The organism is Halorientalis marina, from assembly GCF_023028345.1.
Taxonomy (GTDB): domain Archaea; phylum Halobacteriota; class Halobacteria; order Halobacteriales; family Haloarculaceae; genus Halorientalis; species Halorientalis marina.
Genome location: NZ_CP095487.1, coordinates 3,634,171 through 3,675,221, shown reverse-complemented (window position 1 = coordinate 3,675,221; position 41,051 = coordinate 3,634,171). Strand labels below are relative to the sequence as shown.

Here is a 41,051-nt window from a genome sequence, read left to right as displayed (position 1 = left end):
AGCGGCCGACGGCCGCGGTCGGTCGTCCGGGCGTCCCCGTCGGATCGGGCGTGCCGGATCACGCCGGGACGGTCGCCCCGGCGCGCTCCGCGGCCCGTTCGAGCGCCCGCTCGGTGTAGACTTCGAGCAGGTGGGCGCGGTACTCCGCCGACGCCTGGATGTCGTCCATCATCATCGACTCGTCGAGGTCCGCCGCCGCGTGTTCGGCCGCCGCCGCGATGGCGTCCTCGTTCAGCCTCTCGCCTTCGAGGGCATCTTCGACGGGGTCGAGGCGGACGCCGTGGTCCATCACGCCGTTGGCGCCGACGCGGGCGTCCGTGACCGTGCCGTCGTCGAGGTGGAGCCGGGCCGCGACGCCCACCAGCGCGTAGCCCGAGGACGGGCTCGGCTTCTTGACGTAGGCGCCGCCGGCGTCGCCGTCGACGCGTGGCACCTCGACCCGCGTGAGGAGTTCGTCCTCCGCGAGGTCGGTCATGTACATCGCGACGAAGAAGTCGTCGGCATCGATCCGACGCTCCCCGTCGCGACCCTCGGCGACGAGCGTCAGGTCGCTCGCGATGGCCGCGCCCGGCAGGTCCGAGGCCGGGTCGGAGTGAGCGAGGTTCCCGCCGATGGTCCCGCGGTTGCGGACCTGCGTGTCGCCGATCTCGCTCGCGGCTTCGGCCAGTGCCGTCGCGCCGTCCCACAGCTCGTCGGTGTCGTCGATCTCGGCGTAGGTCGTCAGCGCGCCGATGCTGGTCGTGTCGCCGTCGTGTTCGATGCCCTGCATCGACTCGATGTGGCCGATGTCGACCACGGTGTCCGGGTCCGCCAGCCCGCTTTTCATCGTCGGGAGCAGGCTGTGCCCGCCCGCCAGCAGTTCGGCGTCGGGGTGTTCGTCGAGCAGGTCGAGCGCGTGCTCGACGCTCTCGGCACGCAGGTAGTCGAACTCGCCGGGGTACATCAGTCACCACCCCCGTTCTCGTGGATGGCCCGCCAGACTTTCTCGTCTTTCAGCGGCATGTCGATGTGGTCCACGTCGAACGGCTCCAGGGCGTCACAGACCGCGTTGACCACGGCCTGTGGCGCGGCGATGGTCCCGGCCTCGCCGACGCCCTTGACCCCGAGTGGGTTGTGCGGCGACGGCGTCACCGTCGAGTCGGTGTCCATCTCCGGGATGTGTTCGGCTTTCGGCACCGCGTAGTCCTGCATCGACCCCGTGAGTAGCTGGCCGTTGTCGTCGAACTCGGCGGCCTCGTAGAGGGCCTGGCCGATCCCCTGGGCGACGCCGCCGTGAATCTGGCCCTCGACGATCTTCGGGTTGATCTGGTTGCCCACGTCGTCGACCGCGACGTACTGCTCGAACTCGATCTCCCCAGTATCAGGGTCGACCTCGACGACGGCCGCGTGCATCCCGAACGGGAACACGAAGTTGTCGGGGTCGTAGAAGCTCGTGGCTTCCAGTCCCGGCTCCACCTCGTCGGGCATGTCGTGGGCGAGGTAGGCCGCCTCCGCGACCTCCTTGATGTGCATCGAGCGGTCGGGCGCGCCGGCCACCCGGAACTCGCCGTTCTCGAACTCGATGTCGTCCTCGCTCGCTTCGAGCTGGTGGGCCGCGATGGATTTCGCCTTCTCGACGACCTTCTGGGAGCTCTTGACGAGCGAACTCCCGCCGACCGCCGCCGACCGGGAGCCGTAGGTACCCATCCCCTGTGGAATCTCGTCGGTGTCGCCCTCGACCACGTCGACGTCCTCGTAGTCGATGCCGAGTTCGTTGGCGACGATCTGGGCGTAGGTGGTGTCGTGTCCCTGCCCGTGGCCCGACGTGCCACAGTAGGCCGTGACGGTCCCCGAGGGCTGGAAGCGCACCAGCGAGGACTCCCACAGCCCGGCTTGGGCGCCGAGCTGACCCGCCAGCTCGGAGGGCGCGAGGCCACAGGCCTCGATGTACGCCGAGAAGCCGACGCCGAGGTACTTCCCGTCTTCGCGGGCCTGCTCCTGGCGCTCGCGGAAGTCCTCGTAGTCGAGCATCTCCAGGGCGCGGTCCAGCGTCTTCTCGTACTCGCCGGAGTCGTAGACGACCGCGACCTGCGTCTCGTAGGGGAAGGCGTCGTCGGGGACGAAGTTCTGCCGTCGGAACTCGGCGGGGTCCATGTCCATCTCCCTGGCGCCGAGGTGGATCAGCCGCTCGACGAGGTAGGACGCCTCGGGTCGGCCGGCGCCGCGGTAGGCGTCGACCGGCGGGACGTTCGTGAACGCGCCCGTCACCTCCGCGTGGATGGCCGGGATGTCGTACTGGCCCGAGAGGAGCGTCCCGTAGAGGTACGTCGGGATCGACGGCGCGAACGTCGAGAGGTACGCCCCGAGGTTCGCCTCGGTATCGACTTTCAGCCCGAGGATGTTGCCGTCGTCGTCCATCGCGATCTCGCCGTGGGTCTCGTGACCGCGGCCGGGGGCGTCCGTGAGGTAGGTCTCGGTCCGGGTGGCCACCCATTTGACCGGGCGTTCGACCTGTTTGGCGGCCCAGGCGGCCAGCGCCTCGTCGGCGTAGTGGTGGATCTTGCTCCCGAAGCCGCCGCCCACGTCGGGCGCGCGGACCTGGAGCTTGTGTTCGGGGTGGTCGATGACCCCCGACATGAGCAGCCGGTGCAGGTGCGGGTTCTGGGAGGTCATCGCCACCTCCAGTTCCTCCGTGGATGGGTTGTAGTCGGCGACAGCCGCCCGCGGTTCCATCGCGTTCGGAATCAACAACTGGTTCTCCAGGTCGATGCTCGCGGTGTGCGTCGCCTCCTCGAAGGCCTCCCGGGTCTTTTCCTCGTCACCGATCTCCCAGTCCAGCGCGACGTTGTCCGGCGCGTCCTCGTGGAGGTCGGTCCCGCCGTTCAGCGCCTCCTGTGGACTGGTCACGGCTTCGAGACGCTCGTAGTCGACGTCGATGGCGTCGACGGCGTCGTGGGCCGCGTACCGCTCTTCGGCGAGCACGACGGCGATCGCGTCGCCCTGGTACCGGACCCGGTCCTCGGCGAGGATCGGGTGATCGACCTGCTTGAGCGAGTCGAGCAGCCAGCCAACCGGGAGGTTCCCGGGCACGTCGATGTCGTCGGCGGTGAAGACCGCGATCACCTCGTCCATCTCCTCGACGGTGCTCGTGTCGACGCCCTCGATCTTCGCGTGGGCGTGCTGACTCCGCTTGACCGCCATGTGGGTCATCTGGGGCAACTGGATGTCGTCGGTGTACTCGGCGTCGCCGGTCAGCAGCGCGGGGTCCTCGCGGCGTTCGATAGCCGAGCCGAGGATGTCCGCCGCGTCCACGTCGTCGGGGTCGACGGATTCGATGCTCATCTCAGTCGTCCCCCCGTGCGGCGGTCCCGCCCATCTTCTCGGCGGCGTTCTCGACCGCGTTGACGATGTTCTGGTAGCCCGTACAGCGACAGAGGTTCCCCTCCAGGGCCTCGCGTATCTCCTCGTCGTCGGGGTCGGGGTTCTCCTCGAGCAGTTGCGTGGCGGTCATCATCATGCCCGGCGTGCAGTAGCCACACTGCAGGCCGTGTTCCTCCTGGAACCCCTCCTGGATGGGGTGGAACTCGCCGTCCTCGGCGAGCCCCTCGACCGTGGTGACCTCGGCGCCGTCGGCCTGTGCGGCCAGGACCGTGCAGGACTTGACGGCGTCCCCGTCGAGGTGGACCGTGCAGGCCCCGCACATGGTGCTTTCACAGCCGACGTTGAGCCCGGTGTACCCGAGCTGGTCCCGCAAGGCGTGGACCAGCAAGGCCCGTGATTCGACCGTCAGTTCGTGTTCCGTCCCGTTTACCGTGAGTGTGATGTCGTGTTCTGCCATGTCTTGTCCCGTAGTCCGTGTCTGTCTAGCGGTTCGCCGTCCGTCGGTTCACAGCAGGTTCCGAACGCGGTCGCGGAGGCCGCTCGAGTCCTCGTCCTCGGCGACCTCCGTCAGCCGGTCCTCGACGCTGCCGAAGAACCGACTGACCACCCGGTTCGCGACCGGACTGATGACGCGCTGTCCCATCTGCGCGACCTTGCCGAACACGTCGGCCTCGGCCTGCCACTCGATATCGACGCCCTCGTCGGTCTCGACGAGGGTCATCCCCGACGCCATCTCGAACGAGGAGTCGCTCGCGCTCCCCTCGCCCGTGGCGTTCATCTCCGGGAACTCCCGCTCATCGATGGTGACGACCGTCCGGAAACTCGGCTTCACGCTCCCGACACTGATCTGCATCAGCGCCGCGTAGTGCCCGCTCTCGACGAACGCCCGCTCCGAGATGTCTTCGGGGTCGGCCTCCGGCAGCGTCACCGGATCTTCCTCCGGTTCGGCTTCCTGGAGCGCGTCGAAGTCTACGTCGTCGGGGTCGTCGATTCGGGTCAGGAACTGACAGCCCGGCAACGACTGCTTGATGAGGATCGGGTCCGACAACGCAAGCCAGACCTCCTCCGTCGACACGTCCTCGATAGTGAACGTCCCGTCGAACTCCACGGTCAGTTCACCTCGCTCTTTCCCCTGTCGCTTATTAACGTGACACGCGTTACCATTCTACTGTGACAGCAAACACGGATGCTTACATAATAAAGCCTATCGGTTACATTGTAATCCAGAACGGTTATTGCTCCGGTATGGTCGGGGGCGGATCGGCTCGGAACGGCGTCGCGGGCGTCGCCGGGAGCGACCCGTGAGCGACGGTCGCACCCTGGTCAGGAGACCCGCGGCGGAGCGCCTCGCCAGCGCACACGAGCGACTCCGTGCGGACCGGTCAGCGACCACAGTCCCGCTCGACGCGATAGCGGGTCGCTTCCTGGCCGAACCCGTCGTCGCCGACGGCGCGATCCCGGCCCACGACACCGCGACGATGGACGGGTTCGCGCTCGATGCGACCGAGTCGTTCCCCCTCACGGTCGTCGACGACCCCGTCTACCCCGAGGACGAGCCGCCGGCGCTGGAACCCGGAACCACGGTCCGGGTCGCCACCGGCGCGCCGCTCCCCGCCGGCGCGACGGCCGTGCTGAAACGCGAGGACGCGACCGTCACCGACGGGCGTCTCACCGGCCCGTCGCTCGAACGGGGCACGAACGTCTATCCGCGCGGGAGCAACGTCGCCGCCGACGAGCGCGTGTTCGACGCGGGCGAACGGCTGACGCCGCAGGACGCCGCGCTCCTCCGGGACGTGGGCCGCGACCGGGTCGCCGTCGCCGACCGGTTCGCCGTCGGCGTCCTCGCAACCGGGACCGAAATCCACGAGGGCGTCCAGCCGGATCGTGACTCGGAGATGCTCGCGAACGTCGTCCGTGCGTGGGGCCACGAACCGACGCTCACGGGGAGCGTCCCCGACGAGCGCGAGCGGGTGCGCGAGGCCGTCGCCGACCTGGCCGCCGACCACGAGATAGTGGTGACCTCCGGCGGCACGAGCGTCGGCGAGAAGGACTGTGCGGTCGCGGCGCTCGACGACCTCGGGACGCTCCTGTTTCGCGGGGTCGAACTCCGGCCCGGCCGACCCGTCACGGCCGCGCGGCTCGACGGCGGCGCGGTGGCCGTCGCGCTCCCCGGCAAGCCGGTCGCGGCGTGGCTCGCCGCGGCGCTCGTCGCCCGCGCGCTGTTCGTGGGTCGCCCCGCAACGCGGCCGCTCCCGACGGTCCCCGCGACGCTCGCCCGTGACCTCCCCGTTCCGGACGCCCCGTTCGAGTACGCCGTCCCGGTGACGCTGACCGACGACGGCGCGATGCCGCTCGGCCACGTCGACTCCGCGCTCCCGCTGTTCGCCGACCGGTTCCGGCCCGGCCGCCTCGCGTCGAGCACGCGCGCGACCCGGGCCGACGCCGTCTGGCTCACCGACGCCGACGGAGCGGCCGGCCAGGACGTCGCCGTCGTCCCGGTGGAGGTGCTGGAATGACCGCCGACCTCCCGGTCGTCGAGCCGCCGTTCGACGAGGGCGACGGGGACGGGACGGTCGTCGGCGTCCTGCTCGCCGCCGGCGAGAGCACGCGCTTCGGCGAGGCGAACAAACTCCTCGCGGAGTGGGACGGCGCCCCGCTCGTCGCCCACACCGCGCGGACGCTGTGCCGGTCGACCGTCGACGCCGTCGTCGTCGTCGTGGGCCACGAGGCCGACCGCGTCCGGGCTGCCGTCGCCGACCACGACGTGACCGTCGTCGACAACCCGGACTACGAGGCGGGACAGGCCACGTCCGTCCGTCGGGGCGTCACCGCTGCCCGCGACCGCGGGGCCGACGCCGTCCTGTTCGCGCTGGGGGACATGCCGACCGTCCGAGCCGCGACCGTCGACCGACTCGTCGCGGCCTTCCGTGCCGGGGCCGGGAGCGCGCTCGCCGCTGCCTACGAAGGAACCCGCGGGAACCCGGTGCTGTTCGGGGCCCGGCACTTCGACGCGCTCGCCGACGTGACCGGGGACGTGGGCGGCCGCGACATCCTGCTCGGCGACGGCGACGCGGCGCTGGTCGAGACCGGCGACCCGGGCGTCCTGCTCGACATCGACCGACCCGCCGACCTCGACGACCTGTGACCCCGGTCTGCCGACTGCGGCCACAGTACCGACATGCGACACGAAGCGGAACTCATCAGAAAAAATACAAACGTGACGGCGCTCGCTCCGGGTCCGTCGACGGACGGGGGGTGCCGTGCCCCGCTTGCGGCTCAGGAGTCGTGGCGGTCGGCTGCGGCGTCCGCAGGGGCCGACTCCTCGACGTACAGGCTCCGGGTGGCGACGAGGTCGACGACGGTACTGCTGTCCATGATCTCGGGGTCGGCGTCCTCCGGATTCGCGTCGGGGTCGTAGCGCCTGATCTCGAAGGAGTCGAGGGCGTTCCGGTTCTCGGTGACTGGCTCGACGACCTCGATCAGTTCGTCGGTCGTCGCGTTCCGGTAGACGGTCCCGGGCTCGAAGGCGACCGCGGGCACGTCAGCGGGCCATTCCCACCCGAAATCGCGGGCGTACTGGCCGAACTGCCAGACGAGCCCTTCGACGTCGACAGTGCCGGTCGCCCCCTCCGTGGACGCCGCGAGCCGGCGGTCCCAGTAGTCGATCACACACGCTTCGAGGTCGGCCGAGAGATCGTCGTCGGTGAGTTTCCGCTCGATGGGGTAGCCGATCTCGATGGCGACGATGGCGTGCTGATTGAGGTTGCTGAGGCAGTGCTGACACTCCATTTCGACGATCGAGACGCTCAGGGTTCCCTCGACGGTGAGGTGTGCGATCTCCGTCGCACAGTTGGGACACCAGAGGAACACCACGCCGTCGTCCGGAGCTTCCAGTTCGTCGACCACTGTCAGATCCTCGAACGGTTTGTCGATGTCGTGGCCTGGCTCGGCCGGCGTCGCCGTCGCGGTCGGGTCGCCGGTTTCGCCCGCGAACTTCGCGAGTTCCCGGTCTTTCAGCAGCGACTTGATGACGGAGTCGTGTGAGGAGTGGGATTCGGCGTCCCTGATCCGCTCGATTTGTTCTTTCGTCCAGTCGCGGACCCGGATCGTTGCCATCCTTTCGATACTAGCCCGTGTCGGTGATACGCTTTTCCCACGGACCGGCGGCGAAGTGGACCCGTCCGACCGAGGTGACCAGCGCCGGTGTGTCGGGATCGCGGGACGGCACGCTACCGACCGACGGCCCGGTGGGGTGGGCGCCGACCGCGGTGCTACCGACCGGCAGGACCGAGACGTCTGCGTATTTCGTCGACCGAGACCGTCACCTGCTCCGTCGCTAGCGGGTGGGTCACGAAGTTGATGAGGTCGAACGACCGGAGGAACTCCCTCGCGGTGGCCTGGCTCACGCCGATCTCGTGGGCCACTTCGTGGACCGTCCGCGACTGATTGATCGCCGCCGTCAGGCTGCCGACGGTCACCGACTCGGAGAGTCCGAAGTCGGCACGCGACTCGGTCGGGCGCTCCGCCAGCAGGTCGACGACTGCGGTGGGGTCCGACGCGGACTGTGTCCGGGCGGTGTCGGCGATCGCCGCCTTCCCGCCATCCGTGACGGCGCTCTGTGTCAGCCGGTCCGACCCCGCCGTCGAGTCCCGCTCGGACTCGCTCTCGTCGTCACTCACCGTGTCGCCGGCCGTCGTCCCGGTCGCCGTGTCGTTACTCGCTGCATCGTCGGCTGCCGCGTCGACTGCTGACTCGGCAGATGCGGCCTCCTCGTGAGCGTCGGGTGCCCGGCGGGTCGGCTCCCCCGTCGTGGGCCCTCCCGGCGTGGCCGCCTCCGGGTCGTGGATGTCGTATTTGACCATGTGCCGTCGGACGGTCTCGGACGTGACGTCGACGTCGAGTGCCTCCGTCATCGCCGGGAACGTGTCGTGTTTCTCGTACGCCGCCCGGAGCGCCTCCGGGTCCTTGTACGCGGGGACGCTCCCCGCGTCACTGCCCGACTGCGCGCTCGCGTCGCGCGGTGTCTCGCCCGCTGTCGCGACGGCGTCGCCCGACACCGTAACTGCCAGGTCGACCGCGACCCGTCCGTCCTCGACCGTCGCGTCGTCGGCCGTGATCGATACCCCGTCGCTCTCGTCTTCGTCGGGGAGGATCGGCACGTCGACGGACAGTTCCGCCGTGACCGTCCCGTCGCTGTCGGTCAGTTCCTCGTCGACCGCAGCGTGCCGGATTTCGCTCCCGGACGATTCTAACCGCGCGAGCACCGCTGATAGCTCTTTGAATGCGCTACTGGCCACCATGTGTACTTGTCTCCGACCGATATCCAGTCTCTCGCACTCTCACATAAGGTTTCCCCTGTTTGCACGGATTCAGCCGAGCTATGGGTGACGAACAATTTCTTCTGTACCTCATTCCTGGACGAATATTCAATCAGGAGATTGCCAATCGGACGAACGACTCGTCTCGGGGCGGCCTAGTGACGGATTCTCGTGGGAATCGGTAACAGGTTTCGTTGTTGGTCAGTCGGCGCGGGCGGACCCGTCGTTGGCTACCGTCCAGGCCGTCGGATCGATCTCCCGGCCGTCGAAGGCGGCGTACTCGGGGTAGGCGGTGAAGACGAGGTACTCCGTGCGCTCCCGGAGGTAGTCGACGAGCGTGTGGAGGTTGGCGTCGTCGAGGCCGCCGACGCCGTCGACGAGCATGAGCGGGCACACGTCGCCGGCGTCGAACGCGTCGCGGCCGGCCAGCGCCGCGACGAACCCGACGAGTTCGCGCTCCCCTTCGCTGAGGGCGTCGAGGCTCGTCTCGCGGCCGTCCCGCGCCACCACGACCTCGAAATCGGGGGTGAGGCGCGCGGTCTCGAAGCCCGTCTCGAACCGCGTCACGATCTCGTCCATCGCCTCGTCGAAGGCCTCGCGGGCGTCGCGTTCGATCCGGTCCTTTCGGGTCCGTAGCTCCTCGATCTCCGCGCGGATGTCGGCCCGGTCCGCTTCGAGCGCGTCGGTACGCGCGGCGCGCTCCGCCAGCGTCTCCAGTTCGGCCGTCGCGTCGTCGAGTTCGGCCTCGCGGTACTTGATCTCGCTCTCGACGTCCGACAGCGTCGACAGCGTCTCGTCGACCTGCGCCGAGAGGGTCTCGACGCGGTCGGTCGCGTCGTCGAGGCGGTCGCGGGCGTCGGCGAGGCTCTGGCGACGGTCGGCGAGTTTCGCTTCGAGGTCCCGAATCTCGGCCTGGAGGTCGTCGCGGCGACTGGTCACCTGGCGGTGGCGCTCGCGTTTGGTTTCGAGCTCCTCGACCCGCTCCCGTCGCGTGTCGGCCGCCGCCCGGAGTTCGGCGAGCCTGGTCCCCAGCGCGTCGAGCCGCGTTTCGATCTCCTCGCGCGTCGTCTCGCCCCCACAGGTCCAGCAGGCGACCGCGTCCGCGTCGATCTCCCGCTCCACGTCGGTCACGAGGTCCAGCCGGTTCTCGTCGAGGAGGCGTTCGGTCGCGGTGTACACCGACTGGAGGAGGTCCGCGTCGCGCTTGACGGCGTCGAGGTCGGCCCGCGCGGATTCGAGTCGCTCGTCGATGTCGTCGTGGTCCGGCACGTCGAGTTCGGCCAGTTCCTCGCGACGTTCCGAGAGGCGCGCGTCCGTGCGCTCGATGCTCCCCTCCAGCCGCTCGACCCGGTCCTCGGCCCGCGTCCGCTCGGACCGGGCCTGACTCAGCCGCTGTCGCACCGAGTCGTCGCCCGCGTCGTCGTCCGACTCGTCCAGTTCCGCGCGTTTCTCGCGCAACGCCGCGATCTCCTCTTCGAGACTCGTGACTCTCTCCTGAACGGTCGGCAGACGCTTTTTCGCCTCCCGTGCCTGGGAGAGGTCGGCCTCGACGCGCTCGCGCTCGCGTTGCAGGTCGGCGATGCGCTCGTCGATGTTCTCGAAGTCGAGCGGTCGCAGGAGGACGGCTTCGAGGTCGTCGCCCCGCCGGATCGCCTCCCGGATGGGGTTGTCCGCGTCCAGGCAGGCGAACAGTGCCGCTCGGGTCACGTCGTACTCGTCGTCGAGGTAGGGGGTCCCCTCCCGGCGGACACCGTCGCCCTCGCGGACGAGTCGGACCGTCACCGACCGCTCCGGGGTGTCGAGGTGGACGCGGCCGCTGTCCGCGCCCTCGGTCAGCTCCATCGCGGTGCCGAGCGCGGCCTCGACCGCCGTGACGAAACTCGATTTCCCCTGCCAGTTCGCGGCGCGGACGGCGTTCAGGCCCGGCTCTATCGTGGCCGCCCCGTCGAGTATCCCCGCGATGTGGTCGATGTCGACGGTCCAGGTCATGCCCGGTCGGCCGTGGCGCGTTCGGCGGCGTGGTCCTCACAGACGTACCCCCGGTCGAGTGCGACCGCGAAGGGAACGCGCGTCGGACAGGATCCGCAGGCGAGACTGACCCCCACGTCGATCTCGGCAGCCTCGCCGCCGGCGAGTCGCCCCTTCTCCGCGAGGGCGGCGACCGCCGTCTCGGTTTTCTCCTCGGCGACGGCCACTGCCTTCTCGACGCTCGCGGCTTCCCAGTCGGTACTCGCCGTCCGGGGCGCTTTCTCCCCGTCGAGACACTCCTGTAAGTGGGTCCGTATCGTCCCCCACGACACCAGGTCGGCCGCGAGCCGGTCGCCGTCGATGCCGGCGGCGTGCAGTCCCTCGATCAACTCCGCGCGGGCGAGATCGTCGTCACCCTGGAGGACCTCGTAGTCGCTGTCGAGGCGCGCCCCGAGCGTCTCGCGCCCGTGGTCGTCGTACACCCGCTTGAGGAGGCGTTTGTTGAACCACTCGGTGAGCGAGCGATACCCCATCTCCGTTCGCCCGTCGGCGCCCGTCCAGCGGGCGAGCAACCCCTCGTCGAGCGAGTCGTAGACCGGGTCGGCCGACGCCAGGTCGTACCGGTCGACCATCCTGTCCACTTTGCAACCGGAAGCCATGTCTCCCTCATCCGGGGCTCCCCTCAAATATCTTCGTACGATCCGTACACGGAGCGTACAACACGGCGTCCGTCACCACCCTGGCACCGGTTCGCTGGCAGTGGATTTACACACTAAGGGTGTTAATCATTGTTCCCTCGACCGTGTGGGTAGGTGCCACAGAGCGTCCACGCTCCGATGACGCTCGGTGGGCGCCACGGGAGTGGCACACGTGTGGTCCGGTTGTGTCGCGTGTGCCGCCGGCTGCCCACGGGTCGCTGGGTCGACTCGGAGTGATCGTTCCGGGGAGAAACTTCCGAGTCTCGCATGGATACCCGCTAACGGTACCGAATCGTCAAGCTTCGTGGGGGACACGCCGCCGGACATAATCCGAGCGAGGGAAACCTTGAAAGCCCTACTGGACCCACTTTGCTCCCATGCGAGGTATCGGTAGCCCCGACGCCGAGGGGCCAGTGTCGACCGTCCGCCCGGACGGGGACCGACTCGGTTCGCCCCGGTCGCACCCCGGCCGGGTCGCGTCGGCACGGCACCGCTCCGGTCGAACGGGACCGGTCGACGGGCCGACGCGCGGGCCGGACGCGGTCCGCCCGCACGCTCGGACGACTTCGCGAGCCGAACAACGGAGATAGGTATGGAAATCGATCTCACGCTCAACGACGACGACGTAACGTTCGAGGCCGCACGCTCCGACACGCTGCTCGACGTCCTCCGGGACAACGGGTACACCGGCGCGAAACGCGGCTGTGACACCGGCGACTGTGGCTTCTGCACCGTGATCGTCGACGGCGAGCCGGTCAAGTCCTGCATTCACCCCGTCGCGAAGATCGACGGCGACGACGTCGAGACCATCGAGAACCTCGGCACGCAGGACGCCCTCGACCCGGTGCAGTCGGCGTTCGTCGACAACGCCGCGCTCCAGTGTGGTTTCTGCATTCCGGGGATGATCATGCGCTCGAAGGTCCTGCTGGAGGAGAACCCCGACCCCGACGAGGCCGAAATCCGCGATGCGCTCTCGGAGAACCTCTGTCGATGCACCGGCTACGAGAAGATCATCGACGCCGTCCAGGACGCCTCGAACCGGATGGCGGCCGACCCGGACGTGGCGGCCGACGGGGGCCCCGCGAGCGAAGCGAGGGGGGCCTCGTCGGACGTTCGGTCCGACGGGGGACGCCGCCCCGACGACCCCGACGAGACGGCCGCCTGTTCCGGCTGTGGCTGCGATCGCGGAGGTGACGTGGAATGAGCCGGACCGACGAGCCCGACCCGGACGAGGAGCCCGCCGAGCCGTCGGAGGCCGAACGAAAGAACCCGGTCGAGTGGGACGAGGCGCCCAACAACCGGAAGGCGCCGGACGACCGCCGGACGGTCTCCCACCGCGAGGAGAAAGACGACGCCCGGAAGATCGTCACCGGGGAGGCCAAGTACGCGGCCGACTACGCCCGCGAGTTCCCGGACCTCGCGGAGGCGGAGATCGTCCGCTCGGACATCGCCCACGGCCGCGTCGAGGAGATCGACACCAGCGCGGCCGAGGCGATGGACGGCGTCTACGCCGTTCTCACGCCCGACTCGCCCGAGGTGCCCGACGAGCCCTACACGTCCGCCGGCCAGCCCCACCCCGAACCGTCGCCCTGGGACCTGAAAGTCCTCCGGCGGAAGGTGCGGTTCGTCGGTGACCCGATCGCCGCCGTCGCCGCCAAGGACAAGGACACCGCGAGCAGGGCCGCGCGCAAACTCGACATCACCTACGAGGAGTACGAGCCGGTCCTCGACACCGCCGAGGCGATGGAACCGGACGCACCGCAAATCCACGACCCCGACGAGGTCGAGAACGTCCAGCCGGGCGCGGACTACGAGCGCAACATCGAGGCCCACGGCGAGGGCGAGATCGGCGACGTGGACGCCGCCTTCGCCGAGGCCGAAACGCGCGACGACCTGACCGTCATCGAGACGGAGTGGGAGACGCCCTACCAGTCCCACTGCGTCCCCGAACCGCACACGACCATCGCCCACCGCGACGAGGACAACCGGTATCACCTCATCTCCAGCACGCAGGTGCCCTATCACACGCGCCGCCAGCTGGCCCTCCTCTTCGACGTGCCGATCCGCGACATCCGGGTGTCGAAGCCACGCATCGGCGCCGGCTTCGGGTCGAAACAGGGGATGGCGATCGAACCGATCACGGTCGCGCTGTCGGAGGCCGCCGACCGGCCCGTGATGGTCGAGACGACGCGCCGCGAGCAGTTCCACGCCGTCCGGAACCGCCGGCCAGCCCGCGTCCAGCTCCGGAGCGTCGTCACCGACGACGGCGACCTCGAAGCCCTCGACATGGAGGCGGTGACGAACTCCGGCGCCTACGGGCCACACGGCATGACCGTCGCCAGCGCCGTCGGCAAGAAGCCCCTGCCGCTGTACACCCACACCCCGAACATCCGCTTCGAGTTCACCGCGGTCCACACGAACCTGCCCATCGCGGGCGCGATCCGGGGCTACGGCGCGCCGCAGGGCCACCTCGCCGTCGAGGGCCACATGGACGAGATCGCACGCGAACTCGACATGGACCCCATCGAACTCCGGTCGCGGAACCTCGTCTCCGAGGGCGATCTCGACGTGGCCTCGGGCATCCTCAAGGACTACGACTACGGCCGGCGCATCCGCTCCTGTGGCCTCGACGAGTGCATCGCCGAGGGCCGCGCCGAGATCGGCTGGGACGACGTCGAACAGCCCGCGGAGGACCACCTGCACCGGGCCTGCGGGATGGCGCTCACCGTCCAGGGCAGCGGCGTCCCCGGCGACGAACTCGGGGCGGCCCACATCAAGATGAACGAGGACGGCTCGTTCATCCTCCAGACCGGCGCGGTCGACATCGGCCCCGGCGCCGACACCGTGATGGCACAGGTCGCCGCCGAGGTACTCGGCGTGCCCCCGGAGGACGTGCTCGTCCAGCCCTCCGACACCGACATCTCGCCGTTCGACCACGGGGCCTACGCCTCCTCGACGACCTACATTACCGGACAGGCGGTGAAGAAAGCCGCCGAGGACGCCCGCGAGATGCTGTTCGAGTTCGCGTCCCGGATGCTCGACGAGCCCGAATCGAACTTCACCATCGAGGACGAGGGCGTCGTCTCCGAGGCGACGGGCGAATCAGTCACGCTGGAGGAGATCGGCTACGAGTCCATGTACGGCGACGAGGTGCGCGCCCACGTGATGGGCGAGGCGAGCCACTGCACCGAGGAGTCGCCGCCGCCCTTCGGCGCGCAGTTCGTCGACGTGACGGTGAACGAGGAGACCGGCGAGTTCGAGGTTCACGACATGGTGTACGTCGTCGACTGCGGCGTCGCGCTCAACCCCGACCTCGTGGAGGGCCAGATCGAGGGAGCGGTCCACATGAGCTGGGAGCTGGCGACCGGCGACGGCATCACCTTCGACGAGGAGGGCCAGCCGGAGGTGCTGAGCTTCCGGGACTACGACATGCCCACCACGGCGGACCAGCCGCCCATCACCTCGAAGATCGTCGAGACCCACGAGCCGACCGGCCCGTTCGGGGCGAAGTCGGTCGCCGAGATTCCCGTCAACGGGATTCCGCCGGCGCTGAGCAACGCCGTCCGTCGCGCCGTCGGCGTCCGCATCACCGACATGCCTATTACCCCCGAGAAGGTCAGAGACGCGCTCGACGAGAATGCCTGAGCCGGTCGACCTCCTCGTTCGAGGGACGCTGGTCGACGTCAACACCGCCCGTCTCGAAGACCGGGCCATCGCCGTCGACGACGGCGAGATCGTCGCCCTGGAGGAGCGCCCGGCGGAGCGCGAACTCGACGCCGAGTACGTCACGCCGGGGCTGATCGACGCCCACACGCACGTCGAGGCGGCGATGGTCACTATCCCGCAGTACGGCGACGCGGTCGTCCCCCACGGCGTGACGAGCGTCGTCCACGACCCCCACGAGATCGCGAACGTCACCGGCGCCGAGGGCGTGCGGAACTTCGACGCCGACGCCGCCGAGACGCCGCTGAAAGCCCGGATGACCGTCCCCTCCTCGGTGCCTGCCTCGCCGCTCCAGGACGCCGGCGCCACCGTCGACGCCGACGCGGTCGCGGCCCTGCTCGATGCCGAGCGCGCCATCGCTCTCGGCGAGGTGATGGACCTCCCGGCCGTCCTCGACGGCGACGCGGGGATGCACGCGAAGATCCGGGCGGCACGCGAGCGCGACCTCACCGTCGACGGGCACGTCCCCGGCATCACCGGCTCGGACCTGCAGGAACTCGCCCGCTATCTCGATACGGACCACGAGAGCGTCACGCGCGCGGAGGCACGGGCCAAGGCCGACGCCGGCTTCCACGTCCATCTCCGCGAGGGATCGACGAGCAAGAACCTCGATGCCCTCGTGGGTATCGTCGACGAGGTCGACACGCGGCGGCTCTCGCTGTGTACGGACGACCGGAGCGTGGTCGACATCCTCGACCGCGGCGGCATCAACGAGGCCGTGGTGAAAGCCATCGACCTCGGCGTCGACCCCGTCGAGGCGGTCCAGATGGCGACCATCAACACCGCCGAGGCCTACGACCTTCCCTTCGGCCGCGTCGAACCCGGCGCACCCGCCGACATGGTCCTGCTCGACGACCTCGAATCGTGGGACGTGGCCCACGTCGTCGTCGACGGCGTCGTCGACCCGACCGACGGAACCGAGCCGCCCGTCGGCTCGGCGGTCGCGACCGACACCGTGACCTTCGACCCGGTCGACCCCGCCGACCTCGCAATTTCCCACGACGGCCCCGGGCCCGTCGACGTCCGGGTCGAGTCCGCAGTGGGGAGTTTCCGCACCGAGTCGATGACCGCCGAGGTCCCCGTCGAGACCGACGATCCGGCGGCGGAGACCGACGCTGCCGGTGTCCTGACCGCGAACCGCGAGGCCGACGTCCTCCCGATGGCCGTCATCGAGCGCCACGGCGGCCCCGGCACCATCGGCTGTGGCTTCGTCCACAACCTCGGGCTGGACCGGGGTGCCATCGGGACGACCATCGCCCACGACGCGCACAACTGCGTCGTCGCCGGCGTCACCCACGACGCGATGGCCGCCGTCGCGAACGAACTCCGCGAGGTCGGCGGCGGCCTCGCCGTCTCCGACCCCGCCGCTGACACTCTCACGACCCTTCCGCTCCCGGTCGCCGGGATGCTCTCGGAGGCGCCCGCCGCGGAGACCGCGCGGCGGTTCGAGGCCGTCCGCGACGCGGCCGACGACATCGGACTCACGGTCCCCGGTGGCGTGCTCGAACTCTCCTACCTCGCGCTCGAAGTGATCCCCGAGGTCCGGCTGACGAACAACGGCCTCGTCGACGTCACGGCCGGCGAGTACGTCGACGTGGTCGTCGAGTGAGGCAAGGCCTATCCTCCCGGCCCGCCCAGCAGTGGCATGGACACCGTTCGATTCGCCGACCTCGACCTCGACGCCGTCGGACAGCCCGACGACCCCGACGCGGAGTGGCTCGCCGGCTTCCCGTTCTCCCCCGACCGCCCCGGCGAGACGGCGGGGACGAGCGAGGACGCCACCGTCGTCTACAACGAACTCGCCCCCGGCAACCGCATCGGGAGACACACCGACGAAGTCGACGAACTCCTCGTCGTCCTCACGGGCACCGTCGAAGCCAGCGTCGGCGACGAGACCGCGACCGTCGGCGCGGGGACGCTCACCGTCGTTCCGGCGGAGACGCCACACAGCGTCGAAAACGTCGGCGAGGGGACCGCGCGGCTTCTCGGCGTCTTCCCGACGGCCCCGGTCGACTCCGCGTGGGAGACCGAGCCGGAACCCGTGGACGACGCGCAGTGAGGACCGACTTCACTCGCCCCACTCGCGGCCCTCGAAGGCCTCGCGGGCGCGGCGGTACACGTCGGCCTCGTCGACGCTGACGACGGACCCCTCCTCGACGAGCACCTCGCCGTCGACCATGGTGAACTGCACGTCCTCGCCGTTGGCGGCGTAGACGAGATACGAGTACGGGTCGTGGAATGGCACGCCGCGGCTGGTGTCGGTCGTGATGCCGACCACGTCGGCTTTCCAGCCCTCGCGGAGTGCGCCCACCTGCTCGAAGCCCGCCGCTTTCGCGCCGTTGCGCGTCGCCATCCCGAAGACCGTCTCGGCGGGGAGCGTGCGGGGGTCCCGGTGGTCGACCTTCTGGAGGAGCGTCGCCTGGCGCATCTCCGCGACCGGGTCGAGCGTGTTGTTCGCCGGCGCGCCGTCGTTTCCCAGGGTGACGTTGATGCCCCGATCGAGGTAGTCGACGATGGGCGCGATGCCCGCGCCCACCTTCATGTTCGAGGACGGACAGTAGGTGACGTGCGTGCCAGTCTCCGCGAGGAGTTCGCGCTCGTTATCGCTGGTCAGGATGACGTGGGCCAGCACCACGTCCTCGCCGGTGCAGCCGACCTCGTGGAGCCACTCGATGTCGCCCATCCCGCGCTCCTCGGTCACGTCCTCGACGACCGACTCGTGCTCCGCGGCGTGGGTGTGGATGCGCACCCCGTCGTAGTCGTCGGCGATCTCGCGAGCACCCCGGAGACAGGCCTCCGAGCAGGTCGGCGTGAACCGCGGCGTCACGGCGTAGCGGAGCCGGTCGTCGGCCGAGCGGTGGTGTTCCTCGATCAACTCTCTCGTCTCCGCCAGCCCAGCCTCCGTCGACTCCTGGAGTCCGTCGGGCGAGTTCCGGTCCATCAGCACCTTCCCGAGGACGCCCCGGATCCCGGTCCGCTCGGCGGCCGCGAAGGCGCGGTCGGCGTGGTCGACCGTCAGGTGGTCGACACAGCAGGTCGTGCCGTGGGCGAGCAGTTCGACGTAACTGAGCGTCGCGGCGAGTTCGAGTTCGTCGGCGGTCAACTCGGCCTCGATGGGGAGGATGTGGTCTTCCAGCCACTCGAAGAGGTCCGTGTCGTCGGCGAGGCCGCGGCCCGGACTCTGGACGGAGTGGACGTGCGTCTGGACGAACCCCGGGCTGACGACGTCGAACTCGCGGCGTCCGTGGTCGGGGTACCGGTCACGCAGTTCGGCCGCGGGACCGACCGCGGCGATCTCGTCGCCCTCGACCGCGACCGCGCCGTCCTCGATGACGGTCTCGTGATCGACGACGACGGTACCCAGGAGCAACATCGTTTAGAGCGGCCCTTCGAGTGCCGTGTCCTCCGGCCCGAACGGCGTCTCGAACCAGACCGAGAAGACGTAGGTGTCCTCGACGGCCGCGAGCGCGGACAGCGCCTGCACGCCGAGCGTGAGCGCCGTCCCCCGGTTGGGCGTCGTCATCTCCAGCCCCGGCCCGTTCGGCGTCTGTACGTCCCGGACGAGGACGTGGGAGTACTCGCTGGAGATGGAGATCTCCTCGCCGGCCGATTCGATCTCTGCGTCCTCGCCGGCGGCCGCCGCGACCGGGTCGGTCGCGAACGCCCACCCGCCGAGCAGGTCGTCGATGGCTTCGAGGTCGCGCTGCCAGGAGAGGGCTTCGAGCAGGAGCGCGTCGAGTTTGATGCCGTGTTCGCCGGTGTCGATCCCCAGCCGCTCGCCCTTCGAGACGAGCTTCCGGACAGTCACGGTCCCGTCGTCGGCCGTGAGCCGGCGTTCCGCGGTCGTCCGCGTCGCGCCGGCGGTGTACTGGTCGCTCATAGCAGCGGGAGGGTGAGGTTCTTGGTGTTCAGGATGGAGTGGTCGAGGTAGACCGTCCGGTCGCCGATAGTGAAGTCGGCGTCCCCGCCGTCGGCCGGCCGCAGAACGGTCCGGCGCTGTGCGGAGATGAGGTCGTGGTCGGCCGTGTCGCCGTAACTCCGGAACACGTGCTGATTGTTGGCGACGGTGAGTTCCTCCTCGCCGGCCTCGCGGACCTGGACGTTGCCGATGACGTGTCGAACCCGTGACCGCGGGTTCTCGGACCAGGCGTACTCCTTCTCCAGCCGCCCGACCCGCTCGCGGATCATCTCGTAGTCCTCCCGGAGGTAGTTGCTCTCGTCGCTGAACTCCGGGCGCTCGGAGCCGGGGTCGCGTGCCGTCCGGACCGGGACTGTCAGCGTGATGTCCTCGTCGAGGAGGTCGAGCCACTCCTCCAGGGCGAAGGTGTCGAGCAGGTCGGCCTCGCGGTAGAGGAACTGCTCGACCCGGTGCTGGGTCTCGACGTCGACGGCCGCCGCCGACTCGGGCGTGGCTCTCACGTCTCCCCCTCCGGTCCGCCGCCCGTCCCGCAGTCAGCCCCGCAGTCCACCTCTCCCGCCGCCCTGCCGGCCGTCCCGCCGTCCGTCGCCGGTGTCTCCTCGCGCATCATCTCGTACCACGACCGCAGGATGGTCCGGGAGTTGCGCTCGTCGAAGTACAGCCCCTTGCTCGTCACCTCGGCGGGGCCGTGGATCGGGTCGTCCATCGTCTCCACCTCGTCGCTCATCGCGCCCATCCCCTGCTGCATGTTCCCGCGGGTGTCCCGGAGCTCGTGAGTGACCGCGCCGCTCGAGTCGGAGATGCCCTCCCAGATGGTGAGGTCGTCGGACTCGAAGGCACCGCCGGGGCTCAGGCTCTCCCAGCCGCGGTGGGAGTCCTCCAGGAACGACTCGTCGCCGGCGAGTTCCTTCGGGACGAGCCACCAACTCGTCGTCTCGGTCGTGCCCGGGCCGCGCGGGTTCCACTTCCGGATGCAGGCCCACGGGCCGCCCCAGCCGCCCGACTGGATGCCGTGGATGATCGACATATTCGGGAAGACGGTCCCGAAATGAAAGACCGAGCGGCTGAACAGGTCCCGCTGCTCGTCGCTGAGGTCGGGGTTCAGGTACTCCTCGATCTCCTCGGGGTAGCCCATGAACGTCCCCTCGTCCTCCGAGAGGTAGTAGCCTATCGAGTGGCGGTCCGTGCAGGCGAGATACGACGCCCCGGGGAAGTCGTCGAGTTCCTCCCACGGCCCCCGCGAGAGGTTCTCCGTCTCGAGACCGGCCTGGTGGGTCGTGAGGACGTGGTAGGAGTCCCCGGAGAAGTTGTCGGCGGAGGTCTTCCAGTCGTGGTCGGACTCCCAGCGGTGGGGTTCGCCCACGACGGTCATGCCCTCGGCAGTCGTCCCGAACAGCAGGTCGAGGTACCACGCGAAGTCGCCGAGATACTCCCGCAGGGACGGCCCCTCGTCGGCGATGCGCCCGAAGACGAGGCCCTGGTGGGTGTCGAGGTGTGCCTCCTCCAGGCTGATCTCTTCCTCGTCGAGGTCCTGGTACGCTTCGGCCATGTGGGGCATTCCCTGGAGCGAGCCGTCGTTCTTGTACGTCCAGCCGTGGTACGGACAGCGGAAGTGGGAGGTGTTGCCGCTCTCGGCGGTACAGAACTGCGCGCCGCGGTGCATACAACTGTCGAGGAAGGCGTGTAGCTCGCCGTTCTCGTCGCGGGTGACGATGAACGGGTCTTCGCCGATGTAGCGCCGGGCGTAGTCGCCGGGCTCCGCGAACTCGGAGACGTGGCCCAGGTACACCCACGCACGACCGAAAACCCGCCGTAGTTCCAGTTCGTACAGGTCGCGGTTGTTCGTGATCGCGAGCGGATACTGCCCTTCGTCGAGCGCCGCCCCCGTTTGCTCGATGAGTTCACTCGGGCCGCCGTCGTCGGTGCCCGTTTCCGGTCGGCTCATTGATGCCGATAGCTATCCGTGCACACGCCTAATAGTTTGTGCGGCCACCGTTTCCCGTCGAACCGCCGTGGCTGGCCGGGGCCCCGATCCGCGTGTGTCGGTGGCTCGCTGCCAGCCGCACGCACGTGTGCCACACCGACACACGATGTGGCCGTGTCACCGGCTGGGGCGTCCCGTCCCGGGAGTTCAGTCCTCGGCTGCTGCGACGGCCTCGATCTCGATGGCGGCGTCGTCGGCGATGCGCCGGACTTCCAGTGCCGTCCGCGCCGGCGGGTCGCCGTCGAAAAACGTGCGGTACACCTCGTTCATGCCGTCGAACTGGTCGATGTCGGTCATGTAGACCGTCGTCTTGCACACGTCGTCCATCGTCAGCCCTTCCTCGGCGAGGATGCGCTCGATGTTCGACAGCGACTGCTCGGTCTGGACGCCGATGGGTTCGTCGGCGAGGACCTCGCCCTCGGGCGTGACCGGGATCTGCCCGGCGGTAAAGAGCAGGCCGCCGCCGACCGCGCCGTGGCTGTAGGGGCCGAGCGTCTCCGCGTTCTCCGTCGAATCGATGGTTCGTTTCACACCCGTTGCTCGGGCGCGATGCTGTTAAAAATAGGCGGCCGTCCGTCCGCGAGCCTACGAACTCGGGACTTCGCCGTTGATCCCCTCGACGTAGCTCCCCATCTCGCCGAAGAGGAACTCGTCGGATTCGCCCGCGAACTGCGTGTCCTGCCAGACCGTGCGGTCGCCGTTGACCAGTTCTTCCTCGTAGCTCTCGACCTCGCTGATGACGTCGTCGGGGACCTGTGGCCCCCAGTCGCCGAGGCCGACGACGCCGGCGTCGAGGCCCTCCCAGTAGGCGTCGGACTCCCACTCGTCGTTGTTGATGGCCTGGAGCGTGGGGGCGTAGAACTCCTCCCAGTTGAAGACCGCCGAGTTGCCGTACCAGTCGCCGCCGGCTTCGGCCATCGACGTGGTGTAGGTGAAGGCCCACGCCTCGTTCTCGGCGGCGGTCTGGGTGGCTGCCGTCGTCGTCTGGTGGTTGTTGATCACGTCGGCCCCGTTGTTGGTGAGGGCGTTGACGGCCTGTGTGACCGCCGGCGGGTCGACCCAGGCGTTGGTCCAGCGCACGTCGGCGGTCACGTCGGGGTTGACCGTCCGGGCGCCCTGTACGAACGCGTTGATCTGTCGCACGAGTTCGGGGATCGGGAACGCCGCGACGTACCCGATCTGGTTCGACTCCGTCAACAGTCCGGCGGCGACGCCACACAGGTACCGTGCCTGGTAGAGCCGGCCGTAGTACCGGCCCATGTTCTCGCGTGTCTTGAACCCGGAGCAGTGCTCGAACACCGTATCGGAGTAATCAGGCGCGAGGCTGTGTATCGGGTCCATGTACCCGAACGTCGTCCCGAAGATGGCGTCCATCCCGCTGGAGATGTACTGTTCGATCACCTGCTGGACGTCCCCGGGCGCGACCGCCTCGGAGAACTCCGTCTCCAGCCAGTCGAACTCCTCGGTGACCGCCTGCCGTGCGTCCTCGTGGGCGCGGTCCCAGCCGACGTCGCCGACCTCCGCCTGGTAGATGAAGGCAGCGTTGACGGTGTCCCCGCCCGATCCGCCGCCGCCGCCCGAACAGCCTGCCAGTCCGAGGAGCCCTGCTGCCCCCGCTCCCGTTTTCAATGCGTCCCGTCGCGTTATCGTTCTCCTGCTCATTGTGTAGTTTCCGTTTTCTTTTTTGACGACTTAGTCTACGTCCGTCTACAACGATCTCGGTTTCTCTATTACATGCCCACGTTACCACACACGATTATAAATATACCCGATGGGTCCGTACTTGCGACGCCGGTGCCGGGCTCCACGTGTCGTGTGCGGGCCGTGTGTGTGTGGCCGGCAACCGGGCTGGTCGGTCAGTCCGTCTCGCGGCTGTAGGACTGGACCAGCGCGGACGGCTGTGCCAGGTCGCGGTTCTCGGCCCGGATGACGGTGATGACGAGCACCAGAAGCGTCGCCAGGTAGGGGTAGGTCGACATGATCGTCGGGTTCATCACGAAGTTGATGACGGGGTTGAGCGTGCCCGCGAGCGGCGTCCCGGCGGCGAGGCTGAAATCGAGCGCCTGCGAGTAGAGTTGCAGGGCGTTGAACAGGCCAAAGAGGTACGCGCCGAGCAGGATGCGCTCGGGGCGCCACCGCGCGAAGATGACGAGCGCGACCGCGATCCACCCGCGCCCGGCGGTCATGTTCGCCGACCAGATCTGGTTGAACGCCAGCGAGAGGTGCGCGCCGGCCGCGCCGGCCATCGCCCCGCCGATGATGACCGCGAGATAGCGCATCTTGAACACGTCGACGCCCATCGTGTCGGCCGTCTCGGGGTCCTCCCCGACGGAGACGAGTTCGAGGCCGATGTTCGTCCGGAAGAGAAAGAGCCAGACGACCGGCACGAGCACGAGCGCGATGTAATCGGTCACCGTGCTCTGGAAGACCGCGGGCCCGACGATCGGGATTTCGACGAGGAACTCCCCGATCAGGGGGAGCGTCCGCTCGGGGAACCCCGAGATGGAGTTGCCCGAGTATGAGTTCCCGAAGTAGGTCGTCAGCCCGGTCCCCAAGAGCGTGAGCATGATGCCGCTGACCGCCTGGTCGGAGTTGAGGGAGATACAGAGGAAGGCGTGGATGAGCGACATCAGCCCGCCCGCGATGACGGCGACGCCGAGGCCGAGCCAGGGGCTCCCGGTGACGACGGTCGTGACGAACCCGCTCAGTGCCCCGACGAGCATGATTCCTTCGACCCCGAGGTTGAGGACGCCCGCCCGCTCGCTGATGAGTTCGCCGAGGCCGGCGAGGATGAGGACGGTACTCGCGTTGACCGTCGCGTTCGCGAGGCCCGCGAGGAGTCCCGCCATCAGACCTCACCCTCCGGGCGCGTGCTCGGCGGTTCCGGGTCCGGCCGCTCGATGGACACGCTGACCGAGTACCGTTTGAAGAACTCCGCGGTGATCAGAAACAGGATGATGAGCGCCTGGATGATGTCGACGATGGCCGAGGGGACGCTCAACAGCGTCTGTATCGAGGAGCCGCCGACGAAGAGTACGGCGAAAAACAGCGCCGCGAGCATCACCTGGGGAGCGCCATTGCGCCCGAGCAGGGCGATGGGAATCGCGGTGAAGCCGTACCCCGGCGCGAAGAAGGCCCGCAGGCGGGTCTGGACGCCGGAAATCTCGCTGATGCCCGCAAGTCCCGCGAAGAACCCCCCGGTCATCAGCACGAACAGGTAGATCTTGTACTTGCTCATGCCCGCCTGCTCGGCGGCGTCGTCGTTCGCGCCGATGAAGTTGATCTCGAACCCGAGTCGCGTGTGGTTCACGAGCACGTACGTCAGCGCGACGAAGAGGATCGCGAGGAGGATGCCCGACGGGAAGCCCAGACCGGGGATCGTCGGGAGTTGGGCCGCGAGCGGGAGCTGTGCCGTCTGTGGGAAGTTCGCGCCGGGCGCCTGCATCGGTCCCCGGACGACGTAGTTTTTCAGGTCGGCGGCGACGAACGTGAACAGCAGGGTGGTGATGATCTCGTTGATGCCCCACTTCGCGCGGAGCCACGCGGGGATGGCAACCCAGAGCGCGCCGGCGATCCCGGCCCCGACGAGCATCAGTGGCAGTCGCGCGAAGATGGGCAGCGAGACGTTCAGGCCGATCCAGGTGCCGGCGATGGCACCCATGAACAGCTGCCCCTCCGCGCCGATGTTCCAGAGGTTGGCCTTCAGCGGGAGGTAGACGGCGAGGCCAGCGAAGATCAGCGGGACGGCCTTCGCGATGGTCCGGTTGAGGCCGATCTCCGTCGAGACCGTCTGGACGAACATAATTTGGTAGGCTTCGAGCGGGCTCACGCCGAGCGCGAGCAGGGCCAGCCCGCTCACGACCAGCGCCGCGAGGATCGTAAACACCGGCGTCCCGTACGCCAGCCACCACGGCACTTCGGTGCGTGCCTCCAGGTCGACGTCTACCTGCATCAGGAGTCACTCCGGCCACCGTCGACGGCGACCGTCGATGGCTGTTGGCTGCCTTCGCCGCCGTTCATCTCCAGTCCGATCCGGCGCCGGTCGGCCCCCTCCGGCGTCGTCTCGTAGACGAACTCCCCCTCGTAGATGACGAGGATGCGGTCGCTGAGGTCGACGATCTCGTCCAGGTTCTCCGAGAACAGCAGGATGCCGGTCCCCTCGTCGCGCTGTTCGACCAGCCGCTCCCGGATGAACTCGATTGCTCCCACGTCGACGCCCCGTGTCGGCTGGTTGGCGATGAGCAGGTCGGGATCGCGGTCGATCTCCCGCGCGAGGATGAGCTTCTGGAGGTTCCCGCCGGAGAGTTCGCCGGCCTGGGCCTCGGCCACGTCGGTGACGCCCCGCACGTCGAACTCCTCGACCAGCGACTCGGCGTAGTCCGCCGACGCCTCGTAATCCAGCCGGAAGCCCTCGCCGAACTCCTCGCCCGTGTAGCCTTTCATGACGGCGTTGTGCATGACCGACAGCGACTCGGCACAGCCGTGCTGGTGGCGGTCCTCGGGGACGAACGAGACGCCGTTGTCGATGAACGCCCGCGGCGGGCGCCCGGTCATGTCCTCGCCGCGAATACGAATCGTCCCGTCGGTGAGTTCCCGGAGGCCTACCAGCGACTCGGCGAGTTCGAGCTGGCCGTTCCCGCTCACGCCGGCGATGCCGACGATTTCGCCCTCGTGGATGGTGAGGTCGATCCCCGACAGGGCCTCGATGTTCCGGTCGTTGTTCGCACGCAGGCCCGTCGCTTCGAGGACGGGATTGCCGGCCGCTACCTCGTCTTTCTCGATCCGGAAGAGCACGTCCCGGCCGACCATCATCCGGGCCAGGTCGTCGCGGGTCACGTCGGCGGTCTCGACGGTCCCGACGTTTTCCCCGTCCCGGAGGACGGTCACGCGGTCGGTGATGGTCTGGATCTCCTCCAGCTTGTGCGTGATGATGATGATCGAGAGCCCGCGCTCGCTGAGCCGCCGGAGGGTGTCGAAGAGCCGCTCGGCCTCGGTCGGGCTGAGCACCGCCGTCGGCTCGTCGAGGATCAGGAGGTCGACGTCGCGGTAGAGCGCCTTGAGAATCTCGACGCGCTGGCGCTCCCCGACGTCGAGTTGCCAGACGGGCGCCGTCACGTCGATGTCGAAGCCGTAGTCGTCGGCGAGGGTCTGAATCTCCGCTTCCGGACGTTCGAGGCCGAGCGTGAACCGCGCCGCCAGTCCCTTCGCGATGCGGTTCGAGACGAGCGGAGAGAGGAGGCCGCTGTCGGGTTCGTCGTCGCGGAACGCCCGGGCGGGCTCGCGCATACCGAGGATGATGTTCTTCGCGACCGAGAGGCGCGGAATGAGCTTGAAATGCTGGTGGACCATCCCGATCCCGGCGTCGATGGCGTCCTGTGGCGACCCCATCTCGACGCGCTCGCCGTCGATCCAGATGTCGCCGCTGTCAGCGGAGTAGAGGCCGTACAGGATCTTCATCAGGGTGCTCTTTCCGGCCCCGTTCTCGCCGAGGAGGCCGTGTATCTCCCCCTCGCGTATCGACATCGAGACATCGTCGTTGGCGACGACTCCGGGGAACTCCTTCCGGATACCGTCGAGCCGGACGAACGCATCCTCGCTCATGGTCTGTGATTGTGCGATACAGTCGCGCCTCCAATATATAAAATCCCCTTCCTTCGCCGTTCTGTCGCACATATCTGTACGTTTGACGCGGGACGCTACCGGATGTTCAAGTCTCAACCCACTCCCTGTGGATACGTACGGGCTAACGCGCCGGTTCCTGCCAGACAGGGACAATCGACGCCCACACGCCGGCGCGACACACCGTGTGTGGCCGTGTGCCGGGGCGTGTGGCACGGGCGGCGTCGCCGGCCTCGCGGGCGGGACTGTCGACGAGGCGTCGCGGCGCGTCCCGGGCATGGGTGGGGCGTGGTTTTATGGCCGCGAGGATGCCAGCTACGGGAAATGGGCTCGAAACCACGCTCGCTCGGCGGTACCGATGGGGCCGGACCGCGTGCGGGTACGGCGACCGATGGGCAGCACGGAGTGGGCAGGCGGCGACCGGCGACCGCCACGTCGTGGCGCGCCCGGTCAGCGACACCGCGTCACGCGGGGGGACGATGACGGACCTGCTCGTCAGGAACGGACGTGTCGTCACACAGGACCCGGACCGCCGCGTAATCGCGGACGGTGCCGTCGCGGTCGCGGACGGCGAGATCCTCGCGGTCGGGCCGACCGACGACGTCACCGCCGACCACGACGCAGACCGCGTCCTCGACGCCGACGGCGGGGCCGTGATCCCCGGCCTCGTCAATCCGCACACGCACGTCTCGGACATCCTCCTCCGGGGGTCGTTCGCCGAGGACCGCGACCTGCTGGACTGGCTCTACAACGTCAAGCGGCCCGGCGCGCTCGCGATGGAGCCGGCGGAACACGAACTCGCGGCGACGCTGTACTGCATCGAGGCGATCCAGTCGGGCGTGACCACGTTCGTCGAGAACGACACCGAGGTCCTCTGGGACGACTGGGCGGAGATCGAGGCGAAACTCGACGTCTACGAGCGTTCGGGGGTCCGGAACGTCTACGGCGCGGGGATCGTCGACCGCGGCGCCGACGACGAGTTCCAGCGACTCATCCGGGACATCCAGGCCCGCGAGGACGGCGTCGACCACCCGCCGCTCGGCACGTTCGTCGAGGAGACCGACGACGTGCTGGCGGAGGTCGACTCGCTGATCGAGACCTACCACGGCACCGCGGAGGGCCGGCAGTCGATCTGGCCCGCGCCGGTCGTCGTCGAGACCACGACCAACGAGGGGTTCCGCCGGGCGTACGAACTCGCCGAGAAACACGACGTGATGACGACCGCCCACGTCGCCGAGGCCGAGGCACAGGAAAGCCGGGACATCTCCAGTATCGAGTACCTCCGCAACGTCGACTACCTCGGCGAGCGGGCGCTGCTGGGCCACTGCGTCCAGATCGACCAGGGGGACGTGCGCCTGCTCGCGGAGACCGGCACCGCGGTCGCGCACAACTACCGGGCGAACATGCGCCTCGCCGCGGGCTACGCGCCGGTCGTGGGGATGCTCGACACGGGCGTCACCGTCGGCCTCGGCACGGACAACTCCATCCTGAGCGACACGGTCAACCCCCTCGGCGACGCCCGCGCGATGGCCGGCGGTCACAGGGGCCACCACCGCGACCCGAGCGTCGTGCCCACCCAGCGGGCCTTCGACATGATCACCGTCGAGGCCGCGGGTGCCATCGGCCGCGGCGACGACCTCGGCTCGCTCGAAGCCGGCAAGGAAGCCGACCTCGCCATCGTCGACATGGATCACCCGCACCTGACGCCGAGTCCGGACCCGGTGTTCTCCCTCGTCCACAACGCACAGGGGTTCGAGGTCGACACGGTCGTCTGTGCCGGCGAAATCGTCATGCAGGACCGCGAGATCGAGTCGTTCGACGTAGACGTCGACGACGTGCTCGACCGGGCCAGCGAGACGGCGGCAGAAATCGTCGAGCGGACGGGCTACGAGTAGGTCGGACCGGACGACGGGGCAGGGTCGGCGCCGAATCGGTCAGGGTTTCTCCGCCTGCGCCGCCCGTCGCTCGTCGTCGAGGTCCATCCCGAGGCCGACCTCCGAGGCGCGCCGGCGGATGTCGTCGGCGTCGGCGACGGTCACCTCGCCGTCTTCCATGAGCACCTCGCCGTCGACCATGGTGAACTGCACGTCCTCGCCGTGGGCCGAATAGACGAGGTGGGAGAACACGTCGTGCAGCGGGACCGCGCGGGTCAGGTCCGTATCGAGGCCGACGATGTCCGCGCGCCAGCCCTCGCGGAGTTCGCCGAGGTCGTCGAAGCCGGCCGCCGTCGCGCCGTTGCGGGTCGCCATCTCGAAGATCGTCCGCGCCGGGGTAGCGGTCGGGTCCAGCCCCTCGACCTTCCCGAGGAGGCTCGCCTGCCGCATCTCGGTGAGGGGGTCGAGCGTGTTGTTACAGGGGGCGCCGTCGTTGCCCAGGGCGACGTTGATGCCGCGGTCGAGGTAGTCCTCGACCGGGGCGACGCCGCTGGCGAGTTTCATGTTCGAGGACGGGCAGTGGGTGACGTGCGTCCCGGTCTCGGCGAGCACCTCGCGCTCGCTCTCGTCGGTCCAGACGCAGTGTGCCAGGACCACGTCCTCGCCGGTGAGTCCCACCTCGTCGAGCCAGTGGATGTTCCGGAGGCCGGTGTCGTCCTCGACCGTCTCGATCTCGCCCCGGTTCTCGCTGGCGTGGGTGTGGATGCGAACGTCGTCGTAGGCGTCGGCGAGGTCGCGGGCGCCGCGGAGACAGGCCTCGGTACAGGAGACGGCGAACCGCGGGGTCACGGCGTAGCGGATGCGGTCGTCGAAGGCGCCGTGGTAGTCTTCGATGAGGCGTTCGGACTCGGCCAGTGCCTCGTCGGTGTCCTCGCGGAGCGGTTCGGGCGAGCGCTGGTCCATGAGCACTTTGCCGAGGACGCCGCGGATGCCCATCTCGCCGGCGGCCTCGAAGGCGCGGTCGGCGTGGGCGACCGAGAGGTGGTCGATACAGGTCGTCGTCCCGCTCTCGATCAGTTCGAGGTAGCCGAGTTTGGCGGCGACTTCCATCTCCTCGGCCGAGAGCGACGCCTCCATCGGGAGGACGTAGTCGAACAGCCAGTCGAGCAGTTCGGTGTCGTCGGCGATGCCCCGCCCGAGACTCTGGACGGAGTGGATGTGGCCCCCGACGAACCCGGGGAGCAGGACGTCGTAGGAGTGGACTTCCTCGTCCCTGGTGCCGTCGACGAGGTCCGCACGCTCCCCGACGGCCGCGATTCGCGACCCGTCGACGGCGACGGCGCCGTCCTCGATCACGGTCGTCGAATCCACGACGACCGTTCCTGTGAGTAGCATACCCCTCCCACGTCGGCGCTGGACCGACCAAAAGCTTCCCCTCGCACGGCCACACGGCAGTCGAAGCGTGGGCCGCGGAACCGTGTCCCGTCGGCACTGCCGTCCCACGTGTCGTGTGTGCCGTGTGCCACGGGATGGACACGACCGGACCTGGTCGTGCCCGGTCGATGGACACGAAAGAACTAATCGGGGCGCTCCGCAATCGCCGAGTGTGACGCTGGACTCCGAAGAGATCATCAGTATCGGCGACACGCTCGTCCAGCGGCATCCCGACCGGTTCACCGACGACTTCGAGGAGAACCGCCACCGCGTCGCGAACCTGACAGACGTGGAGTCGCGTCGCGTCCGCAACCGCATCGCGGGCTACGTCACCCGGCAGATGCGCGAGGAGTCCACGGCGCCGTAATCACCCCCAGTCGGGGACGTCGCGGTCGAGGAACCGTCCGTGGCCCGGGTCGGCGACGATTTCGCCATCGTCGGCGACGAGCTCGCCGCGCACGAACGTCCGCTCGACGCGCCCGGTCACCTCTCGGCCCTCGTAGACCGAGTAGTCCGCGTTCGAGAGATTGTCTTCTGCCGTGATGGTGTACGTTTCCTCTGGGTCGAACACGACGAGGTCGGCGTCTGCGCCCGGTTCGATCCGTCCCTTCCGTGGCAGGCCGAACGTGTCGGCGGGGTTCCGGCACGCGAACCGCACCAGGTCGGGATAGGAGAACCCCCGCCGATTGACGGCCTCGTCGTGGAAGACCGGGAGGCTCGTCTGGAGGCTGTTGATGCCGAAGGCGCTGTCCCACCAGGGGCCCCCTTCCTTCCGGTCGAGCGGGAGGGGGACGTGGTCGGTCGAGACGACCGAGAGCGCGCCGTCCCGGAGGGAGTCGAACAGCGCGTCGCTGTCCGCGGGCGTCCGGAGCGGCGGGGCCATGATCGAGCGGTTCCCCAGGCGCTCGTACGTGGACTCGTCGAGGACGGTGTAGTGGGTGCAGGTCTCCGCCCTGACGTTCGCGCCGTCGGTCTGGACCGCCGCGAGCGCGTCGGCGGCCGCTTCCGAGGTGGTGTGGACGGCGTAGTACTTCGCGTCGGCGGCGACGGCGAGTCGGGCGACCGAGCCGGCGGCCATCGCCTCGGCGTAGTCCGGCCGCGACCGCGGATACGCCGCGGGCGCGTCGCCGTCCGGTTCCGCCCGGACCGCCTCCCCACGGTGCTCGCACACCGAGTAGTCCTCCGTGTGGACCATCCCGACGGCGCCGAGGTCGGCGAGTTCCCGGAACACCTCGCCGATGAACCCGTTCGAGAGGCGGATGTCGTCGGTCGTGAACATCTTGAACGAGGTCACGCCGTCGTCGACGAGGGCGGCGAGTTCGTCGAGTACCGCCTCGCTCTCCTCGGTGATGACGGGGTGGACGCCGCAGTCGATCAGCGGCTCGGTCCCGGTCTCGTGGCGCTCGACGGCCTCGGCCAGCGTGCCCTCTGCGCCCCACTCGCCGTCGTCCCAGCGTTGCCACGCGAACGTCAGGAGGGTGGTGACACCGCCGGCCGCCGCCGCTGCCGTCCCGGTCTCGTAGGAGTCGACCGAGTTGTAGCCGTAGAGGTGCGTGTGCGGGTCGACGACTCCCGGGAGGACGAGGTTGCCGTCGGCGTCGACCCGCTCGTCGGCGTCGGGCAGGGCCGCCTCGCTGCCGACCCCGACGATGGTGCCGTCGTCGATCCCGACTGCCGCGTCGTACGTTCCGTCCGCCGTCACGACGGTCCCGCCGGCCAGCACCGTGTCGATTTGACCCATCGGTTATCGCTCCCCGCGTGGCGGCCGAGCGCCCGCCGCGTCCGCGAGGGGCTGGCGGTCGCGCGTGTCGGCATCCGTGTGTGTTCGTTCCATGCTCCCTGCTGTCGCGTCGCCCCTACAAATAACCTCGAACCGGACACACGCGGTGTGGGGACACCGCCCCCGGTGGTGTCCGGCGATGTCCGGTCGGGACGGTCGTCAGTCCTCCGCGCCGGCGGCCGATTCCGGGACCGCCTCGTCGATGTCGGTCGGGGTCTCGGGGGCGAGGCCGTCGGAGTACTCCGTGGGGCCGGTGCCGACGCCGCCGCCTGGGATGAGGACGTTGAGCAGGAGCGCGGTGAAGCCGCCGGTCACGAGCGCGGAGCCGAAGAAGGTCTGGACCTCCGTCGGGAACTGCTGGAGGACCTCCGGGCGGAAGGCGACGCCGAGGCCGAGCGCCATCGACATCGCGAGGATGGTCGAGTTGCGGTGGTCGAGCGTGACGTTCTGGGCGACGATCCGCGCGCCCGAGGAGAAGATCATCGCGAACAGGATCAGTGCCCCGCCGCCCAGCACCGCGTCGGGCATAGCCGAGACGATGGCGCCGACCTTCGGGACGAACCCGAGGACGAGGAGGACGGCGCCGCCGATGCCGGCGACGTAGCGGCTCGCGACGCCCGTGAAGTTCACGAGGCCGACGTTCTGCGAGAAGGAGGTGTTCGGGAGGGCGTTGAACACGGCGCCGAAGGCGCTCATCACGCCGTCGGCGATGAGGCCGCCCCGCATCTCGTCCTGGGTCGCGTCCCGTCCCGTCGCGGAGACGGTCCCCGAGATGTCGCCGATGGTCTCCATGCCGGTGATGACGTAGAGGAAGGCGACGGTGAGGATGGCGCTCGGCTCGAAGGCGAGCCCGTACTTCAGCGGGACGGGGACGGTGATCCACCCGGCCGAACCGACCGCTGAGAGGTCGACCACGCCGAGCGCGAGCGCGGCGATGTAGCCGACGGCGATGCCGACGAACACGCTGATGACGCGGAGGAATCCCTCGAAGAACTGGTTGAGGACGAGCGTCACGACGAGGACGAGCCCCGCGAGCCCGAGGTTCGTGAACGAGCCGTAGCCCTGCGCGGACGGGCCGGCGGACGCGCCGGCCGCGTAGTTCATCCCCGTCGGGATGAGCGTCAGGCCGATGAGCATCACGACGATGCCGGTCACGAGCGGTGGGAAGTAGTGCCGGAACCGGTCCAGCGAGACGCCCATGACCATCTCGACGGGCGCGGCGACCAGTGCCGCGCCGAACACCGCCGCGATGCCGAACTGGTTGCCGATGCCGATCAGCGGCCCGAGGAAGGCGAAACTCGTCCCCATCACGATGGGGAGCCGTGCCCCGACCGGGCCGACCGGGAACGCCTGGACCAGCGTCGAGACGCCGGCGACGATCAGTGCCATCTGGACGAGAAACGTCGTCTCGCCCGTGACTGACCCGACCGCGCCGGCAAGTATCAGCGGCGGCGCGACGTTCCCCAGGAACATCGCCAGGACGTGCTGGATGCCGAGCGGTATCGCCTCCCCGAGCGGCGGCCTGTCCTCGATACCGTACAGGACGACCGAACTACGTCCGGTGTCGCCCTCGTCCGTGCTAGCCATAATCACACAATCCCGAAGTACAACATTTCAACCTTCCCGTTATACACATTATATTGATACGAACGCCCTACCGGACACACGCCGACACACGCGCCACACTGGTCGTGTGGCTGTGTGCGGACTGGCTGGCGAGCACACCATGCGAGCGATTAAGTGGCGTGTGGGCGTCGATTTCACGGGATGAGCATCGACACCATCGCGGCCCTCAACGACTGCGACGACGCGGCGTTCGTGGAGACGCTCGGCGACGTGTACGAGCACTCGCCGTGGGTCGCCGAGCGCGTCATCGGCGAGCGGCCGTTCTCGTCCGTCGACGACCTCCACGAGCACATGGCCGAGGCGGTGCGGAACGCCTCCGAGGAGCGCAAACTCGAACTGTTGCGGGCGCATCCGGACCTCGGCGAGCAGACGGAGCTGACCGACGCCTCGGAGAAAGAGCAGGCCTCGGCGGGGCTGGACGAACTGCGTCCCGAGCAGTACGAGCGGTTCCAGGAGCTGAACGAGATCTACCGCGACCGGTTCGCGTTCCCGTTCATCATGGCGGTCAAGGGGGCCACGCCGGACGAGATTCAGGCGGCGATGGAGGAGCGCATCGACAACTCCGAGCCGACGGAGTTCGAGACGGCTCTGGACCAGGTCCACGAGATCGCACGGCTCCGCCTCGAAGACCGGTTCGGCGAGTGAGCGGTCGCGGCGAGTGATGGTTTGGGGGTCTCGTGGCACGGATGTGTCCGTCGGTGCGCGTCGTGGCAGCGACCGCCCGGTCGCCACACGACCCGTTGGGGGACGAACTATTTTGTACGGGGGCCGGGAAGTCGGACCGGACGATGACAGTACGCAACACGCGGACCGTGAGTCGATGGACTCGGGAACGGCCGGGACGGGCCGGCCGTGTCGGGAGGGGCCGATAATGGCCGCCGACGACGGCGGCCGGACGATGAACTACGGCAAAGAACACGTCAACGTCTACCGGACGTACGCGGCCCCGCTCGAGGGCATCCGAACGATTCCGGAATCGGAGTTCGACGGCAAGCCCAACACCCTCCTCGGCATGGAGGTACGCGTCCAGGTCGAGGGCGAGGAGTTCCTGCCCTCGTTCCGCGACGGCGACAACGAGAAGGTCGTGGCGACGGACTCGATGAAGAACTTCATCCTCCACCACGCCGGCGAGTACGACGGCGCGACCGTCGAGGGCTTCCTCCACTACGTGGGCGCGGAGTTCCTCCGGACCTACGACCAGATGGAGGCCGTGCGCATCTCCGCGGACGAACTCCAGTTCGACGAGCGGCCCGTGCCGGACGGCGACGGTGGCTTCGAGCCGAGCGACCTCGTCTTTCGCGTCACCGACGACGAGTCGGCCTACGGGGAGTTCTACCTCCACCGCGAGGACGGCGAGATCGTCGTCGAGGAACAGAAGAGCGGCGTGACCGACATCGAACTCGTGAAGGTCAAAGACAATTCCTTCGTGGGCTACGTCCAGGACGAGTACACGACCCTGCCCGAGCGGGAGAACCGGACGCTGTACATCGGGCTGGACATCTTCTGGGAGTACGCCGACCCCGAGGCGGCGCTGGGCGACGACCCCGAGCAGTACGTCCCGGCCGAACAGGTGCGTGACATCGCACAGGTCGTCTTCGACGAGAAGGACGTCAACTCCATTCAGGACCTCATCTACCAGGTCGGCCTCCGGATTCTCGAGCGGTTCCCCCAGCTCGAATCCGTCGAGTTCGAGGCCAACAACCGCACCTGGCTGACGGTGCGCGACGACATCGAGGGCGACGCGAAGGTGCTCCGCGAACCGCCGCGGCCCACCGGCTTCCAGCAGTTCTCGATGGACCGCAGCGACCTGGAGGGGGAACGATGACCGCCGGGCTGACGACCCACGTGCTGGACACGAGCCGTGAAGGGCCTGCCGAGGGCGTCGGCGTGACGCTCTACCGGCTGGATGACGACGAGCGCGAGCAGGTCACCGCGATGACGACCAACCACGACGGCCGCGTCGACGACCCCCTGCTCGACGAGGGCGAGATCGCGGCCGGGACCTACGAACTCGTCTTCGACGTGGGGACCTACTACCGCGAGGGGGACGGCGAGTCGTCGTTCCTCGACGAGGTGCCGGTGCGATTTATGATCGACGCCCCCGACGAGCACTACCACGTCCCCCTGCTCCTGTCCCCGGGCGGGTACACGACCTACCGTGGGAGCTGAGGACTGGCGGACTCCACACACGATGACTGACCCACCGGCGATCCCCGACCGATGACCGCACGGCGCTTTCCGGTCGACGGCGAGCGCCTCCGGCGCGACATCGAACGGAACGCACAGTTCGGCGCGACTGCGACCGACGAGGGGCAGGGCCGGACGGTCCTCCCGGGGACCGAGCCGAACCGGCGTGCCCGCGAGAACCTGGTCAACCGGATGGTCGCCGCGGACCTCGATGTCACGGTCGACGCCGTCGGGAACGTCGCCGGGACGTGGCGGCCCGACGGCTGTGAGACCGACGCCGCGCCGGTCGCCGTCGGCAGCCACCTCGACTCCGTGCCGAACGGGGGCATCTTTGACGGGCCGCTGGGCGTCTACGCCGGCCTCGAAGCGGTCCGGGCGATGCAGGACGCCGGCGTGACCCCGATGCGGCCGATCCAGGTGGTCGCCTTCACCGGCGAGGAAGGGACTCGCTTCGCCGACGGCGTCCTCGGCTCGTCGGTCGCCGCCGGGCTGCTCGCCGTCGAGGAGGCGCTCGCGCTGACCGACGACAGCGAGGTGCGAGGCACCGCTGACGGCCGGACGGGTGGCGGCGACGAGGTGACGCTCCGCGAGGCGCTGGACGGGATCGGCTTCCACGGCGAGGGGCGCCTCGACGCGAGCGAGTGGCACGCCTGGCTGGAACTCCACGTCGAACAGGGTGAACGCCTCGAAGACCTCGGTGCCCCGGCCGGCGTCGTCACGTCGATCACGGGGACGGCGCGTCTCCGGGGCACCATCGAGGGCGAAGCGGCACACAGCGGGACGACGGCGATGGCAGGCCGAACGGACGCCCTCGCCGCCGCCAGCGAGTTCGTCCTCGCACTGGAGGACGCGGCGCGGGAGGCCGCCGCCGACACCGACGGAACGGCCGTCGGGACCGTCGGGGAACTCGACGTCGACCCGGGTGCGGTCAACGTCGTTCCCGGCGAGGTGGCGTTCAGCGCGGACATCCGCGACGTGGACGGGGCGGTCATCGACCGCCTCGTCGACCGCGCCGAGTCGACACTCGCCGACCTGGAGACCGAGCGCGGGGTCGAAACGTCGCTCGACCGTCCCTACGACGTGCCGCCGGTGGACATGGCGGCGACCTGCCGGACGGCCCTGCACGACGCCGGCGACGCGCTCGACATCGAGACGGCCGATCTGCACTCGGGTGCGGGCCACGACTCGATGCAGGTCGGCCGCGTGACCGACGCCGGCCTGCTCTTTGCCCCCTCCCGCGACGGCCATTCGCACAATCCACTGGAGTGGACCGACTGGGCGGACTGTGCCGCCGCGACCGCCGTGCTGACGACGGCACTCGCCTCGCTCGCCGAATCGACCACCGACTGACTCGACCACGACCGACGACACGCCACGACCGATGACACGCCACGACAGCCCGCCGACGACCGACGACGAACCGACCATCGACCAGCCCGCGGACACCCGGAGGCGTCGACGATGAGCGAACTCGAACTCGTCGTCGACGGCGACGTGCTGACCGCCGAACTCCACCCGGACGCGGCACCGGAGTCGGTCGCCGCCGTCCGCGAGTTCACGCCCCTGCACACCGAACTGATGCACGTCCGCTGGAGCGGCATCGCCACCTGGATCAACATCGACGAGATCGACCTGCCGGAGATCCCCCGCGAGAACCACACCGTCTACCCCTCCTGTGGCGACCTCCTGCTCTATCCCGGCTACCGGAACGAACAGGAGATTCTCGTCCCCTGTGGGCCGACCTGCTTCAAGAGTCCGGCCGGCGAACTCGCCGGCAACCACTTCGCCACGCTCGACACGCCGCGCGAGGACCTCCGCGCCATGGAACAGCGGACCCTGCAGGACGGCGCCCTCGAAGCGACCGTCCGGCTGGCCGACTGAGCTGCTGCCGGTCGAGCAGCCGACCGGCCGGCCCCTCCGCCGTTCTCACCCCGGCCGGTCGTCCTCGGGGATGTCGTCGACCCACGCCGGACGGGAGACGGTCGTCGAATTTATGCCTTCGAAGGTGGCTTCGACCGTCACGCCGATGCTGGTGTCCCGGCGGACGACCTCGTAGGAGAGGCGATACTCGGTGAACACCCCGTCGGGTGTCACGTACCCGACGAACGTCACGTTCCGTGACGGGGGGAGCGTTTTCGGTTCCGGCGTCTCCAGCCGGTACAGTCGCTGGCCGTTCCGGGATTCCGTGCCCGCGACGGTGACGTTGAGCCGCTGGAGGAACTGTGGTAGCGACGAGGCGTAGCCGCTGCGCGTGCCCAGCACCGGCCCGCCGTCGGCCGTGGCGTTCTCGACGGCGTAGGTCGTGCGGTTCCCGTCCGTTCTCGCGACGAACGTCCGGCCGCCGGCGCTCCAGCGGTCGATGACCTGCCCCGTCGCGTCGTCGGTTGCGGTCGTCCAGTTGTACCGGTAGCGGAGCGCCGACCCGTTGCGCTCGATGACCGTCGAGTACGCCCGCCAGACCGTGCCGTTCGCGTACCGCCGCGTCACGTTCCTGCGGTAGGTGTGGGCGGTGCTGTTGATGACTCGCCCGTGATTCTCGGCGAGGGCGGTGTAGTCGACGACGCGGTCGGTCGCCAGTCCGGGCGCCACCGTCTCCGGTGCCGGCGTCGGCCGCGGCGTCTCGACCGGGACCGGCGTCACCGTGGCCGAGTCCGCTGTCTCGCCGCTGTCGCCAGCGAGCGAGCCACAGCCAGCCGTCACGACGACCACGACCACTACCCAGGCCGCCATACGGCGCATACCGACGAGTGTGGCCGAACGCGTCTAAACCTGCTGGTCAGGCCCCCTCCGTCCCGCTGGCCGAGTGCCCGGCGTCGCCGCAGGCCACGGTTACCGCTCGGTACTCCCCTTTCGCGCGGCTCACCGGGTTTCCGGGAAGTTACTGAAAAATGATAGGTATGGCGGTCCACGTGCGTGTATGGCCGAGGCTGACACGATAGCGGGGGAAGCACCCCCCGAGTTCGAGTTACCGAACGTGGGTGTCGGGCCGGACCCGCTGACGCTCGCGGACGTCAGGGAGCGGGCCGACTTCGCCGTGTTGCTGTTGTTGCGGGACTACCACTGTCCGAAGTGCAAGGCACAGGTCCGCACGGTCGCCGAGCAGGCACAGTCCTTCGCGGAGCTGAACACCGTCGTCGTCCCCATCCTCCCGGAGCCACGCGAGCGGGCCGCCGACTGGCAGGAGGCCTTCGATCTCCCCTTCCCGCTCCTGGCCGACCCCGAGAAGGCGATGGCCGAGAAGTACGACCAGCCGACGCGGTTCGGCGCGCTCGGCCGTCTCCACGACGTTATCGGCCGGATGCCCGAGAGCCTCGTCCTCGACGTGCGCGGCGAGGACGCGGAGATCGTCTTTACCTACGAAGGCAAGGCACCGAGCGACAGGCCCGACGTGGCGACGTTGCTCTCGGAGGTCGACGCCCTGCAGGAGTCGTTCGTCTTCGACTGCGACCTGGTGGACTGCTGAGCGGGGTTCGACCGGCGGTCGCTAGAGCGGGACGTCGTCGAAGGCGTACTCGACGACCTTGTTCAGCGTCGGGTGGGCGTGGATGGTGTCCGTGATGTCGGAGACGTGGCCCGACCCCGCTCGCATGGCGACGACGACCTCGTGGATCATCGTCGAGGCCTCGTAGCCCAGCGCGTGACAGCCCAGAATCTCGCCGTCGGGCGCGGCCAGCACCTTCACGAACCCCTCCTCCAACTTCTTGGCCCGGCCCATCGGCGTGTCCGGGAGTTCCTCGCGGCCGACGACGTACTCCCGGCCGGCTTCTTCGAGTTCCGCCTCGGTCCGTCCGACGCCGGCCATCTGTGGCTCGGTGAAGATGGCGTGGGGCATCGCCGAGAAGTCCGCGGTCGCGTCGCCGTCGCGGACGACGTTCTCGGTCGTGATCTCCGTCTCGTAGTCCCCGGAGTGTTTGAACATGGCGTTGTCCGCGATATCGCCCTGCGCCCAGACGCCGTCCGCCGAGGTCTCCAGGCGGTCGTTCGTCACGACGAAGCCGTCGTCGTCGGTCTCGATGCCGCCGGCTTCGACGTCGAGGGTGTCGGTGTTGGGTCGGCGTCCGAGCGCGACCAGCAGTTCGTCGCCCTCGACGGCGATCTCGTCGCCGGCCTCCGTCTCGGCGTGGGCGACGATCCCCTCGCCGTCGGGTTCGACCGCCGTGACGCGGTGACCGGTGTACACATCGTGGCGCTCGCTTGCGATTTCGGTGAAGGCCTCGGCCACGGCCGGGTCCTCGCGGGGGACGAGCGAGTCGAGCATCTCGACGATGGTCACGTCGGTCCCCATCGACTCGAAGAAGTAGCCGAGTTCGACGGCGATGTAGCCGCCGCCGAGGACGACGAGCGACTCGGGTTGGTCCCGCAGGTAGAGCGCCTCGCGGCTCGTGAGGTAATCCACCTCGTCGAGGCCGTCGATGGGCGGCACGAGCGGGCGGCTCCCGGCCGCGACGACGACCTTCTCGGCGCTGACTTCCTCACCGTCGATCTCGACCGTCCGCTCGTCGACGAACGCGGTCTTCTCGCGGTACATCGTGAGGTTCTCTTCGTCCTGGTAGCCCTCGTCCATCCCCTCGGCCAGCGCCGAGAGGGTCTCGTCCATGTCGTCGACGACGGCGGCGAAGTCGATCCCGTCGAGGCTGGCGTCGAGATAGAAGTCGCCGGCGTCGCGGACGTGGTTCGCGGCGGTCGCGGCCTGAATCAGCATCTTCGAGGGGTTACAGCCGCGGTTGAGACAGGTGCCGCCGAGCGGCCCGGGTTCGACCAGCGCCGTGTCCAGTCCGGCGTCCGCGCCGGCGGCCGCGACGTTGTTGCCGGTGCCGCCGCCGATGACGAGGAGGTCGTGGTGTGGCATCTACTCCCCCTCCGCGTACGCCGCCGACGGCCGCGGGGCGTCGGTCTCGGTTTCGTGATCGCTCTCGTCCGCTTCGCCGTCCGCGCGCAGATCGTGGGTGTCGGCCCAGTGGACCATCTCCGTGACGAGTCCCTCCAGCGACCGCCCCTTCTCGGTGAGCTCGTACTCGACGCGGACCGGGCGGTCGCTCAGTAGCGACCGACTGACCAGTCCCGCCGATTCGAGGTCGTCCAGCCCCTCCGAGAGCATCTTCGAGGAGATGCCGTCGACGCTGTCTTTGAGCGCGCTGAACCCCATCGGGCCGTCCGCGAGCAGGTAGTAGAGGATGACCGGGTGCCACTTCCGACCCACGACCGACTGCATCGACAGCAGGGAATCCTCGATGTCCGCGAACAGCGGCACGGACGGGCCGCGAGCGTCGGTTCCGTCGAGCGCTTCCGTTCGATCCGAACTCATTGGTGCATCACGTACCCGTACCGACGACGGAGACGGTACTTAACCCAGCCCGCGGCCGCACTGCCGGTACTCGTCGGCGATAGTTATTTATACCATTTTCAGAGCGGGTCGCCGAACGGCAGTTACTCACGGGTTCGAAGGGGCTTTATCGGTCGTCAACGGGGATAGCCACGTGGTTCCGACGGGTCCGGAGACGGCACTGATCGCGGCGGTCGTGTTCGCCGGCGGGTTCGTCACCGGCGTCACCGGGTTCGGC

Annotated in this window: 38 protein-coding genes (1 of these 38 running past the window's edge); 15 read left to right on the top strand and 23 right to left on the bottom strand. The window is 68.8% G+C overall.

What is annotated here, in order from left to right; genetic code table 11:
• Nucleotides 1-58 precede the first annotated feature (58 nt).
• Genes MUG96_RS19015 through MUG96_RS19000 form a run of 4 tightly spaced genes read right to left on the bottom strand, consistent with a single transcriptional unit; the run spans nt 59 to nt 4,468 of the window.
• Nucleotides 59-943: an FAD binding domain-containing protein gene (locus MUG96_RS19015; protein ID WP_246985362.1), complete on the bottom strand. Its 885-nt coding sequence runs from the start codon at nt 941-943 to the stop codon at nt 59-61.
• Nucleotides 943-3,321, bottom strand: a complete 2,379-nt coding sequence (locus tag MUG96_RS19010; protein WP_246985360.1) for a xanthine dehydrogenase family protein molybdopterin-binding subunit — start codon at nt 3,319-3,321, stop codon at nt 943-945. The genes MUG96_RS19015 and MUG96_RS19010 overlap by 1 nt, the downstream gene beginning before the upstream one ends.
• 1 nt (nt 3,322) lies before the next feature.
• Nucleotides 3,323-3,817, bottom strand: a complete 495-nt coding sequence (locus MUG96_RS19005; RefSeq protein ID WP_246985358.1) for a (2Fe-2S)-binding protein — start codon at nt 3,815-3,817, stop codon at nt 3,323-3,325.
• A gap of 48 nt (nt 3,818-3,865) precedes the next feature.
• Nucleotides 3,866-4,468, bottom strand: coding sequence for an SRPBCC family protein (locus tag MUG96_RS19000; RefSeq protein ID WP_246985356.1), 603 nt, complete (start codon nt 4,466-4,468; stop codon nt 3,866-3,868).
• 193 nt (nt 4,469-4,661) lie between these two features.
• Between MUG96_RS19000 and MUG96_RS18995 the strand changes: the two genes are divergently transcribed.
• Both MUG96_RS18995 and MUG96_RS18990 read left to right on the top strand, forming a co-directional pair.
• On the top strand, nt 4,662-5,876 hold the full coding sequence (locus MUG96_RS18995) for a molybdopterin molybdotransferase MoeA (protein ID WP_246985354.1): 1,215 nt from the start codon (nt 4,662-4,664) through the stop codon (nt 5,874-5,876).
• Nucleotides 5,873-6,505, top strand: a complete 633-nt coding sequence (locus tag MUG96_RS18990) for a nucleotidyltransferase family protein (protein WP_246985352.1) — start codon at nt 5,873-5,875, stop codon at nt 6,503-6,505. The genes MUG96_RS18995 and MUG96_RS18990 overlap by 4 nt, the downstream gene beginning before the upstream one ends.
• Nucleotides 6,506-6,636: 131 nt before the next feature.
• Here the strand turns inward: MUG96_RS18990 and MUG96_RS18985 are convergent, their stop codons facing one another.
• The 4 genes from MUG96_RS18985 to rdfA all read right to left on the bottom strand — a co-directional run bounded on the left by MUG96_RS18985 (nt 6,637) and on the right by rdfA (nt 11,305).
• Entirely contained in the window at nt 6,637-7,476 is an 840-nt protein-coding gene (locus tag MUG96_RS18985) for a hypothetical protein (RefSeq protein WP_246985350.1), read from the bottom strand.
• A gap of 155 nt (nt 7,477-7,631) precedes the next feature.
• On the bottom strand, nt 7,632-8,660 hold the full coding sequence (locus MUG96_RS18980) for a DUF8073 domain-containing protein (protein WP_246985348.1): 1,029 nt from the start codon (nt 8,658-8,660) through the stop codon (nt 7,632-7,634).
• A 219-nt stretch (nt 8,661-8,879) separates the two neighbouring features.
• Nucleotides 8,880-10,667 (bottom strand): archaea-specific SMC-related protein, encoded by a 1,788-nt coding sequence (locus MUG96_RS18975; RefSeq protein WP_246985346.1) that lies wholly within the window; start codon nt 10,665-10,667, stop codon nt 8,880-8,882.
• Nucleotides 10,664-11,305 carry a rod-determining factor RdfA gene (gene rdfA, locus MUG96_RS18970; protein ID WP_246985345.1) on the bottom strand — a complete coding sequence of 214 codons (642 nt, stop codon included), beginning with the start codon at nt 11,303-11,305 and terminating at the stop codon, nt 10,664-10,666. Before rdfA ends, MUG96_RS18975 begins: the two co-directional genes overlap by 4 nt.
• Nucleotides 11,306-11,936: 631 nt before the next feature.
• Here rdfA and MUG96_RS18965 point away from each other — a divergent pair.
• Genes MUG96_RS18965 through MUG96_RS18950 form a run of 4 tightly spaced genes read left to right on the top strand, consistent with a single transcriptional unit; the run spans nt 11,937 to nt 17,126 of the window.
• Nucleotides 11,937-12,548: a (2Fe-2S)-binding protein gene (locus MUG96_RS18965; protein WP_246985343.1), complete on the top strand. Its 612-nt coding sequence runs from the start codon at nt 11,937-11,939 to the stop codon at nt 12,546-12,548.
• Complete coding sequence (locus MUG96_RS18960) at nt 12,545-14,989, top strand: xanthine dehydrogenase family protein molybdopterin-binding subunit (RefSeq protein WP_246985341.1); 2,445 nt, start codon at nt 12,545-12,547, stop codon at nt 14,987-14,989. Before MUG96_RS18965 ends, MUG96_RS18960 begins: the two co-directional genes overlap by 4 nt.
• Nucleotides 14,982-16,676, top strand: a complete 1,695-nt coding sequence (locus MUG96_RS18955; protein WP_246985340.1) for an adenine deaminase C-terminal domain-containing protein — start codon at nt 14,982-14,984, stop codon at nt 16,674-16,676. The genes MUG96_RS18960 and MUG96_RS18955 overlap by 8 nt, the downstream gene beginning before the upstream one ends.
• A 36-nt stretch (nt 16,677-16,712) precedes the next feature.
• Nucleotides 16,713-17,126 carry a cupin domain-containing protein gene (locus tag MUG96_RS18950; RefSeq protein ID WP_246985339.1) on the top strand — a complete coding sequence of 138 codons (414 nt, stop codon included), beginning with the start codon at nt 16,713-16,715 and terminating at the stop codon, nt 17,124-17,126.
• A gap of 9 nt (nt 17,127-17,135) precedes the next feature.
• Here the strand turns inward: MUG96_RS18950 and MUG96_RS18945 are convergent, their stop codons facing one another.
• From MUG96_RS18945 to MUG96_RS18905, 9 genes are all read right to left on the bottom strand, one after another.
• Nucleotides 17,136-18,440 carry a 5'-deoxyadenosine deaminase gene (locus tag MUG96_RS18945; RefSeq protein ID WP_246985338.1) on the bottom strand — a complete coding sequence of 435 codons (1,305 nt, stop codon included), beginning with the start codon at nt 18,438-18,440 and terminating at the stop codon, nt 17,136-17,138.
• 3 nt (nt 18,441-18,443) lie between these two features.
• Entirely contained in the window at nt 18,444-18,947 is a 504-nt protein-coding gene (locus tag MUG96_RS18940) for a hypothetical protein (protein ID WP_246985337.1), read from the bottom strand.
• Nucleotides 18,944-19,486, bottom strand: coding sequence for an aromatic-ring-hydroxylating dioxygenase subunit beta (locus MUG96_RS18935; protein WP_246985336.1), 543 nt, complete (start codon nt 19,484-19,486; stop codon nt 18,944-18,946). The genes MUG96_RS18940 and MUG96_RS18935 overlap by 4 nt, the downstream gene beginning before the upstream one ends.
• Complete coding sequence (locus MUG96_RS18930; RefSeq protein ID WP_246985335.1) at nt 19,483-20,931, bottom strand: aromatic ring-hydroxylating oxygenase subunit alpha; 1,449 nt, start codon at nt 20,929-20,931, stop codon at nt 19,483-19,485. The genes MUG96_RS18935 and MUG96_RS18930 overlap by 4 nt, the downstream gene beginning before the upstream one ends.
• Before the next feature lie 186 nt (nt 20,932-21,117).
• Nucleotides 21,118-21,501, bottom strand: coding sequence for a RidA family protein (locus MUG96_RS18925; RefSeq protein WP_246985334.1), 384 nt, complete (start codon nt 21,499-21,501; stop codon nt 21,118-21,120).
• A gap of 54 nt (nt 21,502-21,555) precedes the next feature.
• A complete protein-coding gene (locus MUG96_RS18920) occupies nt 21,556-22,632 on the bottom strand; it encodes a BMP family ABC transporter substrate-binding protein (RefSeq protein WP_246985333.1) in 1,077 nt (358 codons plus the stop codon).
• A 194-nt stretch (nt 22,633-22,826) separates the two neighbouring features.
• The gene (locus tag MUG96_RS18915; RefSeq protein WP_246985332.1) at nt 22,827-23,819 is read right to left on the bottom strand and encodes an ABC transporter permease; all 993 of its coding nucleotides are present in this window, start codon (nt 23,817-23,819) and stop codon (nt 22,827-22,829) included.
• Entirely contained in the window at nt 23,819-24,922 is a 1,104-nt protein-coding gene (locus tag MUG96_RS18910) for an ABC transporter permease (RefSeq protein ID WP_246985331.1), read from the bottom strand. The genes MUG96_RS18915 and MUG96_RS18910 overlap by 1 nt, the downstream gene beginning before the upstream one ends.
• Nucleotides 24,922-26,571, bottom strand: a complete 1,650-nt coding sequence (locus MUG96_RS18905; protein ID WP_246985330.1) for an ABC transporter ATP-binding protein — start codon at nt 26,569-26,571, stop codon at nt 24,922-24,924. Before MUG96_RS18905 ends, MUG96_RS18910 begins: the two co-directional genes overlap by 1 nt.
• A 326-nt stretch (nt 26,572-26,897) precedes the next feature.
• Here MUG96_RS18905 and MUG96_RS18900 point away from each other — a divergent pair, with 326 nt between their 5' ends.
• Nucleotides 26,898-28,484 carry an amidohydrolase family protein gene (locus MUG96_RS18900; protein ID WP_246985329.1) on the top strand — a complete coding sequence of 529 codons (1,587 nt, stop codon included), beginning with the start codon at nt 26,898-26,900 and terminating at the stop codon, nt 28,482-28,484.
• A 39-nt stretch (nt 28,485-28,523) separates the two neighbouring features.
• On the opposite strand, the gene MUG96_RS18895 is transcribed toward MUG96_RS18900, so the two are convergent.
• Nucleotides 28,524-29,858 (bottom strand): 5'-deoxyadenosine deaminase, encoded by a 1,335-nt coding sequence (locus MUG96_RS18895; protein ID WP_246985327.1) that lies wholly within the window; start codon nt 29,856-29,858, stop codon nt 28,524-28,526.
• A 211-nt stretch (nt 29,859-30,069) separates the two neighbouring features.
• Between MUG96_RS18895 and MUG96_RS18890 the strand changes: the two genes are divergently transcribed.
• On the top strand, nt 30,070-30,264 hold the full coding sequence (locus tag MUG96_RS18890) for a 30S ribosomal protein S17e (RefSeq protein ID WP_246985325.1): 195 nt from the start codon (nt 30,070-30,072) through the stop codon (nt 30,262-30,264).
• Here the strand turns inward: MUG96_RS18890 and MUG96_RS18885 are convergent, their stop codons facing one another.
• Both MUG96_RS18885 and MUG96_RS18880 read right to left on the bottom strand, forming a co-directional pair.
• Nucleotides 30,265-31,638 carry a dihydroorotase gene (locus MUG96_RS18885; RefSeq protein WP_246985323.1) on the bottom strand — a complete coding sequence of 458 codons (1,374 nt, stop codon included), beginning with the start codon at nt 31,636-31,638 and terminating at the stop codon, nt 30,265-30,267.
• A gap of 198 nt (nt 31,639-31,836) precedes the next feature.
• On the bottom strand, nt 31,837-33,264 hold the full coding sequence (locus MUG96_RS18880; RefSeq protein ID WP_246985321.1) for a uracil-xanthine permease family protein: 1,428 nt from the start codon (nt 33,262-33,264) through the stop codon (nt 31,837-31,839).
• Nucleotides 33,265-33,444: 180 nt separating this feature from the next.
• On the opposite strand from MUG96_RS18880, the gene uraD reads away from it, so the two are divergent.
• From uraD to MUG96_RS18855, 5 genes are all read left to right on the top strand, one after another.
• Nucleotides 33,445-33,948 (top strand): 2-oxo-4-hydroxy-4-carboxy-5-ureidoimidazoline decarboxylase, encoded by a 504-nt coding sequence (uraD, locus tag MUG96_RS18875; protein ID WP_246985319.1) that lies wholly within the window; start codon nt 33,445-33,447, stop codon nt 33,946-33,948.
• Between the two features lie 226 nt (nt 33,949-34,174).
• Nucleotides 34,175-35,128 carry a factor-independent urate hydroxylase gene (gene pucL / locus MUG96_RS18870; RefSeq protein ID WP_246985318.1) on the top strand — a complete coding sequence of 318 codons (954 nt, stop codon included), beginning with the start codon at nt 34,175-34,177 and terminating at the stop codon, nt 35,126-35,128.
• Nucleotides 35,125-35,472 (top strand): hydroxyisourate hydrolase, encoded by a 348-nt coding sequence (gene uraH / locus MUG96_RS18865; protein ID WP_246985317.1) that lies wholly within the window; start codon nt 35,125-35,127, stop codon nt 35,470-35,472. Before pucL ends, uraH begins: the two co-directional genes overlap by 4 nt.
• Nucleotides 35,473-35,523: 51 nt before the next feature.
• Nucleotides 35,524-36,840, top strand: coding sequence for a Zn-dependent hydrolase (locus MUG96_RS18860; RefSeq protein WP_246985316.1), 1,317 nt, complete (start codon nt 35,524-35,526; stop codon nt 36,838-36,840).
• A gap of 111 nt (nt 36,841-36,951) precedes the next feature.
• Nucleotides 36,952-37,371: a DUF3830 family protein gene (locus MUG96_RS18855; RefSeq protein ID WP_246985315.1), complete on the top strand. Its 420-nt coding sequence runs from the start codon at nt 36,952-36,954 to the stop codon at nt 37,369-37,371.
• 45 nt (nt 37,372-37,416) lie between these two features.
• Here MUG96_RS18855 and MUG96_RS18850 read toward each other — a convergent pair whose 3' ends face one another.
• On the bottom strand, nt 37,417-38,220 hold the full coding sequence (locus tag MUG96_RS18850; protein ID WP_246985314.1) for a DUF7537 family lipoprotein: 804 nt from the start codon (nt 38,218-38,220) through the stop codon (nt 37,417-37,419).
• Between the two features lie 187 nt (nt 38,221-38,407).
• On the opposite strand from MUG96_RS18850, the gene MUG96_RS18845 reads away from it, so the two are divergent.
• Nucleotides 38,408-38,953 carry a peroxiredoxin family protein gene (locus MUG96_RS18845; protein WP_246985313.1) on the top strand — a complete coding sequence of 182 codons (546 nt, stop codon included), beginning with the start codon at nt 38,408-38,410 and terminating at the stop codon, nt 38,951-38,953.
• 21 nt (nt 38,954-38,974) lie between these two features.
• Here the strand turns inward: MUG96_RS18845 and MUG96_RS18840 are convergent, their stop codons facing one another.
• Nucleotides 38,975-40,339, bottom strand: a complete 1,365-nt coding sequence (locus MUG96_RS18840) for a dihydrolipoyl dehydrogenase (RefSeq protein ID WP_246985312.1) — start codon at nt 40,337-40,339, stop codon at nt 38,975-38,977.
• Nucleotides 40,340-40,795, bottom strand: a complete 456-nt coding sequence (locus MUG96_RS18835) for a winged helix-turn-helix transcriptional regulator (RefSeq protein ID WP_246985310.1) — start codon at nt 40,793-40,795, stop codon at nt 40,340-40,342.
• 172 nt (nt 40,796-40,967) lie between these two features.
• Here MUG96_RS18835 and MUG96_RS18830 point away from each other — a divergent pair, with 172 nt between their 5' ends.
• Nucleotides 40,968-41,051: the start of a sulfite exporter TauE/SafE family protein gene (locus tag MUG96_RS18830; RefSeq protein WP_246985308.1), read on the top strand. The gene runs 699 nt beyond the window's last position; 84 of the gene's 783 nt are visible here — the first part of the coding sequence; its start codon is at nt 40,968-40,970; its stop codon lies beyond the right edge, outside the window.

What these genes read in the sequence shown, in the direction of transcription:
- MUG96_RS18960 (WP_246985341.1), top strand. Translation starts at nt 12,545, where the DNA reads ATGAGCCGGACCGACGAGCCCGACCCGGACGAGGAGCCCGCCGAGCCG.
- MUG96_RS19015 (WP_246985362.1), bottom strand. Translation starts at nt 943, where the DNA reads ATGTACCCCGGCGAGTTCGACTACCTGCGTGCCGAGAGCGTCGAGCAC.
- MUG96_RS18905 (WP_246985330.1), bottom strand. Translation starts at nt 26,571, where the DNA reads ATGAGCGAGGATGCGTTCGTCCGGCTCGACGGTATCCGGAAGGAGTTC.
- MUG96_RS18940 (WP_246985337.1), bottom strand. Translation starts at nt 18,947, where the DNA reads ATGAGCGACCAGTACACCGCCGGCGCGACGCGGACGACCGCGGAACGC.
- MUG96_RS18950 (WP_246985339.1), top strand. Translation starts at nt 16,713, where the DNA reads ATGGACACCGTTCGATTCGCCGACCTCGACCTCGACGCCGTCGGACAG.
- MUG96_RS18885 (WP_246985323.1), bottom strand. Translation starts at nt 31,638, where the DNA reads ATGGGTCAAATCGACACGGTGCTGGCCGGCGGGACCGTCGTGACGGCG.
- pucL (WP_246985318.1), top strand. Translation starts at nt 34,175, where the DNA reads ATGGCCGCCGACGACGGCGGCCGGACGATGAACTACGGCAAAGAACAC.
- MUG96_RS18915 (WP_246985332.1), bottom strand. Translation starts at nt 23,819, where the DNA reads ATGGCGGGACTCCTCGCGGGCCTCGCGAACGCGACGGTCAACGCGAGT.
- MUG96_RS18840 (WP_246985312.1), bottom strand. Translation starts at nt 40,339, where the DNA reads ATGCCACACCACGACCTCCTCGTCATCGGCGGCGGCACCGGCAACAAC.
- uraD (WP_246985319.1), top strand. Translation starts at nt 33,445, where the DNA reads ATGAGCATCGACACCATCGCGGCCCTCAACGACTGCGACGACGCGGCG.
- uraH (WP_246985317.1), top strand. Translation starts at nt 35,125, where the DNA reads ATGACCGCCGGGCTGACGACCCACGTGCTGGACACGAGCCGTGAAGGG.
- MUG96_RS18855 (WP_246985315.1), top strand. Translation starts at nt 36,952, where the DNA reads ATGAGCGAACTCGAACTCGTCGTCGACGGCGACGTGCTGACCGCCGAA.
- MUG96_RS18955 (WP_246985340.1), top strand. Translation starts at nt 14,982, where the DNA reads ATGCCTGAGCCGGTCGACCTCCTCGTTCGAGGGACGCTGGTCGACGTC.
- MUG96_RS19005 (WP_246985358.1), bottom strand. Translation starts at nt 3,817, where the DNA reads ATGGCAGAACACGACATCACACTCACGGTAAACGGGACGGAACACGAA.
- MUG96_RS18910 (WP_246985331.1), bottom strand. Translation starts at nt 24,922, where the DNA reads ATGCAGGTAGACGTCGACCTGGAGGCACGCACCGAAGTGCCGTGGTGG.
- MUG96_RS18880 (WP_246985321.1), bottom strand. Translation starts at nt 33,264, where the DNA reads ATGGCTAGCACGGACGAGGGCGACACCGGACGTAGTTCGGTCGTCCTG.
- MUG96_RS18965 (WP_246985343.1), top strand. Translation starts at nt 11,937, where the DNA reads ATGGAAATCGATCTCACGCTCAACGACGACGACGTAACGTTCGAGGCC.
- MUG96_RS18900 (WP_246985329.1), top strand. Translation starts at nt 26,898, where the DNA reads ATGCCAGCTACGGGAAATGGGCTCGAAACCACGCTCGCTCGGCGGTAC.
- MUG96_RS18850 (WP_246985314.1), bottom strand. Translation starts at nt 38,220, where the DNA reads ATGGCGGCCTGGGTAGTGGTCGTGGTCGTCGTGACGGCTGGCTGTGGC.
- MUG96_RS18920 (WP_246985333.1), bottom strand. Translation starts at nt 22,632, where the DNA reads ATGAGCAGGAGAACGATAACGCGACGGGACGCATTGAAAACGGGAGCG.
- MUG96_RS18860 (WP_246985316.1), top strand. Translation starts at nt 35,524, where the DNA reads ATGACCGCACGGCGCTTTCCGGTCGACGGCGAGCGCCTCCGGCGCGAC.
- MUG96_RS18985 (WP_246985350.1), bottom strand. Translation starts at nt 7,476, where the DNA reads ATGGCAACGATCCGGGTCCGCGACTGGACGAAAGAACAAATCGAGCGG.
- MUG96_RS18945 (WP_246985338.1), bottom strand. Translation starts at nt 18,440, where the DNA reads ATGTTGCTCCTGGGTACCGTCGTCGTCGATCACGAGACCGTCATCGAG.
- MUG96_RS18895 (WP_246985327.1), bottom strand. Translation starts at nt 29,858, where the DNA reads ATGCTACTCACAGGAACGGTCGTCGTGGATTCGACGACCGTGATCGAG.
- MUG96_RS18980 (WP_246985348.1), bottom strand. Translation starts at nt 8,660, where the DNA reads ATGGTGGCCAGTAGCGCATTCAAAGAGCTATCAGCGGTGCTCGCGCGG.
- MUG96_RS18835 (WP_246985310.1), bottom strand. Translation starts at nt 40,795, where the DNA reads ATGAGTTCGGATCGAACGGAAGCGCTCGACGGAACCGACGCTCGCGGC.
- rdfA (WP_246985345.1), bottom strand. Translation starts at nt 11,305, where the DNA reads ATGGCTTCCGGTTGCAAAGTGGACAGGATGGTCGACCGGTACGACCTG.
- MUG96_RS19010 (WP_246985360.1), bottom strand. Translation starts at nt 3,321, where the DNA reads ATGAGCATCGAATCCGTCGACCCCGACGACGTGGACGCGGCGGACATC.
- MUG96_RS18975 (WP_246985346.1), bottom strand. Translation starts at nt 10,667, where the DNA reads ATGACCTGGACCGTCGACATCGACCACATCGCGGGGATACTCGACGGG.
- MUG96_RS18930 (WP_246985335.1), bottom strand. Translation starts at nt 20,931, where the DNA reads ATGAGCCGACCGGAAACGGGCACCGACGACGGCGGCCCGAGTGAACTC.
- MUG96_RS18845 (WP_246985313.1), top strand. Translation starts at nt 38,408, where the DNA reads ATGGCCGAGGCTGACACGATAGCGGGGGAAGCACCCCCCGAGTTCGAG.
- MUG96_RS18990 (WP_246985352.1), top strand. Translation starts at nt 5,873, where the DNA reads ATGACCGCCGACCTCCCGGTCGTCGAGCCGCCGTTCGACGAGGGCGAC.